Below are 56604 nucleotides of genomic sequence, written 5' to 3' on the forward strand. Positions count from 1 at the left end.
GCTCCTCGTGCGAGGGACGGCGGGCGGTCCTCTTCCGCGTACGGAGCTTCGTGCCCGGGGGCTAGCGCAGTCCGGTGGAGCGACGCAGGGCGGCCTGGATCAGGCGGTCCACCAGCTCCGGGTACTCGATGCCCGACTCCTGCCACATGCGCGGGTACATGGAGATCGGGGTGAAGCCCGGCATCGTGTTGATCTCGTTGATGACGAAGGCGCCGTCCTCGGTGAGGAAGAAGTCGGCGCGCACCAGGCCCTCGCAGGACGCGGCGTCGAAGGCCTCGATCGCGAGCTTCTGGACTTCGGCGGTCTGCTCCGGGGTGAGCGGGGCGGGCACGAGTCCGGAGGCGGAGTCGATGTACTTGGCCTCGAAGTCGTAGAAGTCGTGGCTGGAGACCGGCGGGATCTCGGCGGGCACGCTCGCGCGCGGACCGTCCTCGAACTCCAGGACCCCGCACTCGATCTCGCGGCCGCGCAGCAGCGCCTCAACGATGATCTTCGGGTCGTGGCGGCGGGCCTCGCGGATCGCGGCGTCCAGTCCGGAGGGCTCGTCGACCTTGGTGATGCCGATCGAGGATCCGGCGCGGGCGGGCTTGATGAACAGCGGCCAGCCGTGCTCGCCGGCGAAGTCCGCGATGCGGGCGAGGGCGCCCTCGCGGTCGTTCTCCCACTCGCGGGGGCGGATGGTCACGTACGGGCCGACGCGCAGCCCGAAGGACGTGAAGACCCGCTTCATGTAGTCCTTGTCCTGGCCGACGGCCGAGGCGAGGACGCCCGAGCCGACGTACGGGATGCCGGAGAGCTCCAGGAGGCCCTGGAGGGTGCCGTCCTCGCCGTACGGGCCGTGCAGGACGGGGAAGACGACGTCGACCTCGCCCAGCGCCTTGGGGACGGCGCCCGGCTCGGTGTAGACGACCTCGCGGCTGGCCGGGTCGACGGAGAGCACGACGGCGCCGTCCTCGGATTCGGCGAGCTGCCCCACGTTGGGGAGCTCGCCGCCGGAGATGGCCATCCGTGCGGGCTCGTCGGCGGTCAGCGCCCACCGGCCGTCCGTGGTGATGCCGATGGGCAGCACCTCGTACTTGGAGCGGTCGATGGAGCGCAGGACGGCGCCCGCCGTGACGACCGAGATGGCGTGTTCCGAGCTGCGGCCGCCGAACACGACGGCCACGCGGGGCTTGCGGCCCTGCTGCTCAGGGGTCTGGGGGAGGTTCTCGCTGCTCATATCGCCACGAGGGTACCCGCTCGAGCGTCCGGAAAGCAGTCAGCGCCGTTCCGGTTTGGCGCTGCGTCCCATGAGTTCCTTGAGCGCGACCAGGGTGGGCTTGCCGTGGTGGACGATGTCGACGACCGTGTCGGTGATCGGCATGTCCACTCCGTGGCGGCGGGCCAGATCGGCCACGGACTGGCAGGACTTGACGCCCTCGGCGGTCTGCTTGGTGACCGCGATGGTCTCCTCCAGGGTCATCCCGCGGCCCAGGTTGGTGCCGAAGGTGTGGTTCCTGGAGAGCGGCGAGGAGCAGGTGGCGACGAGGTCGCCGAGGCCCGCGAGGCCGGAGAAGGTGAGCGGATCGGCGCCCATCGCCAGGCCCAGGCGGGTGGCTTCGGCGAGACCGCGGGTGATGAGCGAGCCCTTGGTGTTGTCGCCGAGGCCCATGCCGTCCGCGATGCCGACGGCGAGGCCGATGACGTTCTTGACGGCGCCGCCGAGCTCGCAGCCGATGACGTCGGTGCTCGTGTACGGGCGGAAGTACGGGGTGTGGCAGGCGGCCTGGAGGCGCTGGGCGACGGCCTCGTCCACGCAGGCGACCACGGAGGCGGCGGGCTGCCGGGCGGCGATCTCGCGGGCCAGGTTGGGTCCGGTGACGACGGCGACGCGGTCGGCGGGGACCTTGGCCACCTCCTCGATGACCTCGCTCATCCGCTTGGCGGTGCCGAGTTCGACGCCCTTCATCAGGGAGACGAGCACGGTCTCGGGGGCCAGCAGCGGGGCCCAGGCGGCGAGGTTGCCGCGCAGGGTCTGCGAGGGGACGGCGAGGACCGTGAAGTCGGCGCCGGCCGCGGCCTCGGCCGGGTCGTTGGTGGCGCGGATGTTCGCGGGGAGTTCGATGTCCGGGAAGTAGTCCGGGTTGGTCCGGCCGCTGTTGATGGCGTCGACGAGCTCTTGGCGGCGGCCCCACAGGACCACCTCGCAGCCGGCGTCGGCGAGGACCATGGCGAAGGCCGTTCCCCAGGAGCCGGTTCCGAATACGGCTGCCTTCACGGGACGTGTCACTTGTTGCCCTCCCCTGCGGCCTTGCGCCGCTGCTGCGCCCTGGCGTTGCGATGGTCGTACGGCTGCGGGGGCGCGCTCTCGCCCCGCAGTTCCTCCAGCAGCCCGGTGATGGCCGCCATGATGACCTCGGTGACCTCCCTGAGCACGTCCGGGGTGGGTTCCCGGTCGTAGTACGCGGAGAGGTCCACGGGCGGCCCTGCGAGGACCTGGAGGGTTTTGCGCGGGAACAGATTGACCTTGTTCTCCTTGGCGTAGGGCGGCATCGCGAGATTCGCGCCCCACTGGGCCACCGGAATGACGGGGGCCCTGGTCATCAGCGCCACGCGGGCGGCGCCGGTCTTGCCGGCCATCGGCCACATGTCGGGGTCCCGGGTGAGGGTGCCTTCCGGGTAAAAGGCCACGCATTCGCCGCGCTCGATCGCGTCCACGGCGGCCCGGAATGCGTCCAGGGCGTTGGTGGACTCCCGGTAGACGGGGATCTGGCCGGAGCCGCGCAGGATCGCTCCGACAATGGGGACCTCGAAGAGGGCCGCCTTGCCGAGCAATCGGGGCACCCTGCCGGTGTTGTACTGGAAGTGCGCGTAGGACAGCGGGTCCAGATACGAGTTGTGATTGACGGCGGTGATAAATCCGCCCTCGGTCGGAATGTGTTCCATTCCCCGCCAGTCCCGCCTGAAGAGCACTACCAGCGGCGGTTTCGCGATGGCCGCCGCAAGGCGGTACCAGAAGCCGATTCTGCGGCGGGACACTCGGACACCTTCCTCTAGGACCGGTGCGCGGCTTGGGCACCTCGAGGCCGGACAAGTGTGGCCCCGAGCCCGGTCTCTGTCGAGAACACCGTACGCCCCGGACACCCGGACCAGGCCCCGGGTGGCCCGGCATGAGGTGACAATGGGGCTCCGCATGACCTGGTCATGACCCGCACATGGCCTGAGCGGCGCGCGAGCGTGCCGGAGGGAAGGGGTCCGTCACGAACGCCGTCTGGAGTCTGGTCGTCCCGCTGAAGCCGCTCGCGGTGGCCAAGAGTCGCCTCGCGCCGGCCGTCGGAGCGTCCCGGCCGGGGCTCGCCCTGGCGTTCGCGCTGGACACCGTCGCAGGGGCGCTGGCCTGCACGGCGGTCGCGGATGTGGTGGTCGTCACGGACGATCCGGCGGCCGGCGCGGAACTGGCGCGACTGGGGGCCCGGATCGTGCCGGACTCCCCGGCGGCCGGGCTCAACGCCGCACTGGCCCACGGGGCGCGGGAGATACGGGCGGGCAGGCCCGGGGCGGCGGTGGCCGCGATGAACGCGGATCTGCCGGCGCTGCGGCCACCCGAATTGCTACGCGTGCTCGAAACCGCTTCGGCATTTCCCCGGGCATTTCTGGCGGATGCGGCGGGAATCGGGACGACCCTGCTTTCGGCTGCTCCGGACGTGGAATTGGCGCCCTCGTTCGGCGGTCCCTCACGGGCCCGGCATTCGGCCTCGGGCGCGGTGGAAATGGCCCTCGTCGGCGTCGAGAGCATCCGCCGGGACGTGGACACGGGGGCGGATCTGCGTACGGTCCTGACCCTCGGCGTGGGGCGCCATACGGCCCGATACAGTGCCCGTATGCAGGCGACCGCGTACACGTACGACACCCAGACCCGCAGCGGCAGTGTGCTGCTGGACGACGGCACCCCGGTGCCCTTCGAGGCCCCGGCGTTCGACGCGGGCGGCCTGCGGCTGCTGCGTCCCGGACAGCGGGTCCGGATCGAGACGGACGGCGAGGGCGCGGGCCTGCGGATCACCCTGGTCACGCTGCAGACCTTCTGACCCCGGTCCCTCCCTCGGGCCCCCTCGCACGCACCGCGGGCCGGTTTCCCCACCGTGGGGAAACCGGCCCGGCGCGTGTGACTCGTTGCCCTACTTGGTCTTGCGGGCGGTGGTCTTCTTCGCGGTGGCCTTGCGCGTCGCCGTCTTCTTGGCGGGCGCCTTCGTCGCCGCGGTGGCCTTCTTGGCCGCCGGGGCGGTCTTCTTCGCGGTGGCGGTGGTCTTCTTCGCCGTCGCCGCAGCCTTCTTGACCGTGGCCTTCTTGGCCGCGGGGGCCGCCTTCTTCGCCACGGCGGTCTTGGCGACCGTCTTCTTGGCGGTGGCGGTGACCTTCTTGGCCGTGGTCTTCTTCGCGACCGTGGTCTTGGCGGCGGCAGCGGCCTTCTTGGCGGGCGCGGCCTTCTTCGCGGCGGCCTTCTTGACCGTCGCCGAAGCACCACCGGTGAGGCTGCCCTTGGGCGCCTTCTTCACCGATACCTCGCCGCCCTTGGGCAGCTTCTTGGTGCCGCTGACCAGGTCCTTGAAGCCCTGACCCGCACGGAAGCGGGGAACAGAGGTCTTCTTGACCCGGACGCGCTCACCCGTCTGGGGGTTACGGGCATAGCGGGCCGGGCGGTCGACCTTCTCGAACGAGCCGAAGCCCGTGACCGAGACCCGGTCGCCCCCGACGGTCGCGCGGACGATGGCGTCCAGTACCGCGTCGACGGCGTCCGCGGCCTGCTGACGGCCGCCCAGCTTGTCGGCAATCGCTTCTACGAGCTGCGCCTTGTTCAACGTCTTCCCCTTCGGAGACTTCGCCAGAACGAATGTGTTCAAGCTTATTTCGCACGTTAGGCGGATATATACCGCAAATCAAACACGAAACGGGCTTATCACCCTAGTGCCGCAACGTTGTAGGCCGTTACGGAGTTCCTTCGCATCAGTCGCCTTCAGGGAATCGACCCTCGTCGAGGTCCTTCATCAACCTGTCCAGGCGCCTTGCCGCGTCGGCGAGATCATGCTTCGCCACGGCGGTGACGACCAACAGCTTCCGGGACAGCGCCATCCTTACGCCCTCCGGGACTTGCAGTGTGCGCACCCTTGTGTGTGCTTCTTTCAATCGGTCGGCGACAAGTCCGTAGAGCTCAAGTTGACTGTCGCGTTCCATGCACAGATTGTGCCATCTGGGGCGAGTTGTCGCCTCACGGGGCCTCAACACACGACTGTGCCCCCTGCCGGATGGCAGGGGGCACAGTGTTGCCTATGTGATCACCCTAAGGCGAATAAGCGCTGCTCAGGCCGGAATCACGCCTGAATCGTGCTCGGCTTGAAGGCCGGCCGGGTGCTTTCGTACGTGGCGATGTCCGCTTCGTTCTGAAGGGTGAGGGAGATGTCGTCCAGACCCTCCAGCAGCCGCCAGCGGGCGTTGTCGTCGAGTTCGAACTCCGCGACGACGCCTTCGGCTCGGACCTGGCGGTCGACCAGGTCGACCGTGATCTCGGCGGTGGGGTCGGCCTCGGTCAGCTTCCACAGCTGCTCGACGGTCTCCTGCGGCAGGACCACGGTCAGCAGACCGTTCTTCAGCGAGTTGCCGCGGAAGATGTCGGCGAAGCGGGAAGAGATGACCGTCTTGAAGCCGAAGTTCTGCAGGGCCCAGACGGCGTGCTCGCGCGAGGAACCGGTGCCGAAGTCGGAACCGGCGACCAGGACGGTCGCGCCGGCGCGCTCGGGGCGGTTGGTGATGAACTCCGGGTCCTTGCGCCAGGCCTCGAAGAGCCCGTCCTCGAAACCGTCGCGCGTGATCTTCTTCAGCCAGTGGGCCGGGATGATCTGGTCGGTGTCGACGTTGCTGCGGCGCAGCGGGACGGCCCGGCCGGTGTGGGTGGTGAAGGCTTCCATCGTTCTCAGACTCCTGCAGGCGCGGTAGCGGCGGACGACCCGGCCAGGTCGGCGGGCGAGGCCAAGTGGCCCAGCACCGCGGTGGCGGCGGCCACCTGCGGGGACACCAGGTGGGTGCGCCCGCCCTTGCCCTGCCGGCCCTCGAAGTTGCGGTTGGAGGTGGACGCGGAGCGCTCACCGGGGGCCAGTTGGTCGGGGTTCATGCCCAGACACATCGAGCAGCCCGCGTGCCGCCATTCGGCGCCGGCCTCCTTGAAGACCTTGTCCAGGCCCTCCGACACGGCCTGCAGGGCGACGCGGACCGAGCCCGGGACGACCAGCATCCGTACGCCTTCGGCGACTTTGCGGCCCTCGATGATCCCGGCGACGGCGCGCAGGTCCTCGATGCGGCCGTTGGTGCAGGAACCTACGAAGACGGTGTCGACCTTGATGTCGCGCAGCGGCTGTCCGGCGGTCAACCCCATGTACTCCAGGGCCTTTTCGGCGGCGTTGCGCTCCGAAGCGTCCTCGTACGAAGCCGGGTCGGGGACGTTCGCCGACAGGGGCGCGCCCTGGCCGGGGTTGGTGCCCCAGGTGACGAACGGCGACAGCGTGGTGCCGTCGATGACCACCTCGGCGTCGAAGACGGCGTCGTCGTCGGTGCGCAGGGTCTTCCAGTACGCGACCGCCGCGTCCCAGTCCTCGCCCACGGGGGCGTGGTCGCGGCCCTCGAGGTAGTCGAAGGTGGTCTGGTCGGGGGCGATCATGCCCGCGCGGGCGCCGGCCTCGATCGACATGTTGCAGATGGTCATGCGGGCTTCCATCGACAGCTGCTCGACGGCCTCGCCGCGGTACTCCAGGATGTAGCCCTGGCCACCGCCGGTGCCGATCTTGGCGATGATCGCCAGGATCAGGTCCTTGGCGGTGACGCCCTCGGCCAGCGCGCCGGTGACGGTGATCGCCATCGTCTTGGGGCGGGCCAGCGGCAGCGTCTGGGTCGCCAGCACGTGCTCGACCTGGCTGGTGCCGATGCCGAACGCCAGCGCGCCGAAGGCGCCGTGCGTGGAGGTGTGCGAGTCACCACAGACCACCGTGGTGCCCGGCTGGGTCAGACCCAGCTGCGGTCCCACGACGTGGACGACACCCTGCTCGACGTCGCCCAGCGAGTGCAGGCGCACGCCGAACTCGGCGCAGTTCGCCCGCAGCGTCTCCAGCTGGGCCCGGGAGACCGGGTCCGCGATCGGCTTGTCGATGTCGATGGTGGGGGTGTTGTGGTCCTCGGTCGCGATGGTGAGGTCGAGGCGTCGGACCTTGCGGCCGGCCTGGCGCAGCCCCTCGAAGGCCTGCGGGCTGGTCACCTCGTGCAGCAGGTGCAGATCGATGAAGAGGAGGTCGGGCTCGCCTTCGGCGCGCCGGACGACATGGTCGTCCCAGACCTTCTCCGCGAGTGTCCTACCCATCGCTTTCCCTCCGGCCGGCCGGTTGTGCCGGCGCTTGATAGAGATCTCGTGCGCCTGATCGTCCGTACCCCACGTCCCGGACGACGGCTCGGACCCAGTGGTTCGTGGACCCGCACATACAGACTCGCTGGTTCTTGGAAAAATTGAACTTGCGTTTCACAGTGTGAGACGCGAATATCGTTTCATGGACAACTCTAGCGGCGTCGGCGTTCTCGACAAGGCAGCTCTGGTATTGAGCGCACTGGAGTCCGGTCCGGCCACCCTCGCCGGGCTGGTCGCGGCGACAGGGCTCGCACGACCCACGGCACATCGCCTTGCCGTGGCACTGGAACACCACCGGATGGTGGCGAGGGACATGCAGGGCCGGTTCATCCTCGGACCGCGGCTGGCGGAGCTCGCCGCCGCGGCCGGCGAGGACCGCCTGCTGGCCACGGCCGGACCGGTGCTCACCCACCTCCGGGACGTGACGGGAGAGAGCGCGCAGCTCTACCGGCGTCAGGGCGACATGCGCATCTGCGTGGCGGCCGCCGAGCGGCTGTCGGGCCTGCGGGACACCGTCCCGGTGGGCTCCACGCTCCCGATGAAGGCCGGTTCGGCCGCGCAGATCCTGATGGCCTGGGAGGAGCCCGAGCGGCTCCACCGCGGCCTGCAGGGCGCGCGCTTCACGGCGACGGCGCTCTCGGGCGTACGGCGTCGCGGCTGGGCGCAGTCGATCGGCGAGCGGGAGCCCGGCGTGGCCTCCGTCTCGGCGCCGGTGCGCGGCCCCTCGAACCGCGTGGTGGCCTCCGTATCGGTCTCCGGGCCGATCGAGCGCCTGACCCGGCACCCGGGGCGCATGCACGCCCAGGCCGTCATCGACGCGGCCGCCCGACTGACCGAGGCCCTGCGCCGCTCCAGCTGAGCAACTCCCCGGTCGCAGACCTCCCCCACCCCAACCCCCGGGCCCGGGGGCGCGTGAGACGCCGCACACGTCCACACACGCGCCGCCGGGCCCGCACTTCTTCCCTCTGCCCGACGCCTGCCCGGCCTCTGCCAGGCCTCTGTCCGGAAACAGCGAAGAGGCCCTCCGCGATGAACGCGGAGGGCCTCTTCTGTGCGTACCCCCGACCGGATTCGAACCGGCGCTACCGCCTTGAGAGGGCGGCGTGCTAGGCCGCTACACAACGGGGGCTAGCTGTTACTGCGGTACTGCGCTGGGCTACCAGGACTCGAACCTAGAATAAGAGAACCAGAAACTCTCGTGTTGCCAATTACACTATAGCCCAAAGGTCTAGACCAGCTAGACACCGTACCCCCGACCGGATTCGAACCGGCGCTACCGCCTTGAGAGGGCGGCGTGCTAGGCCGCTACACAACGGGGGCCCTAGCGATCCTGCATCAAAACATCCGGGTGCGACCCTGGAGATCTCGCGGGAAGGATCTGTACCCCCGACCGGATTCGAACCGGCGCTACCGCCTTGAGAGGGCGGCGTGCTAGGCCGCTACACAACGGGGGCAAGCACTGCGTCACTACTGAACTGCGCTGGGCTACCAGGACTCGAACCTAGAATAAGGGAACCAGAAACCCTCGTGTTGCCAATTACACTATAGCCCACCAAAACTCAAGACCCTGAGGGACTTTCGTTCGGTTAGCGCCTCCGGCCCGGCCTTTCGGCCCGCTCGGGCGGCGCAGAAAGAACATTACCGGATGCCTGACCGTGCTCCAAAACGGGTATCCCCGGCCAGCACCTGCGGGAGCCGGTCGAGTCCGGCGATCCGGTGCACGCCCTCGGGTCCGGGGCCGCGCGACCCGTCGCGGTCGAGCCACACGGCCGTCAGACCGGCGTCACGGGCGCCGCGCGCGTCGATCTCGGGCTGGTCTCCCACGTAGACCACTTCCCCCGGCTCCAGGCCCATCTCGGCGCACGCGGCGAGGAAGGCACCGGCCTCGGGCTTGCTGACGCCCAGCTCCACGGCGCACACCAGGACCTCGAAGCGGTCGCGCAGGCCGAGGTGGCGCAGCTTGGGGTCCTGGTTGGCCACGGAGGAGTTGGAGAGCACCCCGTGGCGGTAGTCGCCGGCCAGGGCGTCCAGGACGGGCACCACGTCGGGGAACAGCTCCCAGGCGGTCCTGTAGTGCTCCACGTACCGCTCGAACCAGTCGTCGGCCTGTGCGTCGGTCATGGCGGGCCGCCCGAGGAACTCGCGCACCCGGTCCCGGCGCTGCCCCTGGAAGGTGCCCTCGCCGGCCGCGAACCGCTCCCAGTGCCGGTCGGTGATCCGCCGCCACAGCGCGAGCGCCTCGGCCGGAGCCCCGTACCGCTCCGCGAGCCCCTCGGCGACCAGGTGCGCCGCGAGCCCGGCCCGGTCGGCCCCGGTGTAGTCGAAAAGGGTGTCGTCGATGTCCCAGAGCACCGCACGGATCGCCATGCGGCCGACCCTACGCGGAACGCCCCGGGGGCGGCAGCCCTTTCGGAGCTGCCGCCCCCGGGGGGACGTACGGGCCGTTCTACGCGGCGTTGAGCTTGGCCAGGGTCGCGTCGATGCGGGACAGGGAGCGGTCCTTGCCCAGGATCTCGAGGGACTCGAAGAGCGGGAGGCCGATCGTGCGGCCGGTGACGGCCACGCGGACCGGGGCCTGGGCCTTGCCGAGCTTGAGGCCGTGGGCCTCGCCCGCGGTGAGGACCGCCTGCTTGAGGGACTCGGGGTCCGACCAGTCGGCGGCGGCCAGGTTCTCGCGGGCCGTGGTGAGGAGGGCCGCGGGCTCGCCCTTCATCGCCTTGTCCCACGAGGCCTGGTCCTCGACCGGCTCCTTCAGGAACAGGAAGTCGACGTTGGCCGTGATGTCGGAGAGGACCGTCACCCGGGTCTGGGCGTACGGCGCGATGCGCTCCCAGGCGGCGGTGTCGAAGTCCTCGGGCGCCCAGTTGGCGTGCGGGGCCTGGAGCCACGGGGCGCAGCGGTCCGCGAAGACCTTCGGGTCGAGCAGCCGGATGTGGTCGGCGTTGATCGACTCGGCCTTCTTGAGGTCGAAGCGCGCCGGGTTGGCGTTGACGTCCGGGATGTCGAACTTCGCCACCATCTCCTCGATCGAGAAGATGTCCTGGTCCTTGGAGAAGGACCAGCCGAGCAGCGAGAGGTAGTTCAGCAGGCCCTCGGGGAGGAAGCCGCGCTCGCGGTACAGGTTGAGCGAGGCCTCGGGGTCGCGCTTGGAGAGCTTCTTGTTGCCCTCGCCCATCACGTACGGCAGGTGGCCGAAGGCCGGCACCGCCTTGGCGATGCCGAGCTCGATCAGGGCCCCGTAGAGCGCGATCTGGCGCGGGGTCGAGGACAGCAGGTCCTCGCCGCGCAGGACGTGGGTGATCTCCATCAGCGCGTCGTCGACCGGGTTGACGAGCGTGTAGAGCGGGGCGCCGTTGGCCCGGACGATGCCGAAGTCCGGCACGTTGTCGGGGGTGAAGGTCAGCTCGCCCCGGACCAGGTCCGTGAAGGTGATCGGCTCGTCGGGCATCCGGAAGCGGACGATCGAGGTGCGGCCCTCGGCTTCGTACGCGGCCTTCTGCTCGTCCGAGAGCTCGCGGCACTGGCCGTCGTAGCCGGAGGGCTTGCCGGCGGCGCGGGCCGCGTCGCGGCGGGCGTCCAGCTCCTCGGTGGTGCAGTAGCAGGGGTAGGCGTAGCCGCCGTCCTGGAGCTTCTGCGCGACGTCCTTGTAGATGTCCATGCGCTCGGACTGGCGGTACGGGGCGTGCGGGCCGCCGACCTCGGGACCCTCGTCCCAGGTGAAGCCGAGCCAGCGCAGCGAGTCGAGCAGCTGGCCGTAGGACTCCTCGGAGTCGCGGGCCGCGTCGGTGTCCTCGATGCGGAAGACGAACGTACCGCCGTGGTGGCGGGCGAACGCCCAGTTGAAGAGGGCCGTGCGGACCAGACCCACGTGGGGGTTGCCGGTCGGGGACGGACAGAAACGTACGCGGGGGGTCGCGTTAGCCACGCTTGATCACCTTGTTGGTGAGAGTGCCGATGCCTTCGATGGTGACGGCGACCTCGTCGCCGACGTTCAGGGGGCCGACTCCGGCCGGGGTCCCCGTGAGGATGACGTCGCCCGGGAGCAGCGTCATGGCCTCGGTGATGTGCACGATGAGGTCCTCGATGGAGCGGACCATCTCGCTGGTGCGGCCGAGCTGGCGCTGTTCGCCGTTGACGGTGCACTGGATGGTCAGGTCGCTCGGGTCCAGATCGGTCTCGATCCACGGGCCGAGGGGGCAGGAGCTGTCGAAGCCCTTGGCGCGGGCCCACTGCTTCTCGCGCTGCTGGACGTCGCGCGCGGTGACGTCGTTGGCGCAGGTGTAGCCGAGGATGACGTCCTTGACGCGCTCGCGCGGGACCTCGCGGCACATGCGGCCGATCACCACGGCGAGCTCCGCCTCGTGGTGGAGGTCCTGGGAGAAGGACGGGTACGCGATCGGGTCGCCCGAGCCGATCACCGAGGTGGAGGGCTTGAAGAAGGTGATGGGGGCTTCCGGACGGCCTTCGCTGTCGAAGACGGCGTTGCCCAGCTCCGCCGCGTGCTCCGCGTAGTTGCGGCCGATGGCCACGACCTTGTTCGGGAGCACGGGCGGCAGCAGCCGGACCTTGTTCAGCGGGACCTTCGTGCCGGAGAGCTCGAAGTCCGCGAACGGGATGCCCTTGATGATGTCGAGGACGAGCTCACCTTCGGCGCCGGGGGCTTTGCTGCCCTCGACCGCGCCGAAGGCGACATTGCCGTCGATCGAGAACCTGGCGATGCGCACGTGTTGCGTCTGCCCCTCTGTATTTCCGCTGGCTGGAGTCTGCGGACTCCAGGCTAACGCGGTGGGGGCCGACGCTTCGCGCGGCTTTCGCCGGACACTCCCGTTACTGGGCGACGGCGACCGGCGCGTCCATGAGGATGGTGCGGCGCGGGTTCGCGGTCTGGCCCGGCAGGTCGACGGTGTGCTCCGGGACCGGCGCGGTCTGCAGCTCCTCGGCGTCCTTGAGGTGCGCGAGGGTGGTGCGGCGCGGGTTGGCTATGTTGCGGAACATCATCGTCGTCTTCATCGGAGTGCGAAGCCCTCGGCTCACTAGGTCGGATGGTGGCGGCGGATGCCGCCGGGGTGCCTTCGGAGTGCCGCTTGTCGCTCGCGGCAAGCCTGTAAAGCTCAAGGCTAAACATCTGAATCCCCCGTCGAACCGGGAAGTAATGGCCACGGCTATGTGAGTTTGCTCACCAGTGACCAGGCATTACGGGCATAACGGGCAGTCAATTCCGCCCCACAAAGCGGACATTGCGCCACTGAATGCGCCATTCCGCTCCCGATCATCGCGACTGGGACAGCTTGCCAGGCGCGAGGTTTGGGCGGCGTAAGTCCGATTCGGTATGAATTGGCCCGCACGTCGGGTAGTGCATGCGTCACCTGACGTGACCGACTGTCCGGGCAGGGACTCGCACCTTGTTGGAGATCCGCCTCTGTGCTGGAATTCGCGGGACCGCCGCGGGAATCAGCCGGCGCGCAGGTGGCGCGACACAGCGCCGAGCGCGGCGGCAACGGAGAGGGAGACGCGCCGGTCACCGACGACCACCATGGGGCGCATTGCCCCACGACTCGACACCGTCCCACCGGTCGCCCGGCGGGACGCCTGGTCCAGAGGTTGCGACGCTAGTGCAGGGACGATTCAAGAGGGATGACAAGGGGTCTCCCCAGGCCCGTCAGGGCCGTGGGGACGCCGCGCCGGAGCAGGACCCGCGCGGCGGGACCGACCGTGGCTCCTCGCCCCAGCACGCCCAGAACCGCGGGCCGGCTGTCGAGAGCGGGGGCCCCGACGGCTCCGCCGCGCTGAAGCCGAAGGGCCGCGCCAAGCCCAAGGGCGGCTCCAAGGCCGACGACGAGTCGGGCAGCCGTGACGTCGCGATACCCCAGACCCCCCGTGGGTCCGGTTCCCGTCTGGCCATGCAGAACTGGCGCATCAGCACGCGACTGGTGTCGCTGCTGACCCTGCCCGTCGTCGCCGCCACCACCCTCGGTGGCTTCCGCATCAACGACTCGCTCAACGACATCGCGCAGCTGGAGCACATGCAGCTGCTGACGACGATGACGCGTCAGGCCACCAACCTGGCCGCCATGCTCCAGGCCGAGCGTGACAACTCCGCCGGTCCGCTGTCCGTCGACAAGTCGGGCAAGCCCAGCACCCTCGTCCAGGGCGTCCGCGACTCGACCGACTCCGCCGTCCGGGCCTTCGCCGCCGCGACCGACAAGGTCGACGTCGCGGAGGGCAACGACGAGACGCTCCGGTCGATCCGCAACAACATCCTGCAGATCGCACACGGGCTCAACAACCTCGAAGAGATCCGCAAGAACGCGTACCAGAACGGTGCTCAGCAGACCGTCACCGAGTACAACGCGCTGGTCGTCTCGCTGCTCTCGCTCTCGCAGGACATGGCCCAGGCCACCTCGAACCCCGAGATGATCAAGCGCACCCGTGCGCTGGCCGCGTTCTCCTCCGCCAAGGAGTACGCCTCGATCCAGCGCGCGATCATCGCGGCCGCGCTCCCCGCGGACCCCGCGCTGGCCGGCACCCTCACCGAGAACGACCGGCTGTACGCCCGCTCCGCCCAGAGCAGCGAAGAGCAGGCGCGCAAGACCTTCGAGCTGGTCTACCAGGGCAAGCCCGAGGAGCTCCTCGCGGCGCTCGGCGACGGCAACCAGGAAATCGCCACCGCCGACCACTACGCCCGCCGCGTCCTGGGCAACAAGGACCAGTTCGCCAAGGAGAAGAACCGGTCCTGGATGGACTGGTACGACGCGGACGACACCAAGCTCCAGGCCATGAAGGTCATCGAGCTCACCCTGCTCGAGGACATGGAGCAGAAGGCCCGCGAGCTCAAGAACGAGTCGCAGCGCGACGCCCTCATCAACGGTGCGCTGATCCTCCTCGTCCTCGGTGTCTCCCTCGTCGGCGCCTTCGTCATGGCCCGCTCGATGATCCGCTCCCTGCGCCGCCTCCAGGACACCGCGACCCGCGTCGCCCAGGACCGGCTGCCCGAGCTCGTCAAGCAGCTGTCGGAGTCCGACCCGCAGGACGTGGACACGACGGTGGAGTCCGTCGGTCTGCACACCCGCGACGAGATCGGCCAGGTGGCCGCGGCCTTCGACGACGTGCACCGCGAGGCCGTCCGCCTCGCCGCCGAGCAGGCCCTCCTGCGAGGCAACGTCAACGCGATGTTCACCAACCTCTCGCGCCGTTCGCAGGGCCTCATCCAGCGCCAGCTCTCGCTCATCTCCGAGCTGGAGTCGCGCGAGGCCGACCCGGACCAGCTGTCCTCGCTCTTCAAGCTCGACCACCTCGCGACCCGCATGCGCCGTAACGGCGAAAACCTCCTCGTCCTCGCGGGCGAGGAGCCGGGCCGCCGGTGGACCCGCCCCGTCCCGCTCGTCGACGTGCTCCGCGCCGCCGCGTCCGAGGTGGAGCAGTACGAGCGCATCGAACTCTCGTCGGTGCCCGGCACCGACGTGGCCGGCCGCGTCGTCAACGACCTCGTGCACCTGCTCGCCGAGCTGCTGGAGAACGCCACCTCGTTCTCCTCCCCGCAGACCAAGGTCAAGGTCACCGGTCACGCGCTGCCCGACGGCCGCGTGCTCGTCGAGATCCACGACACCGGTATCGGCCTCTCCCCCGAGGACCTCGCCGCGATCAACGAGCGGCTCGCTTCGCCGCCCACCGTGGACGTCTCCGTCTCCCGCCGCATGGGTCTGTTCGTGGTCGGCCGCCTGTCCCTGCGACACGGCATCCGCATCCAGCTCCGCCCCTCCGACTCGGGCGGTACGACGGCCCTCGTCATGCTCCCGGTGGACGTCGCCCAGGGCGGCAAGAAGCCGGCTCCGATGCCCGGCCAGGGCGGTCCGGGCGGTCAGGGCTCTCCCGGCGCCCCCGGTCAGGGCGGTCCCGGCGCGCAGGCGCAGGGTTCGATCCCCGGACCCGGCGCGCGTCCCCCCGTGGGCGCCGCGCCGCAGCGCGGCCAGGTTTCCGCCGGCAACCAGCGCGCGGCCCTGCCGGGCCGCGACGGTGGCCCCGGCGGCCAGCCCCAGGGCCCCGGTCCGCAGGGCGGACGGCCGCAGCAGCAGGGTCCCGGCGGCCAGACGCAGAGCGCCTTCGGTTCGGGTGCTCCGCTGCCGGGCCGCGGCCCGGTCTCGGGTCCCGGCGGCCCGGGCGGCTTCGGCGGTCCGCAGGCCCGTCCGGTCGGCGCCCCCACGGCGTCCGGTCCCGGCGGCTTCCCGCAGGGCAACGGCTTCGAGCGCCCGCAGCAGCCCCAGCAGGCGCAGCCCCAGCAGCCGCAGCCGCAGCAGTCGGCCCCGCAGCAGGCCCCGCAGCAGCAGGGTCAGCAGCAGGCCGGCGGCCCGGCCGCGCGCGGCCCCCGGCCGCAGCTTCCGCCGCGCGGTGGCGCACCCCGTCCGGAGCTCCCGGGCGCGGGCGGCGGACCCGCCTCGATGCCCCAGACCACCAGTTGGGGCGCGGGCCAGCGCGGGCACGACGTACCGCGCGGCCACGACGAGCTGTCGGGCCCCGGTTCCACGTCCGAGTTCCCCCGCCCCGACTTCAACGCCCCGGCCCCGCAGGCCGGCGGCAGCGGCGGTCGCGACAACGGCACCACGGGCCAGTTCGCCCGCCCCGAGTTGGGTGACCCGGCCTCCACCGGCCAGTTCGCCCGCCAGGACTTCGGTGACCCGGCCTCCACGGAGCAGTTCGCCCGCCAGGACTACCAGGCCCAGCGGCCCGGCGGCCCCGGTGTCGGCGGCTACGTCCAGCCCGGCCAGGCCCCGCAGCCCCAGGGCAACCACGCCCCCGTACCGACTCCGCGCGCGGAGGCTCCGCGGCTGCCGCAGGCACCCCGTCCGGAGGCCCTGCCCCCGGCCGGTCCGGGCGCCGGCGAGGGTCGCAGCCCGATCTTCGACACGCTGGAGTCGAACTGGTTCCGCCAGGAGGCCGGCCAGCCGCCGCAGGCACCGGCGGTGCCCCAGCAGGCGCAGCAGTCCGCTCCCGTGGCTCCGGCTCCGGCTTCCCCGCAGCGCCCGCAGCAGCACCAGCTGCCGCAGCGCGGCCAGGAGCAGGCTCCGGCCGAGTCCGCGCAGACGGCCACCGGCGCCGTGCCGACCGTGAGCTGGCGCTCCTCCCCGAACGACGAGCTGATGCGGCAGGCCGAGCGCGTGCGCCAGCCCGCCGCCGGCGGTATCACCACGTCGGGTCTGCCCCGCCGGGTCCCGCGGGCGAACCTCGTGGCCGGCACCGCGCAGCAGCAGGCCGAAGCACAGGCCGGCCCCCAGGTTTCGCGATCCCCGGACGACGTCCGCGGCCGTCTCACCAACCTCCGACGCGGTATCCAGCAGGGTCGGCAGGCCGGCACCACCGGCCCGGCCACCGGCAGTTACCACATCGACCCCACATACCAGCAGGAGCGATAGTTGAGTTCGATGAGCCAGGCGGCACAAAACCTGAACTGGTTGATCACGAACTTCGTGGACAACACCCCCGGGGTGTCCCACACCGTGGTGGTCTCCGCCGACGGCCTCCTTCTGGCGATGTCCGAGGGCTTCCCCCGCGACCGGGCCGACCAGCTCGCCGCGGTGGCCTCCGGGCTGACCTCCCTCACCGCGGGTGCGTCCCGCATCTTCGAGGGTGGCGCCGTCAACCAGACGGTGGTGGAGATGGACCGCGGATTCCTCTTCCTGATGTCCGTCTCCGACGGATCCTCGCTGGCCGTACTGGCGCACCCCGAGTGCGACATCGGCCTGGTGGGCTACGAGATGGCCCTCCTCGTGGACCGCGCCGGCAGTGTCCTCACCCCGGACCTGCGCGCGGAACTGCAGGGAAGCCTGCTCAGCTGACTGCCGCTCTCCCGGCCGGACGGTACTGCCGGCCGGGGGACCGGGGCCGCGGCCCCGGAACCCAGTACCACCGCCAGGCCGTCATACCGTCCCCCCACCGGCCGCCCCGTCAGACGGCACGCTGACCATTGCTGTCCAGCCCGGAGGATCAATGACCCCGCCCCCCGCCTATTCCGATCAGTACGGAGACTCGTACTCGGAAGGCGACCAGCCGCTGGTTCGTCCGTACGCGATGACCGGTGGCCGGACCCGACCGCGCTACCAGCTCGCCATCGAGGCCCTGGTCAGCACCACGGCCGATCCGATGCACCTGTCCGGGCTGCTCCCGGAGCACCAGCGCATCTGCACCCTCTGCCGTGAGGTCAAGTCGGTCGCGGAGGTCTCCGCGCTGCTGAACATGCCGCTCGGCGTCGCACGGATCCTCGTCGCCGACCTGGCGGAGGCCGGCATGGTGGCCATCCACCAGCCGGGCAATGGAGAGGCCGGCGGAACGCCGGATGTAACGCTGCTCGAGAGGGTTCTCAGTGGACTTCGCAAGCTCTAACGGCGGAGCGGCTCCTCGCTCCACCACCTCCGCGAAGATCGTGGTGGCGGGTGGCTTCGGCGTGGGCAAGACCACGTTCGTGGGCGCCGTCTCCGAGATCAACCCGCTGCGCACCGAGGCCGTGATGACGTCCGCGAGCGCGGGCATCGACGACCTGACCCACACCGGGGACAAGACGACCACCACGGTCGCCATGGACTTCGGCCGCATCACCCTGGACCAGGACCTGATCCTGTACCTCTTCGGTACCCCGGGTCAGGACCGCTTCTGGTTCATGTGGGACGACCTCGTGCGCGGCGCGATCGGGGCGATCGTCCTGGTCGACACGCGTCGCCTGGCCGACTGCTTCCCGGCCGTGGACTACTTCGAGAACAGCGGCCTGCCCTTCGTCGTGGCCCTCAACGGCTTCGAGGGGCACCAGCCGTACACCCCGGAGGAAGTCCGCGAGGCCCTGCAGATCGGCCCGGACGCGCCCATCATCACCACCGACGCCCGCCACCGCGCGGACGCCAAGAGCGCGCTCATCACGCTCGTCGAGCACGCCCTGATGGCGCGGCTCAAGTAGCGGCTCGTCTGGAGGCGCTGCGCAAAGAGGGCTTCACCGGCTGGTTTTGGGGGGGCGGGCTGTGTCATAGGACACGGCCCGCCCCCTTTGTTCATAACGTTTCGACAGAGAATTGCCGGTAGTTGGCGACACGGTGCGTTCGTCCGGTGTCACTGCGCTCACAACTGGCCCCATTTTTGCCGCAGGACGCTCTTTATGTCCGATTTATGTGGGGCATAAGGCTCTAGGAATGGCCGATTTCAACTGTTTGGAACACGGCCGTTAACCGTGCTGGAATTCAACGAACTAGCTAGTAGCACCGCCGAGAGGTTGTTGGTCGAGTGAGGCGAAGCAACTCGAGCCCCGCGGATGAACCCGCGCGCGGCAACTTCACCCCGCCGCCACGCGCGGCCACGTCTTCCTTTGACGTACCCGTGGAACCATCCGTGAGCAGTGGCAGCACCAGCAGGTTCTCGCCCCGCAACTGGCGCGTGCCGACCCGTCTGAACGCCATCCTGCTCGTGCCGGTCCTCGTCGGACTGGTCATGGGCGGCTTCCAGGTGAAGGGCTCCATCGACACCTGGAACGAGGCCAAGGACGCCGAGAAGACCACCGGCATCGTCCAGGCCGCAGCCGAGTACGGCCAGGCGCTCCTGAACGAGCGCGACCTGACGGCCGACGCCCTGCTCAGGGGCCAGCGCGAGTCCGAGCCCGTCCTGAAGGCCTACTCCGCCACCGACGCCGCCAAGGCGAAGTTCGCCGAGGCCGCGAAGGACCTGCCCGCGGGCCAGGGCCTGGAACGCCGCCTGGAGCTCTTTCGCCAGGAGGAGCCGAAGCTGGAGCAGGTCCGCAAGACGGCCTACCTGCCGCAGCTGGAGACGCCGAAGAAGGCCCTCCCGAAGGCACTGGGCCCGATCCCGACCGAAGAGGGGTACGTGCTGGTCCAGCACTACCTCATGCAGTTCTCCAACGAGCTGGGCCTCGGCACCGGCAACGTGACCTCGTACGGCCGCATGGTCTACGCGCTCGAACTGTCCAAGGCCGCGAACTCGCTGCAGCGCTCGGTGGGCACGCACCTGCTGGTCCGGCCGAGTGCGAACGAGGACATCCGCAAGGCCCAGCTCGTCGCCTTCTCCTCGTACGCGTACCTCGAAGAGATCGCCATCGGCGAGTACGTCGCCGCCGGCACCGACGAGGACGTCGCGCGGCTGCGCGAGATCATGGGCAAGAAGTCCGAGGAGGGCGCCCAGAAGCTCGCCGCCGCCAAGCAGGCGGCCGAGCAGGCCGGCACCGTCTTCCACGCCCCGCCCGTGGTCAACGACTCCGCGCTCACCGGTATGACCGAGGCGATAGCCAGCGGCGAGAAGCCCGCCAAGCTCGCGGTGGACGGCACCACCCCGCAGGCCTGGCAGGCCGCGGCCACCGCCAAGTTCGACGGCTACGCCGAGCTCGAGAAGGAACTCCTCGACAAGGCCCTCAAGGACTCCGTCGCCGTCTCCGACGAGGCCCGCAACGACGCCATCCTGACCGGCGCCATCGTGGTCGTGGCCCTGCTCGCCGCCTTCATCCTGGCCGGCATGATGGCCCGCCAGATGGGCCGCGCGATGCGCCGGCTGCGCAACGGCGCCTTCGACGTCGCCGAGCAGCGCCTGCCGATGCTCGTCGACCAGCTCTCGCGCACCGACCCGGGCAAGGTCGACACCCGCGTGGTGCCGATCCCGATCGACTCCCAGGACGAGATCGGCGAGATCGCCCGCGCCTTCGACCAGATCCACCGCGAGGCCGTCCGGCTCGCCGCCGAGCAGGCCCTCCTCCGGGGCAACGTCAACGCGATCTTCACGAACCTCTCCATGCGCAACCAGTCGCTGATCGAGGGCCAACTGACCCTGATCACCGAGCTGGAGAACAACGAGGCCGACCCGGACCAGCTGGAGAACCTCTTCCGCCTGGACCACCTGGCCACCCGCATGCGCCGCAACGGCGAGAACCTCCTCATCCTCGCCGGTGAGGAGCCGGGCCGCCGCTGGGACCAGCCGGTCCCCCTCGTCGACGTCCTGCGCGCCGCCTCCTCCGAGGTGGAGCAGTACGAGCGCGTCGAGCTGTCGGGCGTCTCCGAAGCCGAGATCCACGGCCAGGCCGTGACCGACCTCGTGCACCTGCTCGCCGAGCTGCTGGAGAACGCCACCACCTTCTCCTCCCCGCAGACCAAGGTCCGGGTCAACGCGACGCGTCTGCCCGACGGCCGGGTCATGGTCGAGATCCACGACAAGGGAATCGGCCTGACGGCCGAGGACTTCGCGGACATCAACCACAAGCTGGCCAACCCGCCGACCGTGGACGCCGCGATCTCCCAGCGCATGGGCCTGTTCGTGGTCGGCCGGCTGGCCGACCGGCACGGCATCCGCGTCCAGCTGCGCCCCTCGGGCGAAGCGGCCGGCACCACCTCGCTGGTCATGCTCCCCGACGCCATCACCCACGGTGGCGGTGGCGAGGAGATCCCGGCGGACGACTTCACGGTCTCCCAGATGATCCCGCGCCAGCAGGCCCATCAGCCGGCCGCGCAGCGCACGGCCGCCGAGCTCGGCTTCGACGACTCCCGCTACGAGGTCCACCGGGCCGACCGGCCGGGCTTCGACGAGCCCGTCGCCGACCCGGTCGGCCGGTCCCTGGGCCGTGATGAGCGCCGGGCCGCGCTGGAGGCGCAGGTCGGCTACCCGCAGGTGCAGTCGCAGTACGACGAGCCCGCGGCGGAGTATCCGGAACCGCAGCCGGAGCACGCGTACCAGCCGTACCAGGGCTACGAGCAGCAGCCCGCGCAGGGCTACGACCCCGGTTACGAATCCGCTCAGGCCGGGCAGGGATACGACGCGTACACCCAGCAGGATTACGCCTATCCGGAACCCGAGTACACGGATCAGCGACAGGAACTCCCGGCCTACGACGGCGGGTACGATTCCCGTTCCACCGCTGCGGAGTGGCCCCAGCAGAACACCTACTCGGGCTCCTACCAGCAGGATTACGGGACCGAATCGGAATCACCGGCCGCTCCCGAACCGGCCCAGGAGCGCGTAGGCTTCGACCGTCCGGGCACCGCTGCCGACGCCGGCCACCAGGTGACCGGGGCGGGCCTGCCGCGACGCGGCAGCCAGCCGCAGCAGCGGCCGGGACAGCAGGAAACGGAGTCCTCCGGATCCCTCTTCGAGCAGCGGCCGCCGCGACAGCAGCAGCCCGCGGCGCCGGAGAAGGCCCCCGGGGAAACGGAAGGCACTGCCGACTGGCGCTCGAACAACGACGAGCGCTGGCAGCAGGCCGCCAAGCTCCGCGAGCCGAAGGCCGGCGGGGTCACCCCCTCCGGTCTCCCCCGGCGGGTGCCCAAGGCCAACCTGGTCGAGGGCGCTGCGGAGACGACGCCGCAGGGAGGCCCCGAGGTCTCCCGAGCCCCGGAGGACATCCGTGGCAGGTTGAGCAACCTGCGACGCGGTGTCGAGCAGGGCCGCAACGCGGGATCCGAGCAGTCAAGTAACAGCTATGACCAGGAGCGTTAGTGTGAGCGCGATGAGCCAGGCAGCGCAGAACCTGAACTGGTTGATCACCAACTTCGTGGACAACACCCCAGGGGTGTCCCACACGGTGGTGGTATCCGCCGACGGCCTCCTTCTGGCCATGTCCGAAGGCTTCCCCCGCGACCGGGCCGACCAGCTCGCCGCGGTGGCCTCCGGGCTGACCTCCCTCACCGCGGGTGCGTCCCGCATCTTCGAGGGTGGCGCCGTCAATCAGACGGTGGTGGAGATGGACCGCGGGTTCCTGTTCCTGATGTCCGTCTCCGACGGATCCTCGCTGGCCGTACTGGCGCACCCCGAGTGCGACATCGGCCTGGTGGGTTACGAGATGGCCCTCCTCGTGGACCGCGCCGGCAGTGTCCTCACCCCGGACCTGCGCGCGGAACTGCAGGGCGGACTTCTCAACTAGCAGACAGGCAGTGCGTTTCGCGTCACTGCACCATAGGGTGCGGTGGCGCGGTTCCACAGGGAGTACTGCGTACTTGGAGTCGGAGGAGGAAACGTGACAACACCCGGAGGACATCCCTATGGCGGCGCGCAGCAGCCGCAGGGTGGGCACGACCAGAACCGCTTCAACTTCCCTTCCGCTCCCAGCAACCGGCCTTCGTCGGAGCACGACCCCGCCTCCGGGCAGCCGTACCAGCGGCAGCCCTACCAGCAGCCGTACAGCCGGCCGCAGCAGCCCGGGCAGTCCTACCGGCCCCCGCAGCAGCCTCCGCGCGGCGGGCGCCCGCAGGCTCCGCAGGCGCACAACCCGCTGGTGCGCCCGTACGCGATGACCGGTGGCCGGACCCGACCGCGCTACCAGCTCGCCATCGAGGCACTGGTCAGCACCACGGCCGATCCCGCGCGTCTGCAAGGGCAGTTGCCCGAGCACCAGCGCATCTGCCTCCTGTGCCAGGAGATCAAATCCGTCGCGGAGATCTCGGCACTTCTTTCCATTCCTCTTGGCGTAGCCCGGATCCTCGTCGCCGACCTGGCGGAGGCCGGCCTCGTAGCCATCCACCAGCCCGGCGGCGACGAGTCCGCCGGCGGCCAGCCAGATGTGACACTGCTCGAAAGGGTGCTCAGTGGACTTCGCAAGCTCTAACGGCGGAGCGGCTCCTCGCTCCACCACCTCCGCGAAGATCGTGGTGGCGGGTGGCTTCGGCGTGGGCAAGACCACGTTCGTGGGCGCCGTCTCCGAGATCAACCCCCTGCGCACCGAGGCCGTCATGACGAGCGCCTCCGCCGGCATCGACGACCTGACCCACACCGGGGACAAGACGACCACCACGGTCGCCATGGACTTCGGCCGCATCACCCTGGACCAGGACCTGATCCTGTACCTCTTCGGTACCCCGGGTCAGGACCGCTTCTGGTTCATGTGGGACGACCTCGTGCGCGGCGCCATCGGCGCCGTCGTCCTGGTCGACACCCGCCGTCTCGCCGACTGCTTCCCCGCCGTCGACTACTTCGAGAACAGCGGCCTGCCCTTCGTCATCGCCCTCAACGGCTTCGACGGGCACCAGCCGTACACCCCGGAGGAAGTCCGCGAGGCCCTGCAGATCGGCCCGGACGCCCCCATCATCACCACCGACGCCCGCCACCGCGCGGACGCCAAGAGCGCGCTCATCACCCTGGTCGAGCACGCCCTCATGGCCCGCCTGCGGTAGCCGTCCGGTCGTACGCGAAAGCCCCCCGCACTCCGAGGAGTGCGGGGGGCTTTTCACGTGGTGCCTGCGGGGCTTCGCGTACTAGCCCTGCCAGCTGCGCGGGCCGCGGAAGCCGGGGGTGCGCTCCAGGCGGCGCCAGCCCGCCTGGGAGCGGGCGGCGGTGGCGGTGTCCTCGGGGGCGGCCGCGGCGCGGGCGAGCAGGATCGCGGTGATCGCGGCCAGCTCCTCGGGCTCGGCGTTGCCCTTCTCGACCTTCAGCAGGGTGCCGGTGGCGTTGCTCATCGGTGGCAGTTCTCCTTCGACGTCTACTGGGGCGGGTTGCCGTGCTTGCGCGACGGCAGGTCCGCGTGCTTGTTGCGGAGCATCGCGAGGGCGGCGACGAGGACCTCGCGGGTTTCGGCGGGGTCGATCACGTCGTCGACGAGGCCTCGCTCGGCCGCGTAGTAAGGGTGCATCAGCTCGGCCTTGTACTCCTTGACCATGCGCGCACGCATTGCCTCGGGGTCTTCGGCGTCCGCGATCTGCTTGCGGAAGATGACGTTGGCGGCGCCCTCGGCGCCCATCACGGCGATCTCGTTGGTCGGCCAGGCGTAGGTGAGGTCGGCGCCGATGGACTGGGAGTCCATGACGATGTACGCACCGCCGTAGGCCTTGCGCAGGATCAGCGAGATCCGCGGCACGGTCGCGTTGCAGTACGCGTACAGCAGCTTCGCGCCGTGGCGGATGATGCCGCCGTGCTCCTGGTCGACGCCCGGCAGGAAGCCGGGGACGTCCAGGAGGGTGATGATCGGGATGTTGAAGGCATCGCAGAGCTGGACGAAGCGCGCCGCCTTCTCGGAGGCGTGGATGTCCAGGACGCCGGCGAGGTGGCCGGGCTGGTTGGCGACGATGCCGACGACCTGGCCGTCCATCCGCGCCAGGGCGCAGATGATGTTGCGGGCCCAGCGCTCGTGGATCTCCAGGACGTCGCCCTCGTCGACGAGCTCCTCGATGACCTTGAGCATGTCGTACGGGCGGTTGCCGTCGGCGGGCACGAGGTCCAGCAGGACGTCGGACCGACGGTCGGCCGGGTCGCTGGTCTCGTGGACCGGGGGGTTCTCGCGGTTGTTGGAGGGCAGCATCGTGATGAGGTAGCGGACCTCGGAGATGCAGGTCTCCTCGTCGTCGTACGCGAAGTGCGCCACGCCCGAGGTCTCGGCGTGCACGTCCGCGCCGCCGAGGCCGTTCTGGGTGATCTCCTCGCCGGTCACCGCGCGGACCACGTCCGGGCCGGTGATGAACATCTGCGAGGTCTCCCGGACCATGAACACGAAGTCCGTCAGCGCCGGGGAGTAGGCCGCGCCGCCGGCGCAGGGGCCCAGCATCACCGAGATCTGCGGGATGACGCCCGAGGCCTTGGTGTTGCGCTGGAAGATGCCGCCGTACCCGGCGAGCGCGGAGACGCCCTCCTGGATGCGGGCGCCGGCGCCGTCGTTGAGGGAGACCAGGGGGGCACCGGCCGCGATGGCCATGTCCATGATCTTGTGGATCTTCGTGGCGTGGGCCTCACCCAGGGCGCCGCCGAAGATGCGGAAGTCGTGCGCGTAGACGAAGACCGTACGGCCCTCGACCGTGCCCCAGCCGGTGATGACACCGTCGGTGTAGGGCTTCTTGGCCTCCAGGCCGAACCCCGTCGCCCGGTGGCGACGCAGCTGCTCGACCTCCTTGAAGGAACCCTCGTCGAGCAGCAACGCGATCCGCTCACGGGCGGTGAGCTTGCCCTTGGCATGCTGCGCTTCGGTCGCCCGGTCGCTCGGGCCGCGCCGCGCCTGCTCGCGCAGGTCGTGCAGCTCGGCCACGCGCCCGCGGGCGTCCGTCGGCTCGCTCGGAATCTGGTCCACAACGGTCATGTAATGACCTTACGAAGCCGGACCGGAAAAACCCTCCGTCGAATCCGCACAGTGTCAGGTGTCTTCCGCTGTCCGGGCCGGACAGAACCGATGTGGGAGCAGCCCGTCCCACCAGGCAGGACGTTGGTCCTTTGTGGGGATTCAACAAAACTCCCGCCAAGCGGCCGCCAAGGCGCCACCAAGGTGCCCTCAAGACATCCAAGCCACTCGCAAGAACTTCCAGAGGTTGAAATTTGAACGGAATGGGTCTAGCGTCGTTGTTGTTGAAAGTTCAACGAGTGCCGGACACCAAGCGGCACCCCTTACTTAGGAGCAGCAGCCATGGGTCTCTTCACCCGCCGCGCCCAGGACACCACCACGACCGCCGTCGCCACCCTCGACGTGGACCCGGCCCTCGCCGCGCTCACCGGCGACTACGTCATCGACGCCTCCCACAGCAGCATCGGGTTCACCGTCCGCCACGCGATGGTCACCAACGTGCGCGGCAGCTTCGCCGACCACGAGGGCTCCCTGCACCTGGACGGCACCGACCCGTCCCGCTCCACCGCCTCCATCGACGTGAAGATCGCCTCCGTCGACACCGGCATCGGCGACCGCGACGGCCACCTGCGTTCCGGGGACTTCTTCGACGCCGAGACCTTCCCGCTGATGACCTTCCGCTCCACCGAGGCGCAGCAGCTCGGCGGCGACGCGTACCGCATCACCGGCGAGCTGACCATCAAGGACGTCACGCGCCCGCTCTCCATCGACCTGGAGTTCGGCGGCTCGGCCACCGACGTCTACGGCAACGAGCGCGTCGGGTTCGAGGGCTCGGCCGAGATCCTGCGCTCCGACTGGGGCCTGACCTGGAACGCGGCCCTGGAGACCGGCGGCGTGATGGTCAGCGACAAGGTGAAGCTGACCTTCGACATCTCGGCGATCAAGCAGGCGTGAGCCTGGTTCCACACTGCGGGGCCGGGGGCGGCTAGAAGTCGCCCCCGCCGAACCCGCCGCCGCCGTCGAAGCCGCCTCCCCCGCCGAAGTCCCCGCCGCCGAAGTCGGACGGGTTGAAGTCGGCCCCGGAGACGTCGCCGCCGTCGAAGCCGCCGCCTCCTCCGTCGAATCCGTTGCCGCCTCCGAAGTCGGAGGCGTAGGCCGGACTGGACATCATCGAACCGAGCATCGTGCCCATGAGCAGGCCGGGCAGGATGCCGCCGCCGAAGTAGCCGCCGGCCCAGGGGCCGTACGCCGGGCCGGCGTCGTAGTAGGGGCGCGGACCGTGCTCGGTGTCGACGGTGCGGACCGCCGGGTCCTGGCCGTCGCGCAGCCGGACGGCGTCCGCCGCACAGACCGGGACCGTACGGGCGGCTCCGCCCGCCGGGGCCCAGGCCGCGTCCTCGGTGCTCGGCCCGTGGCGCGGGTCGAAGAAGCAGGGTGCGCGGCGCTCGGGCAGCGGCCGGCCCTGCCGACGCGCGTCGAGGCGGGCCAGGGCGTACCGGCCGTCTTCGAGGGCCTGGGTGACCCCCTTGACCTCCTCCGGGTGCTGCACGGAGGCCATGATCTGCTTGGCCTTCTCGTACGAGTCGAGGCCCTGCTCGTAGTCCGCCCGCATGGCGTCGTCGGCGCCGGGCTCACCGGGGTGGAAGTCGAGGCGCTCCAGCTCCTCGCCGAAGGCCGTGATGTCCTCGTCGACGACCACGCTCAGCCGGGCGATGGACTCGCGCCGGAGCTCTTCCTTCTTCTTGCGGTTGCGCTTGACCAGCGCGTACGCCCCGCCACCGCCGACGGCTGCCACCACGCCGAGTCCGATCAGGGCGCCCACCGGGGCGCCGCCGCCGTCGGTGCTCGCGGTGCCCCAGGAGGCCGGGGCCTTGCCCTTGGCCTGGGCGAGGGCCTGGTCCACGAAGGCGTTGAGCTCGGTGTTCGCGTCCGCAGCCCCGCCCGCCTTGACGGCGTCGACCAGGTTGCGGACCGCGTTGCCGGGCATGACCGCCCGGTCGGCGCCGGCGTTGAAGCCTTCCCCGAGCCGGATCGCGTAGAGCCCGGTGATGCCGGTCTCGGTACGGACCGTCTTGAGCACGCTGGCGGCGGGGAACTCGGCGGTGGCCGGCAGTACGGCCACGAACACCGGCTTCCCGGCGTCCTTGATCTTCTTCTCGAGCGCCTGGGCCTGCGCGGGCGACAGCTGCGCCTCGGCGCGGGGGTCCACGTAGACCGGGCCCTTCTTGAGGGCCTCCGCCACGGTGGTGGTCCCGTCGGCCGCCGACGCCTGCGGGGCGACCAGCAACGCGGTCGCGGACAGCGCCAGCAGCAGAGCGGCCAGCAGCGATCCAAAAGATACGGATATAAGCCTGGTCCTCATATCCATGACGCTACCCGAACGGGTGCAATCCTGTGTGAGCCGGACATAAGTCCTGCCCCACCGGCTGACCGCTCTGGCTGACCCCACCCGGCTGACCCCACCGGCCGACCGCGCCGTCTCACCCCGCCGGAGCGCGGCGAGACGGCGTCCGCGGACTACTCCGCCGGCTCCACGCCCGCGTGCAGGAGGCCGTAGGTGAAGGCGTCTTCCAGGGCCTGCCAGGAGGCCGCGATCACGTTCGGGGCGACGCCGACCGTGTTCCACTCGCGGGTGCCGTCCGTCGTGGTGACCAGGACCCGGGTCGTGGAGGAGGTGCCGTGTGCGCCCTCCAGGATGCGGACCTTGTAGTCGATCAGCTCGAACTTCGCGAGCTGGGGGTAGAAGCGTTCGAGGGCGACCCGCAGCGCGCGGTCCAGCGCGTTGACCGGGCCGTTGCCCTCCGCCGTCGCGACGATCCGCTCGCCCTTCGCCCACAGCTTCACCGTGGCCTCGTTGGCGTGCGTGCCGTCGGGGCGGTCCTCGACGATGGCCCGCCAGGACTCGATGCGGAAGTACTTGCGCGCCCGGCCCTCGGCCTCGGCGCGCAGCAGCAGCTCGAAGGAGGCGTCGGCGGCCTCGTACGTGTAGCCCTGGAGTTCCCGCTCCTTGACCCGCTCCACCACCCGGGAGACCAGTGCGCGGTCCCCGCCGAGGTCGACGCCGAGCTCCTTGCCCTTGAGCTCGATGGAGGCCCGGCCGGCCATGTCGGAGACGAGCATCCGCATGGTGTTGCCGACCCGCGCGGGGTCGATGTGCTGGTACAGGTCCGGGTCGACCTTGATGGCCGAGGCGTGCAGGCCCGCCTTGTGCGCGAAGGCGGAGACCCCGACGTAGGGCTGGTGCGTGGAGGGGGTGAGGTTGACGACCTCGGCGATGGCGTGCGAGATCCGGGTCATCTCGGCCAGGGCGCCCGCGGGCAGGACCGTGCGGCCGTACTTGATCTCCAGCGCGGCGACGACCGGGAAGAGGTTGGCGTTGCCGACCCGCTCGCCGTAGCCGTTCGCGGTGCACTGCACGTGGGTGGCGCCGGCGTCCACGGCGGCCAGCGTGTTGGCGACGGCGCAGCCGGTGTCGTCCTGGGCGTGGATGCCCAGGCGGGCGCCGGTGTCGGCCAGTACGGTCGCCACCGTCGCTGTGATCTGCGCGGGCAGCATGCCGCCGTTGGTGTCGCAGAGGACCACGACGTCGGCGCCGGCCTCGTGTGCGGCGCGTACGACGGACTTCGCGTACTCGGCGTTGGCCCGGTAGCCGTCGAAGAAGTGCTCACAGTCGACGAAGACCCGGCGGCCCTGGGAGACCAGGTGGGCGACGGTGTCGCGGACCATCTCCAGGTTCTCTTCGAGGGTGGTGCGCAGGGCGAGCTCGACGTGCCGGTCGTGGGACTTGGCGACCAGGGTGATCACCGGGGCGCCGGATTCCAGCAGGGCGCGGACCTGCGGGTCGGTGGCGGCCGAGCCGCCCGCCCTGCGGGTCGCGCCGAAGGCGACGAGCTGGGCGTGCTTGAAGTCGATCTCCGCGCGGGCACGCGAGAAGAACTCCGTGTCGCGCGGGTTGGCGCCGGGCCAGCCGCCCTCGATGAACCCCACCCCGAAGTCGTCCAGGTGCCGGGCGATCGTCAGCTTGTCCGCGACCGTGAGGTTGATGCCCTCACGCTGGGCACCGTCGCGCAGGGTCGTGTCGAAGACGTGGAACCCGTCATCGGGGCCGGGGCCCGAAGCCGGCGCAGTCGGCTCGGTCGCCTCTGTCGTCGTCATGCTGATCTGACTCCTGTCGGATGGGTGGTTCCGGATGCCGCCCTCGGGGCAGGCCGACGCCACTGCCCCCATCATCGCGCGCTGCCCGATTCCGGCGCGTTCGGGCCGGAAAACGAAAAAACCTCTCGCGGGTGCGAGAGGTCTGCGCGCGGGTCTGGGGCACGGTGGCCGCCTCCGCGAAGTTCTTTCGCGGCTCAGCGGCCACTGGGGACCGGCGCGCTGCTGTCCATAATCATGAGCTGAGCAGGCACGTCGGCAGTCTGCCATACCGCATGCCGCGGCTGGACGGGGATCTCAGTATGCGGGCACCCCCGTCCGGCCTGGTGCGGCTCCGTGCCGGGGCTCCGCCCCGGACCCCGCGCCTCAAACGCCGGCGGGGCTGGAATCGCCATGAGGGGTCAGCGCCTCGCTGAGGAACTCGCCGACGTGCTCCAGGATGTCGCCCCGCCCTATCCCGGGCAGGCCGACGGCGACCTGGATGCTGAACCCGTCGAGCAGGGCCCGCAGCCGGGCCGCGAAGCGGTCCGGGTCGACCGGGCGGAACTCTCCGCGCGAGATGCCCTCGGCAAGCAGGGCCACCAGGTCGCGGTGCCAGGCGCCCTCGATGGCCCCTTGGCGGTCCCGTTCCCCCGGTCCCGCGTTCTGCGAGCGGTTCCAGACCTCCAGCCACAGCGTCCAGTGCGGATCCCGGGCGCCCTCGGGCACGTACAGGTCCACGTACGCCTGCAGGCGCTCGCGCGCCGGGCCGCGGCGGGACAGCAGGGCGCGGCGGCGGGTGCCGAGCGCCGCCTCGCTCCACTCCAGGGTCTGCAGCAGGAGCTCGTCCTTGGTGCGGAAGTAGTAGAGGAGGTGGCCGCTGCTCATGCCGACCTGGCGGCCCAGGCCGGCCATGGTCAGACCGTCCAGGCCGCGTTCGGCGATGGTGGCCATGGCGGCGACCAGTACGTCCTCGCGCGGCGGCGCGTTCTTGCGCGCGGCACGTACCTCACCCGCCACCATGGCCCACTCCTCGTCCCGGCCGCCCTCTCGGGGTCAGACCTTCGGCTGCTGCTGGGTGATGCAGTGGATACCGCCACCCCCGGCGAAAATCGTACGTGCGTCGACGAGCGTCACGGTCCGCTCGGGGAAGAGACCGCGGAAGATCTCCGCCGCCTCCTCGTCGCGCGGGTCGTCGAAGGCGCACAGGACCACGCCGCCGTTGCACAGGTAGTGGTTGATGTAGGAGTAGTCGACCCACTCCCCGTCCTCTTCCAGCACGGTCGGCGCCGGGATCTCCACGACCTGGAGCTGACGCCCCCGGGCGTCGGTGGACGCGCGCAGGAGGGCGGCGATGGTCTTGCCGCGCTCGTGGTCCGGGTGGGCCGGGTCGGGCTGGCTGTGGACCATGACCACGCCGGGGCGGGCGAAGGCGGCGACGATGTCCACGTGGCCCTGGGTGCCGTAGGTGCCGTAGTCGCCGGCCAGGCCGTACGGGAGCCAGATCGCCTTGGTGGTGCCCAGGTGGGCGTGGATCTCGGCCTCGACCTGCTCGCGGGTCCAGTCGGGGTTGCGGCCCTTGCCGAGCTGCACGGTGTCGGTGAGGAGGACGGTGCCCTCGCCGTCCACGTGGATGGCGCCGCCCTCGTTGACCAGCGCGGTGCTGTAGGTGCGGGTCCCGACGATGCCGGAGATCTCGCGGGCGACCTTCGAGTCGTGGTCCCAGCGGGCCCAGTCCTGGGCGCCCCAGCCGTTGAAGGTCCAGTCGACGGCGGCCAGCTCGCCCGCGTCGTTGGTGACGAAGGTCGGGCCGATGTCGCGCATCCAGGCGTCGTCGAGCTCGCGCTCGACCAGCTCGATGTCATCGCCGACGACGGCGCGGGCGCTGTCGGCATCACCGGGCGAGACCACCAGGGTCACCGGTTCGTACGAGCGCACCGCGCGGGCCACGGCGCCCCAGGCCTCGCGGGCCTCGGCGAGCTCCTGGTCGTTGGTGAAGGTGGGGTTGGGGCTGGGCCAGGCCATCCAGGTGCGCTCGTGGGGCGTCCACTCGGCGGGCATCCGGAATCCGGCGTTCACGGGCGTGGTGTCGGTCATGGCAGGGGTCCTTAGGGCTTACAGGAAGTACAGGCGGTTGAGGGAGACCGATTCGGCCGCTTCGGAGCGCAGCGGTTCCCCGTCGAGGGAGACGAGTCCGCTGCGCGCGTCCACATCGACCGCGCCCACCCGGGAGTTGAGGAGCAGGTTCCCGGGGCCGATGCCCCGGGTGCCGCGGACGGCGACCCGGCGCCTGCGGGTCGGCATCTCGTCGCTGCCCAGGGCCGCCGCGGCGGCCGAGACGAAGGCGACGGAGATATCGGCCGCGGTGGCTCCGTACGAGCCGAACTGCGGTCCGAGGACCAGCGGTTCGCAGGTGTCGGTGGCGGCGTTGGGGTCACCGGTGACCCCGTATGCCGGGAAGCCGGACTTGAGGACCAGTTGGGGCTTGGCGCCGAAGAACTGGGGGCGCCACAGCACGATGTCGGCGAGCTTGCCGACCTCGATGGAGCCGATCTCGTGGGCCAGGCCGTGGGCGATGGCCGGGTTGATGGTCAGCTTGGCCATGTAGCGCAGGACGCGGGCGTTGTCGTCGCCCTCGCCGTCGCCGTCCAGCGGTCCCAGCTCGCCCTTCATCTTGGCGGCCATGGCGAAGGTGCGGCGGATGGTCTCGCCCGCGCGGCCCATGCCCTGGGCGTCGGAGGAGGTGATGCCGATCGCGCCGAGGTCGTGCAGGACGTCCTCGGCCCCCATCGTGCCCGCGCGGATCCGGTCGCGGGCCATGGCGGCGTCGCCGGGGAGGTCCGGCTTGAGGTCGTGGACGGAGACGATCATGCCGTAGTGCTCGGCGACCGCGTCCCGGCCGAAGGGCAGGGTCGGGTTGGTGGAGGAGCCGATGACGTTCGGCACGCCGGCCATCTTGAGGACGTTGGGGACGTGGCCGCCGCCGCAGCCCTCGATGTGGAAGGCGTGGATGGTCCGGCCGTCCAGCACCCGCAGGGTGTCCTCGACGGACAGGCACTCGTTGAGGCCGTCGCTGTGCAGGGCGACCTGGACGTCGTACTCCTCTGCGACGCGCAGGGCGGTGTCCAGGGCGCGGGTGTGCGCGCCCATGTCCTCGTGGACCTTGAACCCGGAGGCCCCGCCTTCGGCGAGCGCCTCGATCAGCGGGGCCGGGTCCGAGGAGGAACCCCGGGCCAGGAAGCCGATGTTGACGGGCCAGGCGTCGAAGGCGTTGAAGGCGTGCTTGAGCGCCCACGGCGAGTTGACGCCGACGCCCCAGACCGGGCCGAACTCCTGCCCGATGATGGTGGTGACGCCCGCGGCGAGCGAGGCCTCCATGATGCGCGGGGAGAGCAGGTGCACATGGGTGTCGACGGCGCCGGCGGTGGCGATCATGCCCTCGCCGGAGACGATGCTCGTCCCCGTGCCGACCACGACGTCCACCCCGTCGAGGGTGTCGGGGTTGCCGGCCCGGCCGATCGCGTGGATGCGGCCCTCACGGATGCCGATGGAGACCTTGCGGATGCCGAGGACGGCGTCGATGACCAGCACGTTGCTGATCACCACGTCGCAGGTGTCGCGGACGGCGGCGGCCTTCAGGTGCAGCCCGTCGCGGGCCGTCTTGCCGAAACCGGCCAGGAACTCGTCCCCGGGCTTCTGCGCGTCGGACTCCACCCGGACGGTCAGCCCGGAGTCGCCGAGCCGGACCCGGTCGCCGGCGCGGGGGCCGAAGACGGAGGCGTACTCGTGCGGGTCGATGTGCCGACTGCCGGGTGCGCAGTGGTCACTGTGCCTGGTCTGCTTGCTCACGCCTGGTCTCCGTCCGTGGCGTCGGTTCCATCGGTCGCGTCGGTCCGCTCGGCCCCGTCGGTCCGCTCGGCCCCGTCCGTGCCGAGGTAGCCGCAGGCGGCCGCGCGGCGCAGGGCTTCGGCCTTGGCGCCGGGGGCGTCCAGCGGCCCGTCGACCAGCCCCGCGAAGCCGATCGCGATGCGGTCCCCGCCGATGGGGACGAGGCCGACCTCGCCCTCGCCGTGCGGGTCGAACCGTACGGACGAGCCCGCCGGTACGCACAGGCGCATGCCGTACGCCGCTGCGCGGTCGAAGTCGAGGCGCGGGTTGGCCTCGAAGAAGTGGAAGTGGGAGGTGACGCTCACCGGCACCGGGGCGGTGTTGCGCACGCGCAGGTGGACCGTGGGCTCCGGCTGGGGGGCTCCGGGGCCGGGCACGACCGCGCCCGGGGCGTCCTCGCCCAGGCCGACGGCGCCCCGGATCGGGGACGAGACCACCGCGAGGCGGGATCCGTCGTCGAAGACGGCCTCCACGTGCACCTCGGTGACCACGTCGCTGACGCCGGGCAGGACATCGTCCGGGCCCAGCACGGAGCGGGCCTCCTCGATGGCCTCCGCCAGCCGCTTGCCGTCGCGCGCGGCCTCGCAGACCGTGTCCGCGACGAGCGCGGTGGCCTCCGGGACGTTGAGCTTCAATCCGCGGGCCCGTCGGGCCCTGGCCAGTTCCGCAGCGCTGCGGAGAAGCAGCCGGTCGCGCTCCGTAGGGGTCAGCCGCACGCCGATCCACCACCCTTTGAGTCGATGGGTTAGAGCATCACTCTAACTCTTCATTTCCCTGCAATGAAGCATTGACCTGAGACCAGCACTTAGGTCACATTGAGTGTCGCTCAAACATTGCATTGCCACCCCCCGCCCTGCCAAGGGAGCCCCCCCATGCCCATCGAACAGCGCGGAGTCGACACCATCCCGGAGGAGGAACGGACCAGCGGTCCCCGTGACCTGATTTCGATCCTCCTCGGCTCCAATCTCTGCCTCGGTGTGATCGTCTTCGGCTGGCTGCCCCCGTCCTTCGGACTGGGTCTGTGGCCGTCGGTCACCGCCATCGTCGTCGGCACCCTCGTCGGCATCGCCTTCACCGCGCCGCTGGCGCTCGTCTCCCTGCGCACGGGGACCAACCTCTCCACCTCCAGCGGCGCCCAGTTCGGCGTCCGCGGCCGGCTCGTCGGCTCGGTGGTCGGCCTGCTGCTCTCCCTCGGCTACACCGCGCTGACCCTGTGGATAGGCGGCGACGTGATGGTCGGCGCCCTGTCCCGGCTCACCGGGCTGCCGGACACCGGCCTCTCCCGGGCCGTGATGTACGGCGTGCTCGCCGCGTGCACCGTCGTCGGGGCCGTCTTCGGCTACCGGCTGCTGCTGCGCATGAGCAAGGTGCTCTCCATCGGCATGGTGCTGCTGCTGGCCGTCGGCGTGTTCGCCTACGCACCCGACTTCACCACCGCCGCTCCGCCGGACACCGTGTACCTGCTCGGCTCCTTCTGGCCGACCTGGCTGCTCGCCGCCGTCGCCGCCGGGCTCAGCGGGCCCGTCGCCTTCATCACCCTGCTCGGCGACTACACCCGCTACATCTCCCCGCGCAGGCACGGCTCCCGCAAGGTGCTCTGGTCCACCGGGCTCGGCCTGCTCGTCGGGCTGCTGATCCCGCAGCTCTTCGGCACCTACACCGCGCTCGCCGCCCGGGCCGGCGCCGAGTACGCCGGTCCGCTGGTCGACGCCGCGCCGTTCTGGTACCTGGTTCCGCTGCTGGTCGCCGCGGCGGCCGGATCGGTCGGCAACGCCGGGCTGATGCTCTACTCGATGGGCCTCGACCTCGACGCCATCGTGCCCAAGGCCACCCGCACCACGGCCACCGTGATCGCCGCGGCCGTGGCCACCGCCTTCGTGTTCGTCGGCTCCTTCGAGTGGGACGTACAGGCCGCGATGACCTCGTTCGTGCTGCTGCTGACCGCGATCGGCACCCCGTGGGCCGTGATCACCCTCATCGGCTACGTCCGCTGCCGCGGCCGCTACGACGCCGAGGCCCTGCAGGTCTTCAACCGTCGCGCCAAGGGCGGGGTCTACTGGTTCCGCGGCGGCTGGAACATCTCGGCCACCCTCTCCTGGGCCGTCGGCGCGGGCGTCGGCCTGCTCGCCGTGACCACCCCGTTCTACGAGGGCCCGCTGCTGGCCCTGACCGGCGGCGTGGACTGCTCCTTCGTCCTCTCCGGCCTGACCGGCGGCCTGGTCTACACGGCCCTGACCGCCCGCACGGCCCCCGCCCCGGCGCCCGCCGAAGCCGCCGAGCAGCCGGTCGCCGCCTGAGCCACCCCGTACGCGAGTTCCCCGGTTCGGCCTCGCGGTCAACCCTCGGGCCTGCGCCGGCGTCTACCGGTACAGCGGTGGCCGAACAGGAAAGGGCCGCCACGAACGACACGGAGAGGCGTCGTGGAAGAACTCGCATACGTGGCGGGCAAGATCGTCAAGGGGGCCGCGGGCCTGGCCTACGCCTTCGGTGACGCCCTGGTGGGCCTCGGCCCGGACGGGACGAACCAGGAGCGCGGGAAGAAGCGCGAAGACGAGAAGAAGCACGAGGGCGAGGCGGACAAGGAGCGCTGACCACGCCCCCTGCCGCTCAACGCCGAAGGCCCCCCGCACATCGCGCGGGGGGCCTTCGGGCGGTTCGGGACCGGAGGGACTAGCCCAGCGGGTGCATCCAGCCGTGGGTGTCGGCGTTGTGGCCGGTCTGGAGGTCCAGGAGGGCCTTGCGGAGCTTCATGGTGACCTCGCCGGGCTCACCGTTGCCCTGGGTCCAGTTCGCGCGCTCCGACTTGACGGAGCCGACCGGGGTGATCACGGCGGCCGTACCGCAGGCGAAGACCTCGGTCAGGGTGCCGTTCTCGTTGTCGCGCTTCCAGTCCTCGGTGGTGATGCGGCCCTCTTCGGCGGTGTAGCCGAGGTCGCGGGCGATGGTGAGGAGGGAGTCGCGGGTGATGCCGGGGAGGAGCGAGCCGGTGAGCTCGGGGGTGACGATGCGGTCGCCGTACACGAAGTACAGGTTCATCCCGCCCATCTCCTCGATCCAGCGGTGCTCGACGGCGTCGAGCCAGACCACCTGGTCGCAGCCGTGCTCGGCGGCCTGGGCCTGCGCGACGAGCGATGCCGCGTAGTTGCCGCCGGTCTTGGCGGCGCCGGTGCCGCCCTTGGCCGCGCGGACGTACTCCTCGGAGAGCCAGACGGAGACGGGCTTGACGCCCCCGGGGAAGTAGGCGCCGGCGGGCGAGGCGATCACGATGAAGAGGAACTCGTTCGCCGGGCGGACGCCGAGGCCGACCTCGGTGGCGAACATGAAGGGCCGCAGGTAGAGCGAGGCCTCGCCGGAGTCCGGCACCCAGGCGCGGTCCTGCTTGATCAGCGCGTCACAGGCGGCGATGAACAGGTCGGTCGGCAGCTCCGGCATCGCCATCCGGCGGGCGGAGGACTGGAAGCGCTCGGCGTTGGCCCGCGGACGGAAGGTGGCGACGGTGCCGTCGGGCTGCTTGTAGGCCTTGAGCCCCTCGAAGATCGTCTGCGCGTAGTGCAGGGTCATGTTCGCCGGGTCCATCGACAGGGGCGCGTACGGGACCAGCTCCGCGTCGTGCCAGCCACGGCCCTCGGTCCACTTGATCGTGACCATGTGGTCGGTGAAGTGGCGGCCGAAGCCGGGGCTGACCAGGATCGCGTCGCGCTCCGCGGCGGACAGGGGGGTCGAGGAGGGCTTCAGCTCGATCGTGGGCGTCGTCATGAGTGCTTGTCCTTCACCGGTTTTGTAGGGCGGACCGCGCTCACGGCGTACTAGGACGTCCGAGCTTCCCCGTATTCCGCGGCCTCGCGTTCGATTATCGCGCGGGAGGACGCTTCGGTGAAACGGGGTGAATGCGGCCCAGGAGAGATGGTGACACCCGGGGCCGCACAGGAAAAGCCGCCGGGTGCGGTGGTCGCGACCCGGCGGCTTCCTGGAGGTGGGGCTACCGGGTCAGCCGGCTACTCGCGCGGCGAGGGCGTCGCCGATGGCGTCGGTGGAGCGGAAGGTGCCGTCGCGCTCGGCCAGGTCGGCGGAGACCGCGTCCTCGATGCGGGCGGCCTGGGCCTCGTAGCCGAGGTGGCGCAGCAGGAGGGCGACCGAGAGGATGGTCGCGGTCGGGTCGGCCTTGCCGGTGCCGGCGATGTCCGGGGCCGAGCCGTGGACGGGCTCGAACATGGACGGGAAGGCGCCGGTCGGGTTGATGTTGCCCGAGGCGGCCAGGCCGATTCCACCGGTCACGGCGGCGGCCAGGTCGGTGAGGATGTCACCGAAGAGGTTGTCCGTGACGATGACGTCGAAGCGCTCCGGCTGGGTGACGAAGAAGATCGTCGCGGCGTCGACGTGCAGGTAGTCGGTGGTGACCTCGGGGTACTCCTGGCCGACCTTGTCGAAGATGTTCTTCCACAGGTGACCGGCGTAGACGAGCACGTTGTTCTTGTGGACCAGCGTCAGCTTCTTGCGCGGGCGGGCGTTGGCACGCTCGTACGCGTCCCGGACCACGCGCTCGACGCCGTAGGCCGTGTTGAGGCTGACCTCGGTGGCCACCTCGGCCGGGGTGCCGGTGCGCAGGCTGCCGCCGTTGCCGGTGTACGGGCCTTCGGTGCCCTCGCGGACCACGACGAAGTCGATCTCCGGACGGCCGGCGAGCGGGGTGGCCGTGTTGGGGAAGAGCTTCGACGGGCGCAGGTTGATGAAGTGGTCGAAGGCGAAGCGGAGCTTCAGCAGCAGACCGCGCTCCAGGACGCCCGACGGGACCGAGGGGTCGCCGATGGCGCCCAGCAGGATCGCGTCGTGGTGCTTGAGGGCTTCGAGCTCCGCATCCGGGAGGGTTTCACCGGTGCGGTGCCAGCGCTGGGCGCCGAGGTCGTATTCCTTGGTCTCCAGCTTCACATCCTGGGGCAGGACCGCGGTAAGGACCTTGAGGCCCTGAGCCACGACTTCCTGGCCGATGCCATCACCGGGGATCACTGCGAGATTGATGCTGGTCGACATGGTGGAACCGTACTCCTTGTCCCATCCCTCAGACATATTGCGTCCACCATGTGGACGCAATATGTACGGGTCCGGGAGGGCTCGGCGGCAGGCCAGGGACCTGATTGCGGCAGGCCGGTGGCCGGCCGGCGGCCGGTCCGCGGTGGGCCGGCAGCCGGTCGAGCGCGCCGGTCAGTGGCCGGTCGAGCCGCCGTTGTCGCGGCGGTCCAGCGCGCGCTGGAGGGCGGCGGCGGCGTTCTTCCGGTCCGCTTCGGCGGAGGCGGAGCGGCGGACGCGGCGGGCGGTGGTGGAGGGGGTGTGCGTCATGGTGATCGACTCCTTGAGATCACGGCGCGGCGAGGCCGCGGATGAGGGGTTCCTTCAAGGCGCCGGAAGAGGCGGGGAGCGGTGCGCGGCAGGGGTTGCCTGCCATGGGGCGCGCGCTCTCGACCGCCATTCGCCGGATCGGCGAGACGTTCGGCTTCTACAACGTAAGCCAGCTCCCGCTGTATGTCTCCGCAATTACTCGGACTTCCTACTATCTGAGACGCCGAACCGCCCGGAAGCCCCCTTCAAGGGATCCGTTTTCAGCCGCTCACGGCACGAAGTTCCCTGATCAGAGCCCGTACGGCCAGGGTCGCAGCGGATTCCGGTGTGGTGACGTACCCCACGCGCCTCACCGGCCCCTCCGGACCCAAACCGGTGATGTCCACGGCTCCGGTCGCCTCCCGGAGGGACAGCTCGGGCATGATCGCCATGCCGAGCCCCCGCCCCACCATGGTCAGCACCATCGCGTCGTCCTCCGCCTTGACGGTCGCCCGCGGGATCCAGTCCTGCGCCAGCCACCAGCTGCGGGTGTAGGAGCCGCAGTTCTCGTCCCAGTCCATCAGGGGCAGCGCCTTCGGGTCGGGGTGTCCGGCCGGATGCACCAGGGCGTACGCCTCCTCCACGAGCACCCCGCTCAGCAGACCGGGCGGCAGGCCCTGTGCAACGCCCAGCGTCGCGATGCCGAGGTCCGCGCGGCCCGCGGCCACCTCCCCGGCCGCGCCGGCGCCGAGTTCGCGCACCACCCGGACCTCGGGGCGGATGCCGGGGTGGCGGGCGGTGAGCCGCTCCAGGGCCGGGGGCAGCAGGTGCAGGGCCGCACTGCGGAACGCGGCGATCCGCAGCACGCCGTCCAGTGCCGCCGGGGCAGCGGACCGGCCCGCGCCGCGCGCCTCCGCGCCCATGACCTCGTAGAGCCGCAGGATCCGGCGGGCGTGCCCGACGGCCCGCTCCCCCGCCGGGGTGGGCGAGGCGCCGGTGCGGCCGCGCTCGAAGAGCACCGCGCCGAGTTTGGCCTCGCTGCCGCGCACCGAGTGCGAGACGGCCGACTGGGTGAGGCCGAGCGAGGCGGCCGCGGCGGAGAAGCCGCCGCGCTCGGCGACGGCCACCAGCACCCGCAGTTCCTGCGGGAGGAGCTCGGCCACGGGGCCCTCACCTCGTTCTATGAGCGTCGTTCATGGGTGTGCGGCTTCCATGAGCCAAACCCCCTGCCCGGCCCGGGGATTCCCTCCTAGCGTCCTCGCCATGACCACGAACACCGCTTTCGCCGTCCACCAGATCGCCCGCCCGACCGGCTTCCCCGCCGCCTCGGACTTCGCCTACGTCCGGACCCCGGTCCCCGAGCCGCGCCCCGGCACCGCCCTGGTGGAGAACCTGCTGCTCTCCGTGGACCCGTACCACCGCGGACTGATGGACGGCGGCGACGGCGGCTTCGAGCTCGGCACCCCGCTGGAAGGCCGCTCGGTGGGCCGGGTCGTCGCCTCCCGCGACCCGGGCCTCGCGGAGGGCGACCTGGTCTTCCACCGCGAGGGCTGGCGCACCCACGCCCTCGTCACCGCGGGCGCCGGCGGCACCCGCAAACTCCGCGGCCACGAGGGCGTCCCGCTGGAGGCGTACCTCTCCATCCTCGGCGGCACCGGCCTGACCGCGTACGCCGCCCTGACCCGCACCGCGAGCCTGCGCGAGGGCGAGGACCTCTTCGTCTCGGCCGCGGCGGGCGGGGTCGGAACGGCCACCGGCCACATCGCCCGGCTGCTCGGCGCCCGCCGGATCATCGGCAGCGCCGGTTCGGCGGCGAAGGTCCGCCACCTCACCGGGGTCCTCGGCTTCGACGCGGCCTTCGACTACCACGACGGGCCGGTCGGCGAGCAGCTCGCACAGGCCGCGGCCGCCACGGGGGGCGGCATCGACGTCTACGTGGACAACGTCGGCGGGGACCACCTGGAGGGGGCGATCGACGTGCTGCGCGAGTACGGACGGATCGCCTGGGTCGGCGGGATCTCGATGTACAACGGCGACCGCTCCCCCGCCGCGCCCCGCAACCTCTTCGAGGTCGTACACAAGTCGCTGCGCCTGGAAGGGGTATTGGTTCGCAATCACACCAATCTGCAGGACGAACTGGAGGACTTCCTCGTACCCCATCTGCGCAGTGGCCGGATCGGTACCGACACCACCGTTGTACAGGGGTTTGATCACACGGTGGATGCCTTCCGGGGCATGCTCCGAGGGGACAATCTGGGCAAGATGCTCGTACGGGTCGATGGCTGAATCAGGCCACCCGGATGTTCACCGACTTCTTACCGCACGGATGTAGACCTTTGGCGCGGCTACCGCCACTCTTGCCGTCAATGTGCCAGCGGGGCACTTGAGTTGGAGGCGAGCAGCCAGTGACACCTATCAGCCGCAGAGGATTCGTGGGAATCGGCGCCGGGCTGATGGCAGGGGCGGCCCTGCCCGCGATCGCGCCGACCTCGGCGGCCGCGGCCGCCGCGTCCGGCACGATCACCGACGTGAAGCACGTGGTGATCCTGATGCAGGAGAACCGCAGCTTCGACCACTACTTCGGCAAGCTGAAGGGTGTCCGCGGCTTCGGCGACCGCGCCGCCGGCAACATCCCGGGCGGCTGGGGCATGTTCAACCAGCCCAACTGGGGCGGCCGCCAGTACCCGTGGAAGCTCAGCTCCACCCCGCCGGTGGGCGGGGTGGACGGCGAAACCCTCGCCCAGTGCAACGGCGACCTCCCGCACAGCTGGACCTCACAGCACGCGGCCTGGAACAAGGGCCGCATGGACAACTTCGTCACCGGCGTCGGCAACACCCGCACCCTCGGGTACCTCGACCGCGGCGACATACCGTTCCACTACGGCATCGCCGACGCCTACACCATCTGCGACGCCTACTTCTGCTCCACCCTGAGCGCGACCGGCCCCAACCGCACCTTCCTGTGGAGCGGCAAGATCGACGCGGGCAGCAAGGACGGCGGCGACGAGTCCGGGCTGACCTGGGAGACGTACGCGGAGGCCCTGCAGCGCGCCGGGATGAGCTGGAAGGTCTACCAGAACGCCCAGGACAACTACGGGGACAACGGGCTCGCCTACTTCAAGAAGTTCACGGACGCCGCCCCCGGCAACCCCCTGTGGGACCGCGGCATGGGCTCCGTCCCCAAGGTCACCGGCTCCACCCCCGACGACATCGCCGCCGCCATCCGCGCGGACGTCGTCGCCGGCACCCTCCCCCAGGTCTCCTGGGTCGTGGCGAACGAGGCCTTCTCCGAGCACCCGTACGCCCCGCCCGGCGACGGCGCGCACTTCGTGGACCTGGTCTACCGTGCGCTCTCGGCCAACCCGGAGGTCTTCGACTCCACCGTCCTCTTCCTCAACTACGACGAGAACGACGGCTTCTTCGACCACGTCCCGCCGCCGGTCGCCCCGCCCGGCACCGCCGGCGAGTACATCGACGGAGTCCCGATCGGGCTCGGTTTCCGCGTCCCGATGATCGTGATGTCCCCGTGGACCCGCGGCGGCTGGGTGAGCTCCGAGATCTTCGACCACACCTCCGTGCTGCGCTTCATGGAGAAGTGGACGGCCGCGCTCGGCACCCCCGCGAACTGTCCGAACATCAGCGCCTGGCGCCGCAAGGTCACCGGCGACCTGACGGGCGTCTTCGACTTCGCGCACCCGGTCTACGGGGTGCCCGCCGGTCTCCCCTCCACGGCCAAGGTCATCGGCCAGGCGACCTGCGGCCCGCTCTCCAACCCGGTGCCGCAGGACAACGCGCAGCCGGTGCAGGAGGCCGGGACCCGGCCCGCGCGCGCCCTTCCGTACCAGGTCAACGGGAACCTGGACCGCTTCGAATTCGGGTCGGGCGGCAAGATCCTGGCCTGGTTCTCGATGACGAACGCGGGCACCGAGGCGAAGCAGGCGGCGCACTTCTCGATCCACCCGCACCAGTACCGGGACACGGCCGCCTGGCAGTACACGGTGGACGTCGGCGCCACGTCGACGGACTACTTCAACATCGGCACCGGCAGCGGCTCCGGCAAGTACGACATCTCGATGTACGGGCCGAACCGCTTCCTGCGGCGCTTCATCGGCGATGCGTCGAAGGCGGGGAAGTCGATCGAGGTCGCGTCCCGCTTCGCGGTGGAGCCCGGCACCGGCAAGACGGCGCTCTACCTCAAGATGACGAACGCCTCGGCCTCCCCGGTCACCTTCACGATCCGCGCGAACGCCTACCGCACGGACGGCCCGTGGACGTACACCGTGCCGGCGAACTCCTCGCGCGAGGACTACTTCAACGTCGTCGCCTACAACAACGGCTGGTACGACTTCACGGTCCTCGCCGACTCCGACGGCACCTGGTCGCGCCGCTACACGGGCCACATCGAGACGGGCGCCCCGAGCATCAGCGGCAGCTAGTGGCCGCCTAGAGCACGTCGCCGTCGCGCCAGTCGAAGTACAGCGGCCCGGCGGTGGGATCGAGCAGCACCCCACCGCCGGGCGGCGTCCACACGTACGTCGAGCCCTCCTCCTCGGGCAGCCGCTCGGGCCCGCCGGGCCCGAGCACCCCGATCTCCCCGCCCCACACCCGCCAGCCGCGGCCCGCGTACAGCCGGGCCCCGGCGGCGGAGGCGCTGAGCGCCCCGAGCACGTAGGCCCGCTCGACGACCCCCTCGGCCGCCTCCATCACCGCGCCACCGAGGCCGCACCGCCGCCGGTCGGCCCGCACCGCCACGGCCTCGACGTACCCGGTGCGCAGCGCCCTCCCCCGGTGCAGCACCCGCCGCTGCACGACGCTCCCGTGCGCGACGAGCTCGCCGCCCTCGTGCACCAGCACGTGCATCCCGCCGAGCGCGTGCTCGAAGTCCTCGTCCCCGAAGTCCCCCTCGAAGGCCCCGTCGAGCAGCTCCCGCACCCGCCGCAGCTCCCCCTCGGCAAGCTGCGAGGTGTGCCGCAGCGTGACTGCGCCTCCGGCTCCTCTGTCATCGTCACCCATCCCGGGACCGTACCAAGCGGGCTCCCCCACCACTCGTATCCGCTATGCGGACATGAAATATCGCCCACCGGCCGGATGGGGCCGACGCGGCTCTGGCGGTCTGGACCATTGGCTCGGCAGACTCGCCCCATGTCTCCCGATACCCAGCAGTGGACCCCGATCCACGGCCAGCCGTACCGTCCCGCCCCCTACCGCCCCGAGCGGATGCCGGCGCAGGAATCCCTCGCGCGCGCCGCCGAGTTGCGCGAGCGGATGGACGGGCGCAGGACCGTACGCCACTTCTCCCCCGACCCGGTGCCCGAGCAGGTGGTCCGGGACGCCATCGCGTGCGCCGCGACCGCGCCCTCCGGGGCGCACCAGCAGCCGTGGACCTTCGTCCTGGTCAAGGACCCGGCCGTACGGGAGCAGATCCGCGCGGCCGCCGAGCAGGAGGAGCAGCTGTCCTACGACGGCCGCCTCGGCGACGAGTGGCTCGCGGCCCTGCGCCCCATCGGCACGGACGCCGTGAAGACCCACCTCACGGACGCCCCGGCCCTGATCGTGGTCTTCCAGCAGCGCTACTGGCTCGGCGAGGACGGCACGAAGCACAAGCACTACTACGTCGACGAGTCGGTCGGCATCGCGGTCGGCATGCTCTTGTCGGCCCTCCACCTCTCCGGCCTGGCCGCCCTGATCCACACCCCGAGCCCGATGCGCTTCCTCTCCCACGTCCTGAACCGCCCCGAGAACGAAAAGGCCTTCGCGGTCATCCCGGTCGGCTACCCGTCCCCCGACTGCGAGGTCCCGGACCTGATCCGCAAGTCCTTGGACCAGGTCATGGTGGAGGTCTAGCCTCCGCTGTCGGCGGGCGCGGCGGGCTCCTCGGCCTCCCGCCCGCCGAGCGCCCCGGCCAGCCGCATCCCGATCCGCACCCGGTCCTCGGCGGAGCACCCTTCCATGGCGGCCCGCACGTGGCGCAGGATCAGCCAGTCCCGCAGGACCTTGGCCACCCCGAGCACGGCTGCCGTGACGATCGCCGCAGTCAGCATCAGACGGCCCTCCGCCCGAGGACCACGCCCGTACCGACGGGGCAAGTCTGGCGCCGTACGGTGACGAAGGCGCCGCCCAGCCCGATCTCCCCGCCGAACCACGGCCGGTCCCGGGGCTGCTCCGCCACGTGCGGCGGCCGGTGCGCCAGCCCGCTGCGGCGCAGCCGCTGCTCCAGCTCCGCCGCCTCCATCGCGCAGCACCACTCGACGACCAGGTCCATGCTTCCGTGGGTGTACGTGTTCGCCCAGCCGTGCGCGGCGGTGGTCACGCCGAGCAGCTGGGGTCGCCTCAAAACCCGGCTGAGCAGCCAATCCTGCGACCGGGCCCGGTCCGGATCGCCACTCCGGCCGGTCCAGGCCGTCAGCTCGGCCGCCTCGGCGGGATGCAGGCGGTGGCGGTCTCGCCGCCACAGTTGCGTCAGCCCGTCGGCGTGGTCCGGGAGCCTCGGCCGCCAGTCCGCGTCCGGGTGGAGCAGTCGAACGACGGCGTTCCCCGCCACGCTCCCGACCACCCACTCGCGGCCCTGCGGTGCCAGCCTGAGGCCGGGGACGCCCCGGATGCCGCCGTAGATGTCGTCCATGCGCGGAAGGAGCGCGCCGAGCACCCGGTCGGCCAGACCCGGGTGCAGGCCGAGTACCAGACCGTCCGCACCCGGCACCGCGCGCGTGAAACCGAGCAGGGTGCCCTGCCGCTGGTCGTCGCGCAGGGCGTTGGCGAGCGCGTGGACCATCTGCGCCTCGAAGGCCCGCTGCGCAGCGCCTCCCGCGTCGGGCACCGGCTGCTGTCGCGTGATCAGGCCGGCGGCGGCCCACTTGAGGCAGGTGTGATGAGCAAGGCCCGTGGCGCCCCGGCAGATGGTGGCCACGCGGTGGCGGTTGTCAGTACGACCGGACATACGTCTCCCCGGGCGTCGTCCCGGCACGGACGCGTAGAGGTCTCGTATCTCCTGGCACTGCGGCCCACCCCGTACGGGAACTCGTGAGAGCCCTCGGCTCCCTCGGGAAGCCGGGCCCGAGTCATGGAGCGTGTCGCCGTACGCGACAACTCCGTTCAGGCTAGCACCGCTTGCCCCGCCGGGAAATGGAAACCGCCCCCGCTCCGGACTTGGGGGTACCGGAGCGGGGGCGGGGTTCAGAGGGACCGGGACGGTCAGCCCATGTGGGGGTAGCCGTACTCGGTCGGCGCGACCAGGGTCTCCTTGATGGAGCGGGTCGAGGTCCAGCGCATCAGGTTCGACGCCGCGCCGGCCTTGTCGTTGGTGCCCGAGGCGCGGCCGCCGCCGAAGGGCTGCTGGCCGACGACGGCGCCGGTCGACTTGTCGTTGATGTAGAAGTTGCCCGCGGCGAAGCGGAGCTTCTCCATCGCGTCGGCCGCCGCGTAGCGGTCCTGCGCGATGACGGCGCCGGTCAGGGCGTACGCCGAGACGGACTCCATCTGGGCCAGCATCGCGTCGAAGTCAGCGTCCTCGTAGACGTGGATCGCCAGGATCGGGCCGAAGTACTCGGTCGTGAAGACCTCGTTCTCGGGGTCACTGCACGCGATGACGGTCGGGCGCACGAAGTAGCCCTCCGCGTCGTCGTACGTGCCGCCGGCGACGATCTCGCAGGTCGGGTCGGCCTTCGCGCGGTCGATCGCGGCCTTGTTCTTCGCGAAGGAGCGCTCGTCGATGACCGCGCCGATGAAGTTCGTCAGGTCGCGGACGTCGCCCATGGTGATGCCGTCGACCTCGGCCGCGAAGGCCTCCTTGAAGCCGTCGTTCCAGATCGAGGCCGGGACGTAGGCGCGCGAGGACGCCGAGCACTTCTGGCCCTGGTACTCGAAGGAGCCGCGGGTCAGGGCGGTCTTCAGGATCGCGCGGTCCGCGGACGGGTGCGCGACGACGAAGTCCTTGCCGCCGGTCTCGCCGACCAGGCGCGGGTAGGACTTGTACGTCTCGATGTTGGTGCCGACCGTCTTCCACAGGTACTGGAAGGTCTTGGTGGAACCGGTGAAGTGGATGCCCGCCAGCTCGGGGTGGGTCAGCGCCACGTCGGAGACGGCGATGCCGTCGCCCGTCACGAGGTTGATGACGCCCTTCGGCAGGCCGGCCTCTTCCAGCAGCTCCATGAGGAGGACCGCGGAGTGGGTCTGCGTCGGGGACGGCTTCCACACGACCACGTTGCCCATCAGGGCCGGGGCGGTCGGGAGGTTGCCCGCGATGGCCGTGAAGTTGAACGGGGTGATCGCGTAGACGAAGCCCTCGAGCGGGCGGTGGTCGCTGCGGTTCCACACGCCGGTGGAGTTCGCGACCGGCTGCTCGGCCAGGATCTGGCGGGCGAAGTGGACGTTGAAGCGCCAGAAGTCGACGAGCTCGCACGGGGTGTCGATCTCGGCCTGCTGCGCGGTCTTCGACTGGCCCAGCATGGTGGACGCGGCCAGCTTCTCGCGCCACGGGCCGGACAGCAGCTCGGCGGCGCGCAGGATGATCGCGGCGCGGTCGTCGAAGGACATCGCGCGCCAGGCCGGGGCGGCGGCCAGGGCGGCGTCGACGGCCTCCTGGGCGTCGGCCTGCGTGGCGTTCGCGTACGTGCCGATGACCGACTTGTGGTCGTGCGGCTGCACGACGTCGAAGCGCTCGCCGCCACCCATCCGCTTGACGCCGTTGATCGTCATCGGGAGGTCGATCGGGTTCTCGGACAGCTGCTTCAGCTGCATTTCGAGGCGCGCGCGCTCCGGGGTGCCGGGGGCGTACGAGTGGACCGGCTCGTTGACCGGCACGGGGACCTGGGTTACAGCGTCCATGATGCGGGGTGCTCCTTGAGCTAGTGGGAGGGCCTAGTTCTTGGTGATCATCGAGCGGAGGAAGAAGAGCAGGTTGGCCGGCTTCTCCGCGAGGCGCCGCATGAAGTAGCCGTACCAGTCGGTCCCGTACGCCGTGTAGACGCGCATCCGGTGGCCCTCGGCGGCCAGCCGCAGGTGCTCCTCGCTGCGGATGCCGTACAGCATCTGGAACTCGTACTCGTCCAGCTTGCGGCCCGCCTGGCGGGCGAGCTCCTGGCCGATGGCGATCAGGCGCGGGTCGTGGGACCCGATCATCGGGTAGCCCTCGCCCTCCATCAGGATCTTCAGGATTCGGACGTACGCCTTGTCGATCTCGGCCTTGTCCTGGTACGCGACCTCGGCGGGCTCCTTGTAGGCGCCCTTCACGATGCGTACGCGGCTGCCGGCCGCGGCCAGGCGGCGGGCGTCGGCCTCGGTGCGGAACAGGTACGCCTGGATCACGCAGCCGGTCTGCGGGAAGCTGCGGCGCAGCTCCTCGTGGATGGCGAACATGGAGTCGAGGGTGGTGTGGTCCTCGGCGTCCAGGGTCACGGTGGTGCCGATGGCGGCGGCGGCCTCGACGACCGGGCGGACGTTGGCGAGGGCCAGCTCGTGGCCGCCCTCCAGCGCCTGGCCGAACATGGACAGCTTCACCGACATCTCGACGGTCTCGCCGAGGCCCAGGTGCGCGAGCTGCTCGATGAGCTCGAGGTACGCGTCACGCGCGGCGTGGGACTGCTCCACGGTGGTGATGTCCTCGCCGACGACGTCGAGGGTCACCTCCAGGCCCTTGCCCGTCAGGTCCTCGACGATCGGGATGACCTGGTCGACCGTCTCACCGGGGATGAACCGGTTCACCACGGGCTTGGTCACCGGGGCGGCAGAGACGATTCGGCGCATCTTGTCGCTGCGCGAGGCGGCGAGGATCGCGGGACCCAGCACGGGGTACCTCCAACGGGGGCGGGCAGAAGCAGACATTCAGCCCGCGCCGGGACGACGGAGGCCATAAGGAAAACGCAAGTAAAACCACCGTGAAACCTAGGGATCTCCCCGATCCTCTGCCATCGACAGCTGTCACGCATCCGTGGCCCGGATCTCATACATCTGTCTGAAGAGGGGGTTCGGAGTGGGAGAATGTGCGGGTGAAGGGCGATTACCAGGACCTGGTGGACGAGATTTCGGCGCTGCTCGGCGCTCCGGCGACGCTGGAGAACCGGGACTTCCGCCTCATCGCCTTCGGCGCGCACGACAGCGATGACGATCTGGCCATGGACCCGGTACGGACCCGCTCGATCCTGACCCGCCAGTCGACGGCGGCCGTCCGCTCCTGGTTCGAGGGCTTCGGCATCGCCCGCGCCACCGGACCGGTCAGGATCCCGGCCGCCCCGGACGCCGGGGTCTTCCGGGGCCGGGTCTGCCTGCCGGTGCGCCACCGCGGGATCGTCCAGGGCTACGTATGGCTCCTCGATCAGGAGCCCGGCCCCGATGCGGAGTCCCTGGCCGCCGCCATGGAGGTGGCCCAGCGGATCGGGCTGCTGCTCGCGGAGGAGGCCCGGGCGGGGGCCGACCTGTCCCGGGAGTTCCTCGCGGTGCTCACGGCCGGGCGCGGCTGGCAGCAGGACATGGCGGTGGCCGCCCTACGGGTGGCCCTCGGTCCGGGCGGCGAGGGACCGCACGCCGCGGTCTGCGTGAGCCCGTGGTCCGGCGAGGCCCCGGCTTCGGTCCCGGGAGCGGCGGCCGTGTGCGTGGTGCCCTGGCGGGGGGCCGGCGAGCAGGAACCGCACCCGGGCGGCGGCGGCCCGGCGGGGCAGCCCCTCGCGGCCCTCGCGGTCCTGATCCGCCTGCGCGGCGCGGACCCGCTGGCTCCGGCGCTCACCGCGATCTCCCGCCTGATGCCCCGCACGGCCGACGGTGCGGGCAGCGGGGCCGGGGGCGCCGGCACCACCCCGGGCGCGCCGAAGCCGGTCGCCGCCACCCGGAGCGCACCGGCCGGCGGCAAGGCCACCGCACCCGCGGCGGCCACCAGGGTGACCGGCGGGGTGACCGCCGGGGTGTCCGACCCCGTGCGGGCGCTCACCGCACTGCCCGCCGCCTGGCAGCAGGCCACCGCCGCCGCGCGGGCCGCAGCCGCCGGGCCGCGGCTCGGGCCGGTCGCGCAGTGGTCCGCGATCGGTCCCTACCGGATGCTGGCCTCCGTCGCCGAGGAGGCCCTCGACGACCCGGTGGCCCGCGCCTTGCGCGGCCCGGCCAATCCCGAACTGGCCCGGACGGCCGAGGTGTTCCTGGACTGCGCCGGCCAGGCGGGCCGCGCGGCGGCGGCCCTGGGAATCCACCGCCAGACCCTGTACTACCGGCTGTCCCGGGTGGAGCAGCTGACCGGCCTCGACCTGGACGAGGGCGAAGACCGCCTGCTCCTCCACATGGCCCTCAAGGCCGCCCGCCTGCACACCTGACGGTTGCGCCGTCAGGGCGTCTCGGCCTTCGTCGCCGCCATGGCCTGCGCCGCCCGCCGCATCCCCTCCGTCAGTTCCGCGGGAGTCGCGGCCGACGCGGGGTCGAAGAGCCACTGGAGCATGAACCCGTTCAGCAGGGCCTGGTAGAAGGCGCCGGCGGTCCGCAGGTCCTCCTCCGTCAGGTCCTCCTCGGGCACGCCGGTGAACATCGAGACCAGCCCCTTGCGCCCCTCCCCCTGCGAGGCGGCGAGCAGCGCCCGCAGTTCCGGCAGCCGGTCCCGGTCCCGAGTCACCGCGACCTCCATGCTGGCCGCCCAGATCGGGCCCGACTCCTCGTGCCCGGCGTGCACCCCGTCCCATACCGAGCGGAAGCGCTCCAGCGAGCCGCCCTCACCCTTCACCGCACCCGTGAACTGGTCACCCCACTCCTGGACGACCGCCATGAACGCCTCTGTCATGAGGGCGTCCTTCGAGCCGTAGTGGTAGCCGATCGAGGCCAGGTTCGCACCCGAGGCCTTGACGATGTCGCGGGCGGTCGTGCCCACGAAACCCTTCTCGACCAGGCACTTCTTGGCGCCTTCCAGCAAGTCTTCGCGATGTCCCATGCCTTCACGGTAGCCAAGACACCCGTCCAAGACAAACGTCCTATACGAGCGTTCTATACAGAAGTACTAGACAGGCGTTTATGACGCTTGTACATTGCCGCTCATGACGAACCCCGCAGCACGTCCCGCCGGTCGCCGGGAATGGACCGCCTTCGCCGTTCTCGTGCTCCCCCTGCTCTTGGTCTCGATGGACGTCTCCGTCCTCTACTTCGCCGTCCCGGCCATCACCCGGGAGCTGGACCCCAGCGCCACGCAGCAGCTCTGGATCTTCGACAGCTACGCCTTCGCCCTCTCGGGCCTGCTCATCACGATGGGTTCGCTCGGCGATCGGATCGGCCGCCGCAAGCTGCTGCTGACCGGCGCGGCCGCCTTCGGACTCGCCTCCGTCGCCGCCGCCTACGCCTCCAGCGCCGAGATGCTCATCGCGGCCCGGGTGCTGCTCGGAATCGGCGGCGCGACCCTGATGCCCTCCACGCTGGCCCTCGTGCGCAACCTCTTCCAGGACGAGCGGCAGCGCGGCAAGGCCATCGCGATCTGGTCCGGCGCCATGACCGGCGGCATCGCCCTCGGCTCGGTCATGAGCGGGGTGATGCTGAACCACTTCTGGTGGGGCTCCGTCTTCCTGATCAACGTGCCCGCGATGCTGCTCCTGCTGATCTTGGTCCCCGTGCTGGTCCCCGAGTTCAAGGATCCGGCGCCCGGCCGCTTCGACCTGCTGAGCGTGCCGCTGTCGATGGCCGCCGTCCTGCCGGTGGTTTACGGCCTCAAGGAGATCGCCGCCGAGGGCCTCACCCCGCTCTGCGCCGGCTGCCTCGCCGCGGGCCTGGCCTTCGGTTGGCTCTTCGTCCGCCGCCAGCGCACCCGCGGCGACGCCATGGTCTCCCGGACCCTCTTCCGGGGGCGCGGCTTCGGCGCCGGCATCGGCCTGAACACCATCGCCGCCTTCGCCATGATGGGCTCGGCCTACTTCACCACCCAGTACCTGCAGTCGGTGCTCGGCATGGGCACCCTGGAAGCCGCCCTCTGGAGCCTCGCCCCCTCGGTCCTCATCGGCGCCGCCGCCCCCGTCGGCGCGGTCCTCGCCCAGAAGACCGACCGGGCCTACGTCGTCTCGGGCGGCTTCGTCCTCGCCGCCGCCGGGTTCGCCCTCATCGGCCTGGTGGGCACCGACTCGCTGTGGCTGCTGCTGACCGGAGCCGGGGTCCTGGCCAGCGGCATCGTCACCGTGATGTCCCTGGTCTCCGACATGGCCCTCGGCTCCGCTCCCGCCGAGAAGGCCGGCTCCGCCGCCTCCCTGCTCGAGACCGGCCAGGAGTTCGGCGGCGCCCTCGGGATGGCCGTCCTCGGCAGTCTGGGCACGGCCGTCTACCGCTCGGACCTGGCCGGCTCCGAGCCCGCCGTACGGGAGACCCTCGGCGGGGCCGTGGCCACCGCCCAGGGGGTCGGCGGCGCGGCCGGCGGGCAGGTCCTGGCCGCGGCCCGGGAGGCCTTCGTGCACGGGATGCAGTACGCGGCCTGGGGCGGTACGGTCCTGCTCCTCGCGGCGGCGGTGCTCGCCGCGGCCCTGCTCCGGGGTCGCGGGGCCCAGGCCCAGGCCCCGGCTCCGGCGGAGCGGGCAGCGGCCGACGAAGCCCTCGCGCACCGAGCGGCGTAGCGGAGGAGAAGCGGGACAGACGAAAGGGCCCGGGGTATCCCCCGGGCCCTTCGCGTCCGTCTGCTGCCGCAGCGTCAGCCGAGGCTGACCGTACGGGCCGAGACGGCGCCGATCTCGGTGGCGATGTCCGCGAGGACGTTCACCGGGGCCTCGGCGTCGACCGTGAGGACCGCGAGGGCCTCGCCGCCCTCTTCGGCGCGGGCGACCTGCATGCCCGCGATGTTGAGGCCGGCCTCACCCAGGATGCGGCCGACGGCGCCGACCACGCCCGGGCGGTCGGCGTAGCGCAGGACGATCATGTGGTCGGCGAGCGCCAGGTCCACGTCGTACTCGCCGATGCCGACGATCTTCTGCAGGTGCTTCGGACCCACGAGCGTGCCGGAGACCGAGACCTCCTGGCCGTCCGACAGGGTGCCGCGGACGGTCACCACGTTGCGGTGGTCCGGGGACTCCGAGGAGGTGGTCAGGCGGACCTCGACCCCGCGCTCCTGCGCGAAGAGCGGGGCGTTGACGTAGGACACCGTCTCGTCGACGACGTCCTCGAAGACACCCTTGAGCGCGGAGAGTTCGAGCACCTTGACGTCGTGCTGGGTGATCTCGCCGCAGACCTCGACGTCGAGGCGGACCGCGACCTCGCCCGCGAGGGCGGTGAAGATGCGGCCGAGCTTCTCGGCGAGCGGCAGGCCGGGACGGACGTCCTCGGCGATGACGCCGCCCTGGACGTTGACCGCGTCGGGCACGAGCTCGCCGGCGAGCGCGAGGCGCACCGACTTGGCGACCGAGACGCCGGCCTTCTCCTGGGCCTCGTCCGTGGACGCGCCGAGGTGCGGGGTGCAGACGACCTGGTCGAGCTCGAACAGCGGGGAGTCCGTGCAGGGCTCCTTCGCGTACACGTCGAGGCCGGCGCCGGCGACGCGGCCTTCCTTGATGGCCGAGTACAGCGCGGCCTCGTCCACGATCCCGCCGCGGGCGGCGTTGACGATGCGGACGGACGGCTTGACCTTGTGCAGGGCCTCGTCCCCGATGAGACCGAGGGTCTCGGGGGTCTTGGGCAGGTGCACGGTGATGAAGTCGGCGACCTCGAGCAGCTCGTCGAGCGTCAGCATCTTGACGCCCATCTGGGCGGCGCGCGCGGGCTGCACGTAGGGGTCGTACGCGACGATCTTCATGCCGAAGGCCGACATGCGCTGGGCGACCAGGACGCCGATGCGGCCGAGGCCGACGACACCGAGGGTCTTCTCGCTGAGCTCGACACCCGTGTACTTGTTCCGCTTCCACTCGCCGTTCTTCAGGGCGGTGTTGGCCTGCGGAATGTTGCGGGCCGTCGCGACGAGCAGGCCACAGGCCAGCTCGGCGGCGGTCACGATGTTGGAGGTCGGAGCGTTCACGACCATCACGCCGGCCTTGGTGGCGGACGAGACGTCGACGTTGTCGAGACCGACGCCCGCGCGGGCGACGACCTTCAGCTTCTTGGCTGCGGCGATGGCCTCGGCGTCGACCTTGGTCGCGGAGCGGACCAGGATCGCGTCGACGTCCACGATCGCGGGGAGCAGCTCCGCGCGGTCGGCACCGTTGCAGTGCCTGATCTCGAAGTCCGGGCCGAGCGCCTCGACAGTGGCGGGCGACAGCTCTTCGGCAATGAGTACGACAGGTTTCGAGCTCACGTGGGTCCTCACAAGTCCAGTGCGGACGGCCGTCCCGACGGCCGCAGGCGGTGGAGGGGGGTAGCCGCGTGGAAGACGCACGACACTGTGGGCCTGACGCGTTGTGTTGAGCAGTGTAGTGGCGGATCCGGAAGGGAATTCCGCCTGTACGGAAGGATCACCCGCACGAGATTGGCCAGGGTGGACAAGCGGTCCTCCAAGAGGCCCTCCGCACGGGTGCCCGGCCGATGTGCCGCAGGGCCGGGACGCACCGTCCCGGCCCCGCGACGCAGCGGATCAGCTCTCGTCGTTGTCGACCCAGCTCATCAGCTTGCGGAGCTTCTTGCCGGTGGTCTCGAGCAGGTGCGCCTCGTCGGCGCTCTTGTACTCGTTGTACTTCGGCAGACCGGCCTTGTACTCGGCCATCCAGGTGTTGGCGAACTCGCCGCTCTGGATCTCCGCGAGGACCTTCTTCATCTCGGCCTTGGTGGCGTCGGTGATGATGCGGGGACCGGTGATGTAGTCGCCCCACTCGGCGGTCTCGGAGACCGACCAGCGCATCTTCTCCAGGCCGCCCTCGTACATGAGGTCCACGATGAGCTTCAGCTCGTGCAGGCACTCGAAGTACGCGATCTCGGGCTGGTAACCGGCCTCGGTCAGCGTCTCGAAACCGGCCTTCACCAGCGCGGAGGCACCACCACAGAGAACGGCCTGCTCACCGAACAGGTCGGTCTCGGTCTCCTCGGTGAACGTGGTCTTGATGACGCCGGCGCGCGTGCCGCCGATGCCGGCCGCGTACGACAGCGCGAGCTGGAAGGCGGAACCGGTGAAGTCCTGCTCCACGGCGGCGATGCAGGGCACGCCGCGGCCTTCCTCGTACTGACGGCGAACCAGGTGACCCGGGCCCTTCGGGGCGACCAGGGCGACGTCCACGTTGGTGGGGGGCTTGATGAAGCCGTACCGGACGTTGAAGCCGTGGCCGAAGAAGAGCGCGTCGCCCTCTTCCAGGTGCGACTCGATGGACGCGGCGTAGATCTCGGCCTGGAGCGGGTCCGGGGTCAGGATCATGATGACGTTCGCCCAGGCCGCGGCTTCGGCGACGGGGAGGACCTTCAGGCCCTGCTCCTCGGCCTTGGCCTTGGACTTCGAGCCCTCGTGCAGGCCGACGACGACGTCGACGCCGGAGTCACGGAGCGACAGCGCGTGGGCGTGGCCCTGGCTGCCGTAACCGATGACCGCGACCTTGCGGCCCTGGATGATGGACAGGTCGGCGTCGTTCTCGTAGAACAGCTCGGCCACTGGGATATCTCCTTGGTGCGCTGGTGTTGCTCCCACCGTACGGCGGGGAACGGAATACGTGGTTCTCGGTCTCGCCATACGAGCGAGCGAGAACGGACGGGCGGGGCACGACCGGGCCGGTGTGACCGGCCCGGCCGGGCTCAGGCGCTGCGGTCGAGCGCGCGCAGGCTGCGGTCCGTGATCGACCGGCCACCGCGCCCTATGGCGATCGTGCCGGACTGGACGAGCTCCTTGATGCCGAAGGGCTCCAGCATCTTGAGCATCGCGCCCAGCTTGTCGGTGCCGCCGGTGGCCTCGATGGTGACGGCCTCCGGGGAGACGTCGACGGTCTTGGCGCGGAACAGCTGGACGATCTCGACGATCTGCGAGCGCGTTTCGTTGTCGGCGCGGACCTTCACCAGAACGAGTTCGCGCTCGATGGCGTTAACGTGCTCCAGCTCGACGATCTTGAGCACGTTGACCAGCTTGTTGAGCTGCTTGGTCACCTGCTCCAGCGGGAGGTCCTCGACGTTCACGACGATGGTGATGCGCGAGATGTCGGGGTGCTCGGTGACACCGACCGCGAGGGAGTCGATGTTGAACCCGCGTCGGGAGAACAGCGCGGCGATCCGGGCGAGGATGCCGGGCGTGTTCTCGACCAGGACGGAGAGCGTGTGCTTGGACATGTGAGTCGTTCTCTCTCTCGGCTCTCTCGGCTCAGTCGTCTTCGTTGTCGCCGAAGTCGGGGCGGACGCCCCGGGCGGCCATGACCTCGTCGTTCGAGGTGCCGGCGGCGACCATCGGCCACACCATGGCGTCCTCGTGGACGATGAAGTCCACGACGACCGGGCGGTCGTTGATCGCGTTGGCCTCGGCGATGACCTTGTCCAGGTCGGCCGGGTCCTCGCAGCGCAGCGCCACGCAGCCCATGGCCTCGGACAGCTTGACGAAGTCCGGGACGCGGGTGCCCATGCGGGGGGCGACCGACTCGCCGAGCTGGGAGCCGACGGCCGTGTCCTGACCCGTCTCGTCCGCGTGCAGGACGGTGTTGGAGTAGCGCTGGTTGTAGAACAGGGTCTGCCACTGGCGAACCATGCCCAGCGCACCGTTGTTGATGATCGCGACCTTGATCGGGATGTTGTTCAGGGCGCAGGTGGCCAGTTCCTGATTGGTCATCTGGAAACAGCCGTCGCCGTCGATCGCCCAGACGGTGCGCTCCGGCATGCCGACCTTGGCGCCCATCGCGGCGGGGACCGCGTAGCCCATGGTTCCGGCGCCGCCGGAGTTCAGCCAGGTGCGGGGCTCCTCGTAGTTCACGAAGTGCGAGGCCCACATCTGGTGCTGGCCGACGCCGGCCGCGTAGATGGTGCCCTTCGG

The 56604-nt window shown here is 70.7% G+C and carries 50 protein-coding genes, 5 tRNA genes and 1 pseudogene (1 of these 56 only partly in view); 18 read left to right on the forward strand and 38 right to left on the reverse strand.

Annotated features, from left to right (window positions below; genetic code table 11):
- Positions 1–61: 61 nt before the first annotated feature.
- Genes ACFVX6_RS18705 through ACFVX6_RS18715 form a run of 3 tightly spaced genes read right to left on the reverse strand, consistent with a single transcriptional unit; the run spans position 62 to position 3018 of the window.
- Positions 62–1219 carry a D-alanine--D-alanine ligase family protein gene (locus tag ACFVX6_RS18705; protein WP_389692757.1) on the reverse strand — a complete coding sequence of 386 codons (1158 nt, stop codon included), beginning with the start codon at positions 1217–1219 and terminating at the stop codon, positions 62–64.
- A 39-nt stretch (positions 1220–1258) separates the two neighbouring features.
- Positions 1259–2269 (reverse strand): NAD(P)H-dependent glycerol-3-phosphate dehydrogenase, encoded by a 1011-nt coding sequence (locus ACFVX6_RS18710; protein WP_389692759.1) that lies wholly within the window; start codon positions 2267–2269, stop codon positions 1259–1261.
- A complete protein-coding gene (locus ACFVX6_RS18715) occupies positions 2266–3018 on the reverse strand; it encodes a lysophospholipid acyltransferase family protein (protein WP_389692761.1) in 753 nt (250 codons plus the stop codon). Before ACFVX6_RS18715 ends, ACFVX6_RS18710 begins: the two co-directional genes overlap by 4 nt.
- Positions 3019–3257: 239 nt before the next feature.
- Here ACFVX6_RS18715 and cofC point away from each other — a divergent pair.
- Positions 3258–3857, forward strand: a pseudogene (gene cofC, locus ACFVX6_RS18720) (2-phospho-L-lactate guanylyltransferase); the annotation flags it as partial.
- A gap of 297 nt (positions 3858–4154) precedes the next feature.
- On the opposite strand, the gene ACFVX6_RS18725 reads toward cofC, so the two are convergent.
- From ACFVX6_RS18725 to leuC, 4 genes are all read right to left on the reverse strand, one after another.
- Positions 4155–4835 carry an HU family DNA-binding protein gene (locus ACFVX6_RS18725; protein ID WP_266881319.1) on the reverse strand — a complete coding sequence of 227 codons (681 nt, stop codon included), beginning with the start codon at positions 4833–4835 and terminating at the stop codon, positions 4155–4157.
- 145 nt (positions 4836–4980) lie between these two features.
- Entirely contained in the window at positions 4981–5208 is a 228-nt protein-coding gene (locus ACFVX6_RS18730; RefSeq protein ID WP_243337737.1) for a hypothetical protein, read from the reverse strand.
- 137 nt (positions 5209–5345) lie between these two features.
- Entirely contained in the window at positions 5346–5939 is a 594-nt protein-coding gene (gene leuD / locus ACFVX6_RS18735; RefSeq protein WP_389692763.1) for a 3-isopropylmalate dehydratase small subunit, read from the reverse strand.
- A 5-nt stretch (positions 5940–5944) separates the two neighbouring features.
- Positions 5945–7378: a 3-isopropylmalate dehydratase large subunit gene (gene leuC / locus ACFVX6_RS18740; RefSeq protein ID WP_389692765.1), complete on the reverse strand. Its 1434-nt coding sequence runs from the start codon at positions 7376–7378 to the stop codon at positions 5945–5947.
- 184 nt (positions 7379–7562) lie between these two features.
- On the opposite strand from leuC, the gene ndgR reads away from it, so the two are divergent.
- Positions 7563–8279: an IclR family transcriptional regulator NdgR gene (gene ndgR, locus ACFVX6_RS18745; RefSeq protein ID WP_112450208.1), complete on the forward strand. Its 717-nt coding sequence runs from the start codon at positions 7563–7565 to the stop codon at positions 8277–8279.
- Between the two features lie 197 nt (positions 8280–8476).
- Here ndgR and ACFVX6_RS18750 read toward each other — a convergent pair.
- The 9 genes from ACFVX6_RS18750 to ACFVX6_RS18790 all read right to left on the reverse strand — a co-directional run bounded on the left by ACFVX6_RS18750 (position 8477) and on the right by ACFVX6_RS18790 (position 12430).
- A tRNA-Glu gene (locus ACFVX6_RS18750) sits at positions 8477–8549 on the reverse strand.
- A gap of 22 nt (positions 8550–8571) precedes the next feature.
- A tRNA-Gln gene (locus ACFVX6_RS18755) sits at positions 8572–8643 on the reverse strand.
- A gap of 24 nt (positions 8644–8667) precedes the next feature.
- Positions 8668–8740, reverse strand: a tRNA-Glu gene (locus ACFVX6_RS18760).
- A gap of 61 nt (positions 8741–8801) precedes the next feature.
- A tRNA-Glu gene (locus tag ACFVX6_RS18765) sits at positions 8802–8874 on the reverse strand.
- A 26-nt stretch (positions 8875–8900) separates the two neighbouring features.
- A tRNA-Gln gene (locus tag ACFVX6_RS18770) sits at positions 8901–8972 on the reverse strand.
- A gap of 86 nt (positions 8973–9058) precedes the next feature.
- Positions 9059–9787 (reverse strand): HAD family hydrolase, encoded by a 729-nt coding sequence (locus ACFVX6_RS18775; RefSeq protein WP_389692767.1) that lies wholly within the window; start codon positions 9785–9787, stop codon positions 9059–9061.
- A gap of 79 nt (positions 9788–9866) precedes the next feature.
- On the reverse strand, positions 9867–11345 hold the full coding sequence (gene gltX / locus ACFVX6_RS18780) for a glutamate--tRNA ligase (RefSeq protein WP_389692769.1): 1479 nt from the start codon (positions 11343–11345) through the stop codon (positions 9867–9869).
- Positions 11338–12144, reverse strand: coding sequence for a fumarylacetoacetate hydrolase family protein (locus ACFVX6_RS18785; protein WP_389692771.1), 807 nt, complete (start codon positions 12142–12144; stop codon positions 11338–11340). The genes gltX and ACFVX6_RS18785 overlap by 8 nt, the downstream gene beginning before the upstream one ends.
- Positions 12145–12247: 103 nt before the next feature.
- Positions 12248–12430, reverse strand: a complete 183-nt coding sequence (locus ACFVX6_RS18790; protein WP_389692773.1) for a hypothetical protein — start codon at positions 12428–12430, stop codon at positions 12248–12250.
- Positions 12431–13032: 602 nt separating this feature from the next.
- Between ACFVX6_RS18790 and ACFVX6_RS18795 the strand changes: the two genes are divergently transcribed.
- The 8 genes from ACFVX6_RS18795 to ACFVX6_RS18830 all read left to right on the forward strand — a co-directional run bounded on the left by ACFVX6_RS18795 (position 13033) and on the right by ACFVX6_RS18830 (position 23553).
- Positions 13033–16827 carry a nitrate- and nitrite sensing domain-containing protein gene (locus tag ACFVX6_RS18795; RefSeq protein ID WP_389692775.1) on the forward strand — a complete coding sequence of 1265 codons (3795 nt, stop codon included), beginning with the start codon at positions 13033–13035 and terminating at the stop codon, positions 16825–16827.
- A 9-nt stretch (positions 16828–16836) separates the two neighbouring features.
- Positions 16837–17250 (forward strand): roadblock/LC7 domain-containing protein, encoded by a 414-nt coding sequence (locus tag ACFVX6_RS18800; RefSeq protein ID WP_150212026.1) that lies wholly within the window; start codon positions 16837–16839, stop codon positions 17248–17250.
- A 151-nt stretch (positions 17251–17401) separates the two neighbouring features.
- Positions 17402–17794, forward strand: coding sequence for a DUF742 domain-containing protein (locus ACFVX6_RS18805; RefSeq protein WP_243337752.1), 393 nt, complete (start codon positions 17402–17404; stop codon positions 17792–17794).
- Positions 17775–18359, forward strand: coding sequence for an ATP/GTP-binding protein (locus tag ACFVX6_RS18810; RefSeq protein WP_243337754.1), 585 nt, complete (start codon positions 17775–17777; stop codon positions 18357–18359). Before ACFVX6_RS18805 ends, ACFVX6_RS18810 begins: the two co-directional genes overlap by 20 nt.
- A 320-nt stretch (positions 18360–18679) precedes the next feature.
- Positions 18680–21883: a nitrate- and nitrite sensing domain-containing protein gene (locus ACFVX6_RS18815; RefSeq protein ID WP_389692777.1), complete on the forward strand. Its 3204-nt coding sequence runs from the start codon at positions 18680–18682 to the stop codon at positions 21881–21883.
- Positions 21884–21893: 10 nt separating this feature from the next.
- The gene (locus tag ACFVX6_RS18820; protein WP_243337850.1) at positions 21894–22307 is read left to right on the forward strand and encodes a roadblock/LC7 domain-containing protein; all 414 of its coding nucleotides are present in this window, start codon (positions 21894–21896) and stop codon (positions 22305–22307) included.
- A gap of 93 nt (positions 22308–22400) precedes the next feature.
- Positions 22401–22988, forward strand: a complete 588-nt coding sequence (locus ACFVX6_RS18825) for a DUF742 domain-containing protein (protein ID WP_389692779.1) — start codon at positions 22401–22403, stop codon at positions 22986–22988.
- Positions 22969–23553 carry an ATP/GTP-binding protein gene (locus ACFVX6_RS18830; protein ID WP_007266770.1) on the forward strand — a complete coding sequence of 195 codons (585 nt, stop codon included), beginning with the start codon at positions 22969–22971 and terminating at the stop codon, positions 23551–23553. The genes ACFVX6_RS18825 and ACFVX6_RS18830 overlap by 20 nt, the downstream gene beginning before the upstream one ends.
- An 81-nt stretch (positions 23554–23634) precedes the next feature.
- Here ACFVX6_RS18830 and ACFVX6_RS18835 read toward each other — a convergent pair whose 3' ends face one another.
- Together ACFVX6_RS18835 and ACFVX6_RS18840 are read right to left on the reverse strand one after the other, a co-directional pair.
- Positions 23635–23835 (reverse strand): acyl-CoA carboxylase subunit epsilon, encoded by a 201-nt coding sequence (locus tag ACFVX6_RS18835; RefSeq protein ID WP_389692781.1) that lies wholly within the window; start codon positions 23833–23835, stop codon positions 23635–23637.
- Between the two features lie 23 nt (positions 23836–23858).
- Entirely contained in the window at positions 23859–25442 is a 1584-nt protein-coding gene (locus ACFVX6_RS18840; protein ID WP_243337765.1) for an acyl-CoA carboxylase subunit beta, read from the reverse strand.
- A 321-nt stretch (positions 25443–25763) separates the two neighbouring features.
- Between ACFVX6_RS18840 and ACFVX6_RS18845 the strand changes: the two genes are divergently transcribed.
- Positions 25764–26375, forward strand: coding sequence for a YceI family protein (locus ACFVX6_RS18845; RefSeq protein ID WP_389692783.1), 612 nt, complete (start codon positions 25764–25766; stop codon positions 26373–26375).
- A gap of 31 nt (positions 26376–26406) precedes the next feature.
- Here the strand turns inward: ACFVX6_RS18845 and ACFVX6_RS18850 are convergent, their stop codons facing one another.
- From ACFVX6_RS18850 to ureA, 6 genes are all read right to left on the reverse strand, one after another.
- The gene (locus ACFVX6_RS18850; RefSeq protein WP_389692785.1) at positions 26407–27783 is read right to left on the reverse strand and encodes a hypothetical protein; all 1377 of its coding nucleotides are present in this window, start codon (positions 27781–27783) and stop codon (positions 26407–26409) included.
- A 155-nt stretch (positions 27784–27938) separates the two neighbouring features.
- Complete coding sequence (cimA, locus tag ACFVX6_RS18855) at positions 27939–29576, reverse strand: citramalate synthase (RefSeq protein ID WP_389692787.1); 1638 nt, start codon at positions 29574–29576, stop codon at positions 27939–27941.
- A 363-nt stretch (positions 29577–29939) separates the two neighbouring features.
- On the reverse strand, positions 29940–30575 hold the full coding sequence (locus ACFVX6_RS18860; RefSeq protein ID WP_389692789.1) for a TetR/AcrR family transcriptional regulator: 636 nt from the start codon (positions 30573–30575) through the stop codon (positions 29940–29942).
- 33 nt (positions 30576–30608) lie between these two features.
- Positions 30609–31649 carry an agmatine/peptidylarginine deiminase gene (locus tag ACFVX6_RS18865; RefSeq protein ID WP_389692791.1) on the reverse strand — a complete coding sequence of 347 codons (1041 nt, stop codon included), beginning with the start codon at positions 31647–31649 and terminating at the stop codon, positions 30609–30611.
- Positions 31650–31667: 18 nt separating this feature from the next.
- Positions 31668–33350, reverse strand: coding sequence for an urease subunit alpha (locus ACFVX6_RS18870; RefSeq protein WP_389692852.1), 1683 nt, complete (start codon positions 33348–33350; stop codon positions 31668–31670).
- A gap of 47 nt (positions 33351–33397) precedes the next feature.
- Entirely contained in the window at positions 33398–34156 is a 759-nt protein-coding gene (ureA, locus tag ACFVX6_RS18875) for an urease subunit gamma (protein WP_389692793.1), read from the reverse strand.
- A 156-nt stretch (positions 34157–34312) separates the two neighbouring features.
- On the opposite strand from ureA, the gene ACFVX6_RS18880 reads away from it, so the two are divergent.
- Both ACFVX6_RS18880 and ACFVX6_RS18885 read left to right on the forward strand, forming a co-directional pair.
- On the forward strand, positions 34313–35737 hold the full coding sequence (locus ACFVX6_RS18880) for a cytosine permease (protein ID WP_389692795.1): 1425 nt from the start codon (positions 34313–34315) through the stop codon (positions 35735–35737).
- Positions 35738–35860: 123 nt separating this feature from the next.
- Entirely contained in the window at positions 35861–36031 is a 171-nt protein-coding gene (locus ACFVX6_RS18885; protein ID WP_389692797.1) for a hypothetical protein, read from the forward strand.
- 79 nt (positions 36032–36110) lie between these two features.
- Here the strand turns inward: ACFVX6_RS18885 and ACFVX6_RS18890 are convergent, their stop codons facing one another.
- The 4 genes from ACFVX6_RS18890 to ACFVX6_RS18905 all read right to left on the reverse strand — a co-directional run bounded on the left by ACFVX6_RS18890 (position 36111) and on the right by ACFVX6_RS18905 (position 39916).
- On the reverse strand, positions 36111–37196 hold the full coding sequence (locus ACFVX6_RS18890) for a branched-chain amino acid aminotransferase (RefSeq protein ID WP_389692799.1): 1086 nt from the start codon (positions 37194–37196) through the stop codon (positions 36111–36113).
- A 231-nt stretch (positions 37197–37427) separates the two neighbouring features.
- Positions 37428–38468 carry a 3-isopropylmalate dehydrogenase gene (locus tag ACFVX6_RS18895; RefSeq protein ID WP_385380726.1) on the reverse strand — a complete coding sequence of 347 codons (1041 nt, stop codon included), beginning with the start codon at positions 38466–38468 and terminating at the stop codon, positions 37428–37430.
- 171 nt (positions 38469–38639) lie between these two features.
- Positions 38640–38774 carry a hypothetical protein gene (locus ACFVX6_RS18900; RefSeq protein WP_274549718.1) on the reverse strand — a complete coding sequence of 45 codons (135 nt, stop codon included), beginning with the start codon at positions 38772–38774 and terminating at the stop codon, positions 38640–38642.
- Between the two features lie 260 nt (positions 38775–39034).
- Positions 39035–39916 (reverse strand): LysR family transcriptional regulator, encoded by an 882-nt coding sequence (locus tag ACFVX6_RS18905; RefSeq protein WP_389692802.1) that lies wholly within the window; start codon positions 39914–39916, stop codon positions 39035–39037.
- 100 nt (positions 39917–40016) lie between these two features.
- Here ACFVX6_RS18905 and ACFVX6_RS18910 point away from each other — a divergent pair, with 100 nt between their 5' ends.
- Together ACFVX6_RS18910 and ACFVX6_RS18915 are read left to right on the forward strand one after the other, a co-directional pair.
- A complete protein-coding gene (locus tag ACFVX6_RS18910) occupies positions 40017–41039 on the forward strand; it encodes an NADP-dependent oxidoreductase (protein ID WP_389692804.1) in 1023 nt (340 codons plus the stop codon).
- 119 nt (positions 41040–41158) lie between these two features.
- Positions 41159–43189 (forward strand): phosphocholine-specific phospholipase C, encoded by a 2031-nt coding sequence (locus ACFVX6_RS18915; RefSeq protein ID WP_389692806.1) that lies wholly within the window; start codon positions 41159–41161, stop codon positions 43187–43189.
- A 7-nt stretch (positions 43190–43196) separates the two neighbouring features.
- Here ACFVX6_RS18915 and ACFVX6_RS18920 read toward each other — a convergent pair whose 3' ends face one another.
- Positions 43197–43766: a GNAT family N-acetyltransferase gene (locus ACFVX6_RS18920; protein ID WP_389692808.1), complete on the reverse strand. Its 570-nt coding sequence runs from the start codon at positions 43764–43766 to the stop codon at positions 43197–43199.
- 129 nt (positions 43767–43895) lie between these two features.
- Between ACFVX6_RS18920 and ACFVX6_RS18925 the strand changes: the two genes are divergently transcribed.
- A complete protein-coding gene (locus ACFVX6_RS18925) occupies positions 43896–44597 on the forward strand; it encodes a nitroreductase family protein (RefSeq protein ID WP_389692810.1) in 702 nt (233 codons plus the stop codon).
- Here ACFVX6_RS18925 and ACFVX6_RS18930 read toward each other — a convergent pair.
- From ACFVX6_RS18930 to ACFVX6_RS18945, 4 genes are all read right to left on the reverse strand, one after another.
- Positions 44594–44794, reverse strand: a complete 201-nt coding sequence (locus tag ACFVX6_RS18930; protein ID WP_389692812.1) for a hypothetical protein — start codon at positions 44792–44794, stop codon at positions 44594–44596. The two genes, ACFVX6_RS18925 and ACFVX6_RS18930, sit on opposite strands and share 4 nt — an antisense overlap.
- Positions 44794–45690 (reverse strand): hypothetical protein, encoded by an 897-nt coding sequence (locus tag ACFVX6_RS18935; RefSeq protein WP_389692814.1) that lies wholly within the window; start codon positions 45688–45690, stop codon positions 44794–44796. The genes ACFVX6_RS18930 and ACFVX6_RS18935 overlap by 1 nt, the downstream gene beginning before the upstream one ends.
- 254 nt (positions 45691–45944) lie before the next feature.
- The gene (gene pruA / locus ACFVX6_RS18940; protein ID WP_389692816.1) at positions 45945–47576 is read right to left on the reverse strand and encodes an L-glutamate gamma-semialdehyde dehydrogenase; all 1632 of its coding nucleotides are present in this window, start codon (positions 47574–47576) and stop codon (positions 45945–45947) included.
- 33 nt (positions 47577–47609) lie between these two features.
- Entirely contained in the window at positions 47610–48536 is a 927-nt protein-coding gene (locus ACFVX6_RS18945; protein ID WP_389692818.1) for a proline dehydrogenase family protein, read from the reverse strand.
- A 200-nt stretch (positions 48537–48736) separates the two neighbouring features.
- On the opposite strand from ACFVX6_RS18945, the gene ACFVX6_RS18950 reads away from it, so the two are divergent.
- Positions 48737–50047: a PucR family transcriptional regulator gene (locus tag ACFVX6_RS18950; protein ID WP_389692820.1), complete on the forward strand. Its 1311-nt coding sequence runs from the start codon at positions 48737–48739 to the stop codon at positions 50045–50047.
- Between the two features lie 11 nt (positions 50048–50058).
- Here ACFVX6_RS18950 and ACFVX6_RS18955 read toward each other — a convergent pair whose 3' ends face one another.
- The gene (locus tag ACFVX6_RS18955; RefSeq protein WP_389692822.1) at positions 50059–50652 is read right to left on the reverse strand and encodes a TetR/AcrR family transcriptional regulator; all 594 of its coding nucleotides are present in this window, start codon (positions 50650–50652) and stop codon (positions 50059–50061) included.
- A 103-nt stretch (positions 50653–50755) separates the two neighbouring features.
- On the opposite strand from ACFVX6_RS18955, the gene ACFVX6_RS18960 reads away from it, so the two are divergent.
- Positions 50756–52306 (forward strand): MFS transporter, encoded by a 1551-nt coding sequence (locus tag ACFVX6_RS18960; RefSeq protein WP_389692824.1) that lies wholly within the window; start codon positions 50756–50758, stop codon positions 52304–52306.
- 74 nt (positions 52307–52380) lie between these two features.
- On the opposite strand, the gene serA is transcribed toward ACFVX6_RS18960, so the two are convergent.
- From serA to ACFVX6_RS18980, 4 genes are all read right to left on the reverse strand, one after another.
- Complete coding sequence (gene serA, locus ACFVX6_RS18965; RefSeq protein ID WP_266881282.1) at positions 52381–53970, reverse strand: phosphoglycerate dehydrogenase; 1590 nt, start codon at positions 53968–53970, stop codon at positions 52381–52383.
- A 276-nt stretch (positions 53971–54246) separates the two neighbouring features.
- Positions 54247–55248 (reverse strand): ketol-acid reductoisomerase, encoded by a 1002-nt coding sequence (ilvC, locus tag ACFVX6_RS18970; protein WP_243337812.1) that lies wholly within the window; start codon positions 55246–55248, stop codon positions 54247–54249.
- Positions 55249–55388: 140 nt separating this feature from the next.
- Positions 55389–55913 carry an acetolactate synthase small subunit gene (ilvN, locus tag ACFVX6_RS18975; protein WP_266904165.1) on the reverse strand — a complete coding sequence of 175 codons (525 nt, stop codon included), beginning with the start codon at positions 55911–55913 and terminating at the stop codon, positions 55389–55391.
- A gap of 31 nt (positions 55914–55944) precedes the next feature.
- Positions 55945–56604, reverse strand: partial view of an acetolactate synthase large subunit gene (locus tag ACFVX6_RS18980; RefSeq protein ID WP_389692827.1) — the 3' end only. 1230 nt of this gene lie beyond the right edge of the window; 660 of the gene's 1890 nt are visible here — the last part of the coding sequence; its start codon lies off the right edge, out of view — the gene reads right to left on this strand; the stop codon is at positions 55945–55947.

The sequence above is a fragment of the Streptomyces sp. NPDC058289 genome (assembly GCF_042880975.1).
In the GTDB taxonomy this organism is placed as follows: Bacteria; Actinomycetota; Actinomycetes; order Streptomycetales; family Streptomycetaceae; genus Streptomyces; species Streptomyces stoeckheimensis.

Bases quoted from the DNA above. Each gene is read 5' to 3' on its own strand.
- ACFVX6_RS18705 (WP_389692757.1), bottom strand. From the start codon at position 1,219: ATGAGCAGCGAGAACCTCCCCCAGACCCCTGAGCAGCAGGGCCGCAAG.
- ACFVX6_RS18730 (WP_243337737.1), bottom strand. From the start codon at position 5,208: ATGGAACGCGACAGTCAACTTGAGCTCTACGGACTTGTCGCCGACCGA.
- leuD (WP_389692763.1), bottom strand. From the start codon at position 5,939: ATGGAAGCCTTCACCACCCACACCGGCCGGGCCGTCCCGCTGCGCCGC.
- leuC (WP_389692765.1), bottom strand. From the start codon at position 7,378: ATGGGTAGGACACTCGCGGAGAAGGTCTGGGACGACCATGTCGTCCGG.
- ndgR (WP_112450208.1), top strand. From the start codon at position 7,563: ATGGACAACTCTAGCGGCGTCGGCGTTCTCGACAAGGCAGCTCTGGTA.
- ACFVX6_RS18775 (WP_389692767.1), bottom strand. From the start codon at position 9,787: ATGGCGATCCGTGCGGTGCTCTGGGACATCGACGACACCCTTTTCGAC.
- ACFVX6_RS18790 (WP_389692773.1), bottom strand. From the start codon at position 12,430: ATGAAGACGACGATGATGTTCCGCAACATAGCCAACCCGCGCCGCACC.
- ACFVX6_RS18800 (WP_150212026.1), top strand. From the start codon at position 16,837: ATGAGCCAGGCGGCACAAAACCTGAACTGGTTGATCACGAACTTCGTG.
- ACFVX6_RS18805 (WP_243337752.1), top strand. From the start codon at position 17,402: ATGACCCCGCCCCCCGCCTATTCCGATCAGTACGGAGACTCGTACTCG.
- ACFVX6_RS18820 (WP_243337850.1), top strand. From the start codon at position 21,894: ATGAGCCAGGCAGCGCAGAACCTGAACTGGTTGATCACCAACTTCGTG.
- ACFVX6_RS18835 (WP_389692781.1), bottom strand. From the start codon at position 23,835: ATGAGCAACGCCACCGGCACCCTGCTGAAGGTCGAGAAGGGCAACGCC.
- ACFVX6_RS18840 (WP_243337765.1), bottom strand. From the start codon at position 25,442: ATGACCGTTGTGGACCAGATTCCGAGCGAGCCGACGGACGCCCGCGGG.
- ACFVX6_RS18845 (WP_389692783.1), top strand. From the start codon at position 25,764: ATGGGTCTCTTCACCCGCCGCGCCCAGGACACCACCACGACCGCCGTC.
- ACFVX6_RS18850 (WP_389692785.1), bottom strand. From the start codon at position 27,783: ATGAGGACCAGGCTTATATCCGTATCTTTTGGATCGCTGCTGGCCGCT.
- cimA (WP_389692787.1), bottom strand. From the start codon at position 29,576: ATGACGACGACAGAGGCGACCGAGCCGACTGCGCCGGCTTCGGGCCCC.
- ACFVX6_RS18860 (WP_389692789.1), bottom strand. From the start codon at position 30,575: ATGGTGGCGGGTGAGGTACGTGCCGCGCGCAAGAACGCGCCGCCGCGC.
- ACFVX6_RS18865 (WP_389692791.1), bottom strand. From the start codon at position 31,649: ATGACCGACACCACGCCCGTGAACGCCGGATTCCGGATGCCCGCCGAG.
- ACFVX6_RS18880 (WP_389692795.1), top strand. From the start codon at position 34,313: ATGCCCATCGAACAGCGCGGAGTCGACACCATCCCGGAGGAGGAACGG.
- ACFVX6_RS18890 (WP_389692799.1), bottom strand. From the start codon at position 37,196: ATGACGACGCCCACGATCGAGCTGAAGCCCTCCTCGACCCCCCTGTCC.
- ACFVX6_RS18895 (WP_385380726.1), bottom strand. From the start codon at position 38,468: ATGTCGACCAGCATCAATCTCGCAGTGATCCCCGGTGATGGCATCGGC.
- ACFVX6_RS18900 (WP_274549718.1), bottom strand. From the start codon at position 38,774: ATGACGCACACCCCCTCCACCACCGCCCGCCGCGTCCGCCGCTCCGCC.
- ACFVX6_RS18910 (WP_389692804.1), top strand. From the start codon at position 40,017: ATGACCACGAACACCGCTTTCGCCGTCCACCAGATCGCCCGCCCGACC.
- ACFVX6_RS18920 (WP_389692808.1), bottom strand. From the start codon at position 43,766: ATGGGTGACGATGACAGAGGAGCCGGAGGCGCAGTCACGCTGCGGCAC.
- ACFVX6_RS18925 (WP_389692810.1), top strand. From the start codon at position 43,896: ATGTCTCCCGATACCCAGCAGTGGACCCCGATCCACGGCCAGCCGTAC.
- ACFVX6_RS18930 (WP_389692812.1), bottom strand. From the start codon at position 44,794: ATGCTGACTGCGGCGATCGTCACGGCAGCCGTGCTCGGGGTGGCCAAG.
- ACFVX6_RS18935 (WP_389692814.1), bottom strand. From the start codon at position 45,690: ATGTCCGGTCGTACTGACAACCGCCACCGCGTGGCCACCATCTGCCGG.
- pruA (WP_389692816.1), bottom strand. From the start codon at position 47,576: ATGGACGCTGTAACCCAGGTCCCCGTGCCGGTCAACGAGCCGGTCCAC.
- ACFVX6_RS18955 (WP_389692822.1), bottom strand. From the start codon at position 50,652: ATGGGACATCGCGAAGACTTGCTGGAAGGCGCCAAGAAGTGCCTGGTC.
- ACFVX6_RS18960 (WP_389692824.1), top strand. From the start codon at position 50,756: ATGACGAACCCCGCAGCACGTCCCGCCGGTCGCCGGGAATGGACCGCC.
- ilvN (WP_266904165.1), bottom strand. From the start codon at position 55,913: ATGTCCAAGCACACGCTCTCCGTCCTGGTCGAGAACACGCCCGGCATC.